Source organism: Acinetobacter bereziniae LMG 1003 = CIP 70.12 (assembly GCF_000368925.1).
In the GTDB taxonomy this organism is placed as follows: domain Bacteria; phylum Pseudomonadota; class Gammaproteobacteria; order Pseudomonadales; family Moraxellaceae; genus Acinetobacter; species Acinetobacter bereziniae.
On sequence record NZ_KB849755.1, the window covers coordinates 1223963 to 1281633 of the forward strand.

Sequence of the window (57671 nt, forward strand, 5' to 3'; positions counted from 1 at the left end):
AATAAATATTTTTAAATGACTGGTTAGCTTTTTGTTTAGCCAATGCTCTTTTCTCAGCTAATTTCTTTTGCTTATCCTTTTCGTTTTTCAATTTTCTTTCATAATCATCTCTATCCGTTTTATTTAATTGCTTTAAAAACTCTTGCTCACGATCTTTTTCCATTTTTTCATGCAATTTTTCTATAAAATCATCATGATCATATAAATTAAATTCAAAATCAAAGTAATCAGACTCAACACCTAATTTGCTTGCCATCATTTCAATGAAAGCACGTTTATTAATTTCGTCTAGCCGCTCGGCTGTCAATTCTTCTTGGTCTACTATATTCATTTCCTCGAGCTGATGTTCTTTTATATCCGCTTTAAAAAATTCATCTTCAGATATTTCATAGCTAGATAATATCTTTTCAACTAATTCAAATTGCTTTTCAGAAAGTGTATCCACAATCATCAATTGACTAGCAACGGACTCAATCAAATCATCTAATCTCAAAGCTTGGGTTTTAGCCCATTTTGTTTCTAGTTTATGTTTCCACAATATTTCCAATTGTTGGAACATTATTTGGTGTAATTCAGCATATTTAGGGAGAATCTCACCACTGGCACGTTTTTGTATATCATTTTGTGCATGCTCCCATTCACTTAGCAACACTTTAAGCTGTTCGACTTTTTTAATAAGACGATTAAATTTTTTTTGCTTTGGAGAAAGATTCTCAGAATTCTGTTTCAAAAGAACATCTAATTTTAAGCTCATGGGTCAATATAAATAGGAAAATCGACTTGAACTATAATATTTCTTATCTATTAGGGGAAGTTTATTTTAATAAATTAAAATAGAATCAACAACATATCAACCAAAAATTATGATAAGTTTTGACTTTAACCTATCTTTATTCAGAACGTAAGAAAATAAACTGTCTCCGATATAGTTGATACGGTTCAAAGCTTAGGAAATAAACATATTCAAATTATATAGTAGCTTCCTAAACCTTATAGGAAGATAATCCTCTTTATTCTTCATCGGCAAAAATCGCATTTGCACCAATTACTTTAGAAATTTTAAGTTTATTTTGTTCTTGCAAAATATAGATTTTTTGTTTGATTGAATCACTGGTGAAGCTTCCATTCAGGTTTAATACAATAGGGGCTTCACTCAATGAACCTTTGCCACGATACTCTTGATTGATATTATTGGTCGTAGCTTGATTCACAATCACAAAATAACCTGTAATACCTTGTGCTTGACCACATGCCAAGCTCTGTGGTGCCCAATCACCAAATTGAATAACAGAGTTAAAATGATAACCTTTATGTTCTAAGAAGTTTTTCTGTTGTGGCGTGGTGATTGGGAAGTTCAAAACTTTCTGTTGTCCTTTCCAGTTGATCAGCAATTGACTGGATGAACAAGAGTCCCGTATCTGCCCCGCACTTCCTGATTCTGCTCCATCTATTGAATCATCACATTGTGAAATGACTTGAAATGTGGCATCACCACAGTTCAGTACTTTAGAACGATAAGTTTTATATTGGGTAGTTTGAGCAAAAAGTGAATGAGATAAAAAGCTGAGTACAAAGCAACAGGTTACGGTTTTAAGATAATAACTGCAAAAATGAGAAATCATGCTTTTTATATTGATCATTAACATTCTTTAATTCTATATCAAATATTTACTTACAACTCTGAAAAATATCACTAAACCCTCCTAAGCACATGAAATTATTAATGATAAAAATTAAACTGAGTGTTGAAATTATTTTCAGCCTATATTAAACCTGTCATTACACAACAAAAGCTTGATTAAAATACATATTTTAAAAATAATGATAACCAAATCACAAAATAATTAGGTAAAACGATGAAAGATATCATAATTTTTATTTCAAGCATGCTGTCCATATTGTTGGCTCAAATGAGTCACGCCACACTTCCCAAAATACCTGAAGAAACCCAAATAGAGATTTTTAAAAGTGCAAAATTTAAAAAAACCAATCTAGGTTGGGAAAGCCGTTGTAGTTTAGGCAATATTTCATATTATGGTGATTTGAATAAAGATGGTCGCCCTGATGCAATTGTGGTAGATGGTGGTATTGGATGCTATGCCGACACAGGGATTGGATTTTATATTGTCACTCAACAAACTGATCGGAAATGGGTTCGAATTTTTAATAGTCGCGGTCAACCTGAATTTCTTTCAACTTTAGGTAGACATGGTTGGCCAGATATTGCCATCAATGATGGATCAAAATGTTTTAACGTGTATAAATGGAGCGGACAAAAATTTGAAAAGGATCGTTTGGAATACAAAAACAAAGCATGTTCAAGCCCTACAGTGCAAAAGTAAGACTCTTTTTTGAATTTCATTGATACAACTGATCGGATTGTTTTTAAGTGCGAATTTTATTTTTAACACTCAACATTCAACTATAAAAATTAACTTAATAAATATCAATGTCTTAAAAATTAAGCCATGTCGTGTTGTTGCATCAACTTAGTGCAATAATTCCAATTTAGTGCAGGCTTTTGCTTTATATCGAGTCTTAATAATATTTTGAATTTTTTGATCTATTTTTTCATACAGTCAGATACTTCACGAATAGATTTGCTTGGTTATACTTGAACCAATTTGTGACATATAGCACCAAAAAGAATCGTATATGCAAAACGTTGATCTTCTCTTTCTTTTGCTTGGCGCAGTGCTTGTACTCGCTATGCATGCAGGATTTGCTTTTTTAGAATTGGGAACAGTTCGTCATAAAAATCAAGTCAACGCACTCAGTAAAATCATTACTGACTTTTCAATCTCAGCAATCGCCTATTTTTTTATTGGCTATTATATTGCTTATGGGCAGCATTTTTTCCATACAGGCACCACGCTATCCGCTGAACACGGCTACAATTTGATGCGTTGTTTTTTCTTGCTAACCTTTGCTGCTGCTATTCCTGCAATTGTTTCAGGTGGTATTGCAGAGCGTGCAAAAATGCGCTCTCAAGCCATTGCTACGCTTTTTATTGTCGCTTTGGTTTATCCCTTCTTTGAAGGCATTGCTTGGAATGGCAACCTTGGATTGCAAAAATGGTTAGCAGATACATTTGGTGCAGGATTTCATGATTTTGCTGGTTCAGTGGTTGTTCATGCTATGGGTGGATGGATTGCATTGGCAGCAGTTTTACTCCTCGGTGCACGCAATGGGCGTTATAAAAAAGATGGACGTGTCAGTGCACACCCACCATCTTCAATTCCCTTCCTGGCATTAGGTTCTTGGATCTTAATTGTTGGTTGGTTTGGCTTTAACGTGATGAGTGCTCAACGTGTTGATGCCATTTCAGGTTTAGTTGCGATTAATTCACTGATGGCGATGGTCGGCGGTACACTTTCTGCAAATTTCTTTGGCAAAGAAGATCCTGGCTTTTTACATAATGGTCCATTGGCTGGCTTAGTTGCAATCTGTGCTGGTTCAGATGTCGTTCATCCAATTGGTGCGCTGCTCATTGGTATCTGTGCAGGTTTTATTTTTGTCAAATTGTTCACTTATACACAAAACAAACTTAAAGTTGATGATGTTTTAGGGGTATGGCCTTTGCATGGGGTATGCGGTGCTTTTGGTGGCATTGCTGTTGGGCTATTCGGACAACAATGGTTGGGAGGAATCGGAGGCGTATCCATGATCTCACAAATCATTGGTACACTGCTTGCCATTTTGCTTGCGCTTGCAGGTGGATTTGCTGTCTATGGTATACTCAAAGTCACTATGGGTATTCGCCTATCGCAAGAAGATGAATTTCGTGGAGCAGATTTATCCATACATAAAATTTCAGCAAACTCTGAGGATGCGATGTTTTAATATTTAACATTTTATTCTATTTTTCATTTTTAGCGGCTTTCACAGCCGCTTTTTTATATTTTATTTAAATGACAATAAATTAATCTCCATGCCCATTATTTATCATCAATATTTCATTATGATGGATTGCTATTTTATGAGACTTTTTACTGAAATAATAAGTAGAATGATAATCACTTAAAGTTGAATCATTTTTATTATGAACAGACATCAAACTCGTCAGTTCTTTTAATGAGTTGGTTAATTAAGTCTGATTTAAGTTTATTTTTTTCTAATAGCAAACGATTAAAATGATTCAACTGAGTGATCCTTTTCATGCCTTTTTTAGAGTCGCATAAATTCTTTTTAAAAAACAGTTTATTATTGGGAATACTATTTTTAATATTATTATTCATGTTCCCGGTTGGTGGTGCAATTGATATGCAGTTAATCCACCCTTGGATAGATTCTGCTGGAAATTTTCCATTAAAAAATAACTGGTTTTTAGTAGAAATCAATCACAAATTGATTAAACATTTGGTCATTGGTTTTTTTGTCATTATCCTACTCTCATGGATTGCTTCTTTTAAGTTTGATCAACTCAAAGCCTTTAAATGGCAACTTGGTTATTTATTTTGGGTCAGTGTTTTATCTACTGTTTTGATTGGATTATTAAAATCACACTCAGCACATGCATGTCCATGGTCGATGACTGAATCTACTGCATTTGGTTATGTTTGGGATTTTTCTGCAACCCAAGGTCATTGTTTTCCAGGTGGTCATGCAAGTACAGGTTTTTCACTACTCACAGGATTTTTTGTTTTTAGAAAATCGAATCCTAAAATCGCCTATTTTTTCTTATGTTTAGGGCTTGTTCTTGGCTTTATTACAGGTTGGGGACAAATGATGCGTGGAGCACATTTCCTTAGCCATAATCTTTGGACAGGTTGGATTATTTATACGTTTAATTTATTGGTCTATCGTATTTTCTATAATAAATTTAGAACCGCAATCCAATAACAACTTTTCGTTATAGGGCAGAGTAAAACTTGAAGTGCGACATAAACCACCTAATTAATTTAAAGGGTTTATGGAGTATATAAAATTGTCATACCATCATCTTAACTTTGAAGATCGTACTGCATTAATGCTTGAGTCAAGAAAAGAAGGCTTTTCAGCCAGAAAATTTGCTGAACTCATTAAAAGACATCCTAGTACGATCTATCGTGAGCTTAAAAGAAATAGCATCAATGACGTTTATCAAGCTCGATATGCTTCTGATAACACCTTCGCTAGACGTAGACGTGGTCACAGAAAACTCAAAATCGATTCAATCCTCTGGAAATTTATTGTTGAAGCGATCCGTTGTTTATGGTCTCCTCAGCAAATAGCAAAGCGTTTAAAGACATTTCCTGATTTGGATCAAACAATGAATGTAAGCCATACAACGATTTATTCAACGATACGAGCATTACCAAAGGGTGAGTTGAAAAAAGACTTATTATCCTGTCTGCGTCATGAAAATAAAAAGCGAAAAGCTAACGGTGAACCTAAAAAAGATTCTATATTACAGGATATTAAAACTATTCATGAGCGCCCAGCCGAAGTTCAAGAAAGAAAAATACCGGGTCATTGGGAAGCTGATTTAATTAAAGGTAAAGACAATAAAAGTTCGATAGCAACACTTATTGAACGAAATACACGGCTCTGTATCTTGGCAACATTACCTGATGCAAAGGCAGAATCAGTGCGCAAGGCTTTAACTGAAGCTCTGAAATATTTACCTGCAGAACTGCGTAAAACGTTGACCTATGACCGTGGACGCGAGATGTCAGAACATAAAATACTCGAAGAAGATTTAGGCATAGATGTATATTTCTGTGACCCACATTCACCTTGGCAAAAAGGCACATGCGAAAATATGAATGGTTTAATTAGGCAATATTTACCTAAAGGGATTGATTTAAATCAGGCAGATCAGCATTATTTAAATCAAGTTGCCATGTCACTGAATACTCGTCCTAGAAAGGCGTTAGATTGGCTTACACCATTAGAGAAATTTGCTCAGCTTGTTGATTATCATATGGCTTTTGAAACTGTCGCACCTCATGTTTGAATTCGCCTAGGGTCAAGGTCGCAGGATGACTCTTTGGCTGTTCTAAATCATCATAAATTTTAATATTTATACATTATAGTCAATCTGTTAAAACGCATTGAGTAAAATATAATTTTTCTTAATCAATAAAATCAATGTGATAAAAATATTATTGAAAGATTTTAAACTTTCATTTTCACACTTTACAGCTAAAGTTTAAATAAATTTGCGCAGGTGATGCTTCACTTTTCTCAACCATTTTTTGTTCAACGGCATTCTTGCGCTGCAAACAAAACAGTGCTTTGTTTTGTTCACGCTCCTTATTCAACATAGCAACATCCATATCACCATTATAGAAAGACCGTCTATAACTCAACAATATAAAATAGAGACTCACTAAGGTTTCTAGTAATTTGTATAAAAACCATAAAGTTCATTGGATACGATCATTTTTAATTAATGAAAGAGATCAAATGAATAATTCAAAAGGCTGAAATTTTACAAAATTTAAATATTAAATTATTAAACTAATCTTAATTTTTACAATTTAATATATTTTGATTATACTCAAAACAATTTAGTAATGTTATGCGTGTAAATATGAGTAATTTTTCTAAATTTCTCCGTAATACCCTTAAAGCTCAAGACTCAAATATCCAACCATATCAATTGGATAACAGCAAAGTGTGGCTTAAAAAAGCTTCAGAACGACACTCTGCATGGATTTATATGCCATTAAAATGGGTTGCACGCATTCTTAATATTGAAGCTTTAACTCCAATTCCTAACTATGGTGGAAGTAAGTCAATTTATTGTGAAGTTCATCGTCTCACTGAATTACAGTCATTAGGTATTCCCACACCTCAGATTTTAGCGAATTGCTCTCAAGGTCTATTGATTGAAGACGCTGGTGATCAGGTCATGCAACTTGACCAAGCATTGATTAGAATGGAGGGCAATACAGCGAAAAAATTAGAATTCTTTCGTGAAGCAATTTCAGCAATTCAAGCAGTTCACCAGAAAGGAAGTTATCTCAGCGAAGCTTTTGCGCGCAATATTTTAGTCAATCACCACAAAGAATTTACTTTTATCGACTTTGAAACAGACCCAGGCGAAATGCTAGATCTAGAAACTTGCCAAATTCGTGATTGGTTATGTTTTATTTTTTCAACAGCATTCCGTTTCAATGATGATGAAATTGCACAAGCGTGTGATATTTTTATTGCTGAAATCTACCCATGCAAATCGAAATATAATGAAATCTGTCGAATTGGGAACAAACTCAATTGGGTTGCAAATTTTAGTTTAGAAAAATTAGGGAGTGATGGGCGAAGAATGCATAAATGCCTGACATTTTTCCAGTATATGAAAAAGAATGAACCACTTCCTTTGATTTAAAAGGACATGGTTCATTTATTGAGGAATTTGAGATTATTCGATAGGTTTAATATTGAGTTGAACAGGTACTTTAACCAAAACACTTAAACCGCCTAATTCCTCGCTGCGAGAAAGGAATAGCTCGCCACCCAAATGCTGTATGGCTTTATCTACGATCGACAAACCTAAACCACTTCCCACCTCTAAGTGATGATGCACACGATAAAAACGTTTTAACACTTTATCATACATCTCTGTATCTATGCCTGGACCACTGTCTTCAATTAAAACATAAGCAAAATCATGGATATCAGCAAAGACTGAAATATTAATCATTCCTGAGACAGGTGTATATTTAATTGCATTATCAATTAAATTAAAAATAATTGAATGAAGGCTATGTTCGACACTTTTTAACACAACAGTTTCATTACGTATAAAACCCAAATCAATATCTTTTTCCATCGCTAGATTCATCAATTGCTCGACGCAATTGAGTGCAACATCATTCAGTTTAAATTGCGTGACCTGCACTTCATGATTCAGCGAAGCGTCTTGTTTCGCCAAAGCAAGTAACTGCGTCACTAAATGCTGCATACGTGCTAAACCTTTACTGAGGTTTTTTAGATTTTCCTCTTCAGGAAATTGGCTCATTAAAATTTTAGTTTGTAAATTCAATGCTGTTATGGGAGTTCGCAGTTCATGCGCAGCATCTGCTACAAATTGCCGCTGCTCTTGTTGTGCTTCAGAAATCCGCTCAAATAAATGATTCATTTCCTGAATGGTAGGTAATAATTCTTCTGGATAATGCGCATTTTGAATCGCCACCAACGAATTAGAATCACGCTTTGCCAATTCAGATTTAAAGTCCTCTAAAGGTTTTAAGCTGCGGCGAATAATATAGACCAAGCCCAATAAAGCAAATGGAATAATCAACAAATAAGGCAAAAACATGCTTCCTGCAAGCTCTAAAGCCAAATGCTCTCTGACTTTTTCCTGTTGACTAATTTGAATCTGAAAGTTCGCTGTCGGTAAAATATAGGTAATCCATGTCCCATTTGCGGTCTCTTGACTATAAAACCCAGCTTTCTGCTTAGGTTCAATAATCACATGATGAGGGGTGTTTTGAACCTGTTGAGGGTTTGCATAAGACCAAACATCTATAAATAGATCCTCCTCATGATAGCGCTTATGCTCATCGAAATGGCTTTGAATAGGTCGAGGGTTAAGTTCAACCCGCTCCGCCAAATAAACCATTTGTGCATCAAGAATTTCATTAATTTCTTCTAAAGAAATTTTATAAGCTGAAAAAATTAATACGCAGCCCAATAAAATACTAAAGATAGAGGTATAACGAATTAAACGCTTTCTTAGAGAAAATGCAGTTCCCATATTATTCTGCTTTATGTGCTTGCCCCAAACGATAGCCTAAACCACGAATTGTACGAATAATATCTTTACCTAATTTTGAACGGATGTGATGAACATAAACTTCAATCGTATTGCTGTTGATTTCACTATCAAAAGCATACAATTTATCTTCTAAATTTGCTTTAGAAAATATTTTATTGGGATGCGTCATCAGTGGAATCAAAATTGCCCATTCTCGGTTAGACAGCTCAACTGGCTCACCTTTCAATGTTGCAATATGTTGTTCAACATCTAAAACAATCTCACCATTCTTTAACAGATTCGATGACTGCCCCATCACCTCTTTTGCAGCATCTCCAGAACGGCGTAATAGTGCATGAATACGCGCTACAAGCTCATCAAATTCATAAGGTTTAATCAAGTAATCATCTGCACCTTGGTTTAAACCATCAACACGATTTTGTAATTGATCACGTGCTGAAATAATCAGTACAGGTAAGCCTGAACGTTGACGAATTTGCTTTAAAACTTGCATTCCGTCCATCATTGGTAAGCCTAAATCGAGTAAAACCAAATCAAATTGTTTTTCTGAGATGAGTTTTAAACCATCTAAGCCATTATTGACCCATTCAACATCAAAGCCTTGGTATTTCAACAATGTTTTCGATGATTCTGCGATCATAAAATCATCTTCTATCATTAAAATTTTGGTCATGCTCTATGTCCTTTCAATCAACTGTTCACTGCACATTGGTGCAACATATTGTTCTTTTGATCAATCACCTGAGTTTGAATATTCAATAAACTCAAAAGACTTGGAAATAAATTATCTTGACTCAATTTTGCTGCTTTTTGTTGAGTTAAACAATTAATTTGTTTTGCAGATGCAGCTTTCCAGTTCTCTGAAAACCACATCAACATCGGGACATGAGTCTGTTGAGTAGGCGCAATTGCATAAGGTGCACCATGCAAATACATGCCACGCTCACCTGTAGACTCACCATGATCAGACAAATACCAGAAACCAGTTCGATAGTTGTCTTGCTGCTTTAAGCTTTCAATCACTTGATTCAAAATATGGTCAGTATAGACAATCGAATTATCATAAGTGTTGATTAATTCAGTTGAAGAGCACCCTTGAATCGCATTGCTTTCACAGGTTGGTTTAAATTTCTTAAATTCATTCGGTGCACGCTTGTAATAAGCTGGTCCATGACTACCCATTTGGTGTAAAACAATCAAATGAGGTTGTTTGTCATCTTTAGGTAATTGCTTGAGATATACATTTAAACTATCAACCAAAATACCATCTAAACACTCACCACCTTGACACCATTTCTTTTCTAATTCTTGAGGAATAACAAACTTCTCAACACGATCACAGGTACCTTTACAGCCTGAATTATTATCAATCCAAGTCACCTTATACCCTGCACGTTGTGCAATATCCAATAATCCTTCTCGGTGACTCGCAAGTTGCTCATCATAATTTACACGTGGCATACCTGAAAACATACAAGGTACTGATACAGCTGTTGCAGTACCACATGAGCTAACTTGAGAAAAATTAATAAGATCCGCCTGCTTAGATAGCTCGGGATTGGTATTTTTAGCATAACCATTTAACGCGAAACTTTCTGCGCGTGCTGTTTCACCCACCACCAAAACCATCAATTTGGGTTTATGCTGTAAAGCAATATCCTCAACGATATGTGCATCTTCACCATAACGAATCAAAGGCAAATTCTTTTTAGGTGCTTTTTTATGGAAATATGAAAGCGTTGAAGCCACTGTATTCTGAGGTGAAATCATACCTTTTAGATCACGATGCTCACGAAAAATAGCAGCATAATCGACATAGAATACAAATAATAATCCACCAATAACAGCTAAAGAACCCACAATATTAAGCCCTTTAAAAAGCACAATCTTGCTTATTTTTTCAGGTTTAATACGGATCCATAAAATCAAAAGAATAGGTAAAATAACAAAACCAAAGGTCCATGCAAAAAATTGAAAAGAGAGTAAGTCTGCAACTTCACCGGGATCAGTTTGCGCCATGTTCTGAATTTGATCAGGTGAAATCACCACACCCAATGAATTGACAAAATAGGCACTAAAACCACCAATAAATACCAGAATGATTGCAAAGAATTTTGCGGTCCATTTCCAATCTAAGAGCTGTAGTAATAGATTGTATAAAGCAATCAATACTAAAGCTGTAGCAATCAAAAAGAGCTGGGCTTTTATACCTTGATAAGGAGTAAGCGCTTGAACTTTGCCCAGAAAACCAAAGTTCAGGCATAGCCCTAACCAGACTGCAACAATAAAATTAAAGGCAGTGAGGGAAATGGAGACTTCTCGTTGTTTGATACGTTGTATTAAATTAGACATTACTGTAGCAATACTCTCTTCAATGACCTTAAGTTAAAAAATGAAGCTTAAATTGAACTTAAAAGCATTCTTTGAGTACCTAACAGCATTAATCTCAAATTTTAATCCCTTAAAATTTCTCATTATTTGAGAAATTCAAACTAGAATAAATATTTATAATGGTTGTTACATATTATTTTATAACCTAATAGATAATCAATTCTGCCCATTCAATTTGGATTGGCTCATTCTTCGGTGTCAAAAGAATGAGCCAATAAAAAAATCATACAGGAATTAATTTCTATACTTTTAAAATTGACAAAAAAGTAATTTTTGTCTTATCTAAATGTAATGTAAAATAATGACCTCTAAATCATAAATAAAATGCTATTGTTTAAGTTGATATTTAAATTCATTTTAAAATAAGAAAATTTAAAACAATAATCAATATCTTAATCGAGAATAATACTATTCATCTAAATAATATTACTTTTCACACATATTTCTCATCCAATATATAATTGGAATTAAACAAAGCACACCGATAAGTAAAATTAAACTTAAGAATTTTAAATACCCCAGTTGATCTCCAATCATTCCACTTACTGTATATAGGACTCCACTGATGCTTGCCATGATTGAAACTTGAAAAGTAAAATCAGTTCCAGCATATTCGCTTCGGCTATACTGCATTACCAAGGTTAAAATCACCACCAATAACATTGCAGCAAACATGTCTTCTAAAGCATTAATCAGATAAATTATCCACGGCGCAACAGGAACGGCTTGTTCATATAAAATTGCCAACCAAACGAAACCTGCTAAACTGATTAATTTCAAGACAGAAAATAACAATAAGGCTTGATGACGTTTTATTTTCTTTAATAACAATCCTGCCAACCCAGCGCCGAATAGTGCAGAAAATGCGCCCAGCATTGTAATGTAAATACCAATTTGAGAAAGGCTCAATTTCAAATCAACCAATAACGGTTTAGTGATTGGACCTGCAAATCCATCTGTAACTTTGATTGTGCAAAGTACAAAAAACCATGCTGTTAATTCTTTATTTTCAAAGAAATACCTTAAATAATCTCTAAACCATTCAAAGCGATCTATATTTGTTTGATGTGATGTCTTTTTGCTGGCAATACGTAGATGTTCAGGTTCTTGATAAAACCAAATTGGCAGTGTATTGCAAGCAACGATAGCGGCCAAAATAAGAAAAGTCATCTGCCAACTGAGCCAATCCATTGCCCATAAAATTGCTCCACCACCTACAATAAACCCTAGGCGAGAACCAATAACCTGAAACATATTACCAAAATGTTGCTGTTCTTCTTTTAATATTCTTACTGCCAAACCGTCAGTAGCAATATCTTGAGTTGCACCGATGCTATTCATACACAGCAATGCAATAAAAAACAGAAATAAAAACCGTGGTTCATTTAAAGATTGAATCGGTAAGAAAGATAAAATAACCAGAATGACAATGGTTAAAATCTGGGTGGGAATAATCCAACTACGATAATGCCCTGCTTGGTGATGTCCATAACGATCCACCAAAGGTGCCCATAAAATTTTAATTGCCCATGGTGCCATTAACAGTCCAAAACCACCAATATGAGCCAATGACACGCCTTGAGCACGTAAGACCACTGGCAACGCATGAGTCATAAATCCCACAGGTAAACCTTGAGCCCAGTATAAAGAGAATAACAATAAATAATGATATGGCATGCTAACTCGACTCAAGAATCATCAACATTGACTCACCTGCAATGATTGAACACTTTAAATTTGATATGTTGCTTTAATTTGCAAATTTTGTAATATTTACATTTTGCGGATATCCAATGGATGGATGTCTATGTTGTATTAAGCAAAAAATGAATACCAATACAAGAGCAGTCACATAAAAATACGATGTCACAGAATTTTCCAAATATACCCGATCAAGTGCCCCAGCGTGGCAATACCACCAGTCGCAATATATTTAAAAACCTTTACTTGCTTCAAGGCTGGGGTTTTGAGGGTGAGTTTCCGAACTTACCTAAAGCCGTGGTGTTTATTGCTCCCCATACATCAAACTATGATGGTTTATATGCCTTTCTTGCGATGTTAGGGATTGGTGTTAAAGTCACCATTTTTGGCAAAGACAGCCTGTTTAAAACGCCATTGAAATCTCTTTTTGAGTGGATTGGTGTTATTCCCGTTCATCGCGACTCTCCACATGGGCTGACACAGCAAATTATCAAAGTGATTCAACAACAGGAAAAAATCTGGATTGCAATTGCGCCTGAGGGCACCCGAAAAAGAGCAGAAAAGATTAAAAGCGGTTTTTATCATATCGCCATGGGTGCGGATATTCCAATTGCTGTCTTTTCATTAGATTATGAGAAAAAACGTATTCATTGCTTAGGCACACTACAACCTACAGGTGACTATGACAAAGATTTAGATGATATTTTAGCGCGTTTTAAAGGAAACTTTTCGCCTAAACGTCCGCATTTATTATCACTTCCTTTACAAAAACTATGGAAAAATGGCTAGAAAAAAAAGATGCAATCTGTTCAGATGTGCAGCATATATTTTTGAAAAAAGTAATTCCCATGCGTGTTAAACAACTTGGTTTTATAGGCTTATTGGGTCTAGCCCTCGTTGGCTGTGACAAGACAGCAAAAACTCCAACCCAAACCACAGCAATTAAGGCTCGTGAACCTGTTATTGCCATTGCGCTTGGCGGCGGCGGTGCAAAAGGTTTTGCTCATATTGGTGTACTTAAGGTTTTAGAATCTCATGGGATTAAGCCAAAAATTGTAACAGGCACCAGTGCAGGGAGCTTTGTTGGCAGCATCTATGCCAGTGGTAAAACCCCTTATCAAATGCAACAAATTGCCCAACAATTAAAAGAATCTGATTTACGTGATTTAACTTTAAATAGCCAAGGCATCGTGCTTGGTCAAAAACTACAAGATTATGTTAATCGCAATGTCGCCAATAAACCGATTGAACAGTTTCCGATTCGTTTTGCAGCTGTCGCAACTCGTTTAGACAACGGCAAGAAAGCAGAGTTTATTAAGGGTAATGCAGGTCAGGCTGTCCGTGCTTCTTGTAGTATTCCCAATGTATTTGTGCCAGCGACAATTGGAAACACCAAATATGTTGATGGGGGCTTAGTAAGTCCAATTCCAGTACAAACTGCGCGTGATATGGGCGCGGATATTGTCATCGCTGTTGATATTTCTGCTCGTCCGAGTGGTAGTCAGCCAATGAATATGTGGGGATTATTAGATCAAACCATTAATATCATGGGGCAACAAAGTATCAATAATGAATTGGCTCAAGCCAATATTGTGATACAACCTAAAGTTGGGCATTTAGGAACACTTGACCTTAAATCAAGTAATCAGGCAATTTTAGAAGGTGAAAAAGCCGCACAGGGTAAAATTATTGCAATTCAGAATGCGATCTCAAACTTTAAAAAATCCCCTGCTGCTTTAAAACCTGCGCCACGAGCAAAGTTTTAACTGGATCATGAAATACTTCGCTTCATCCTAATTGAATATAAGAATAAATACGTTTTTATATGCAGTATTAAAATGATCTGCTACATTGGTAGAGATGATTCGTCATCTATACCAATGATAATCACTAGGGTAGATTATGGACTTTATTTTTGAACCGTGGCATTGGTTTGTACTTGGCATATTGCTGATCTTATCTGAACTTATTCTACCTGCATTTGCTGCCTTGTGGTTTGGTATCGCTGCAGTTGTGGTCAGTATTTTGTTTTGGCTGTTTCCAAGTATGAGCTTTGCCTTACAAGTCGTGTGTTGGATTATCTTATCCATCATCTGTACTGTCGCTTGGTTTAAATTCGTCAAACCACTTTCTATAGATAAAACCAAAGCTGGGCTTCCGCGTGAAGCAACGATTGGACAAACCGGTATGGTCATTCAAACTGGACTCAGTCATGATCAGATTCGCGTGCGCTTTCCGATGCCTGTTTTAGGTTCTGATGAATGGAACTGCCGTACCCTATCACCTGTACAAGTGGGTGACCGTGTACGTGTGACAGATATTTTAGGTAATGATTTAGTTGTACAGCTACATTCATCATCTCAATAATGAAGAATAAAGAGGAAAATTAAATGGGTTTTGGTTCTATTGTTGTTTTAGTCTTATTTGTATTCGTTGCTGTAACCATTTTTAAGGGGGTTCGTATTGTCCCTCAAGGTTACAAATGGATTGTACAACGTTTAGGTAAATATCATTCTACTTTAAGCCCTGGCTTAAACTTCGTCATCCCTTATGTCGATGAAGTTGCTTATAAAGTCACAACCAAAGATATCGTTTTAGATATCCCGTCACAAGAAGTTATTACTCGTGATAATGCTGTTTTGGTGATGAATGCTGTTGCATATATCAACCTGACGACACCTGAGAAAGCAGTCTATGGTATTGAAAACTATACATGGGCAATTCAAAATCTTGTACAAACTTCACTTCGATCAATCGTTGGTGAAATGGATTTAGATGATGCTTTGTCTTCGCGTGATCACATCAAAGCAAAATTAAAAGCAGCGATTTCAGATGATATTTCAGATTGGGGAATTACCCTCAAAACTGTAGAAATTCAGGATATTCAACCCTCTCATACCATGCAAGCTGCCATGGAGGCTCAAGCTGCTGCTGAACGTCAACGTCGAGCAACAGTGACTAAAGCAGATGGTGAAAAACAAGCTGCTATTTTAGAAGCAGATGGTCGTTTAGAAGCATCTCGTCGTGATGCAGAAGCACAAGTTGTTCTTGCTGAATCATCTCAACGTGCGATTGAAATGGTCACCTCTGCCGTTGGTGACAAAGAAGTTCCTGTTGCCTATCTACTTGGTGAGCAATATGTAAAAGCGATGCAAGATATGGCGAAATCTAATAATGCTAAAACAGTTGTGTTGCCAGCCGACATTATGAATACCATTCGTGGTGTTATGGGCAGAAATAATTAACTCCCTCATCCCCAAGGTCAAAATAGGTAATCTTAAGGTTACCTATTTTTTTTGCCTTTGAAATTTAGCACTCTGTTTTAACGTTTAAGAAATGATCAGCATTTTTTTGTAATTTGTGGTTAAATTTCACGTTATTTTAGATTCCACCTTGAATCTGAATCTTTCCACGTATATGGATATCGTATGAGCTCCCTTAACCCCACGTTAATTACCTTTCTATTTTATATAGTTGCAATGGTCATCATTGGCTTAGTCGCTTATCGCGCCACAACCAGTTTTGATGATTATATTTTAGGTGGACGTCGTTTAGGCAGTTTTGTTACTGCATTGTCTGCAGGTGCATCTGATATGAGCGGTTGGTTGCTGATGGGTTTACCTGGTGCAATTTATTTATCAGGTCTATCTGAAATCTGGATCGCCATTGGTTTAATCATGGGTGCTTGGCTGAACTGGTTACTGGTTGCAGGTCGTTTGCGTGTCCACACTGAAATTCAAAATAACTCACTTACACTTCCCGATTATTTTTCAAATCGCTTTAATGATCATAAAAAGATTTTAAGGGTTGTGTCTGCTGTTGTGATTCTTATTTTCTTTGCCATCTATTGTGCTTCTGGCATGGTGGCAGGTGCGCGTTTATTCGAAAGCATGTTCAACATGTCTTACAGTACGGCACTTTGGATCAGTGCTATTGCGACAATCAGTTACGTATTTATTGGCGGATTTCTTGCTGTCAGTTGGACAGATACCATTCAAGCAGGATTGATGATTTTTGCATTATTACTGACCCCGATTGTCACCATACTCAGTTTAGGTGACATGACTACAGTAAATGCAGCATTAGACGCAGCACGCCCTCAAGCCTATAGTTTATTTGCAGATTTGAGTGGTATTGCTGTCATCTCACTTTTAGCATGGGGCTTAGGCTATTTTGGGCAACCTCATATTCTGGTTCGCTTTATGGCAGCAGATTCGGTGAAATCAATCCCAAATGCACGTCGTATTGGTATGACTTGGATGACACTTTGTCTAGGCGGTGCAGTTGCTGCAGGTTTCTTTGGGATTGCCTACTTCCAAATGCATCCTGAATTAGCGGCAACGGTCAATGCCAATCCTGAAACGGTATTTATGGAATTAACTAAAATTCTATTTAACCCATGGATTGCAGGTATCGTTTTAGCGGCTATTCTTGCTGCTGTCATGAGTACCCTGAGTTGCCAGTTATTGGTGTGTTCAAGCACTTTGACAGAAGATTTTTACAAAGCATTTATTCGTAAGACTGCATCTCAAAAAGAACTGGTCTGGGTAGGTCGTTTAATGGTTTTACTGATTGCTGTTCTTGCTATTGTTCTTGCCAGTAATCCTGAGGCGAAGGTTTTAGGTTTAGTCGCTTATGCTTGGGCTGGTTTTGGTGCTGCATTTGGTCCATTGATTATTCTTTCTGTTTTCTGGAAACGGATGACTTTATCTGGCGCTCTTACAGGTATGATTGTGGGTGCGCTTGTAGTGATCCTTTGGAAAAATATTCCAGTATTTGCAACAACTGGTATTTATGAAATTATTCCAGGCTTTATTTGTTCTTTTATCACCATTATTTTATTTAGCTTGATCAGCAAAGCACCTTCAACAGATATGATTGAACGTTTTGAAAAAGCGGATGCAATTTACAAAGAATCTGTTTAAGCCTATCCCCCCCTTTTCATAAAGGGGGAATTTTAATGCTTTATCTGCGCTGAATTATCACGACTATAGTATTGATGTATCTTGCTCTTTAAATATTTCCGTTAGCTTTTTCGAGCCAACAAGAATTGTGAAATTTGGTTGAGCTCTTTGGCATCTTCTCCAAAATAAGCAAGTGCTTTAAATGCTTGATCATGTAATTGTTGCGCATAAATTTGAGCATTTTCCAAACCCATTAACGCAGGATAAGTTGATTTATCCACTTGCTCATCTTTGCCTGCCGTTTTTCCTAAAGATTCAGTATCCGAAATAACGTCTAAGATATCGTCTTGTACTTGAAAGGCTAAACCGATCGCTTGACCATACTGACGCAGTTGCGGAATCGCCTGATCCGTTCCTGAAAAAATGGTCACAGCAGCCATCATAATTGCTGCCTGAATGAGTGCACCTGTCTTATTACGATGAATATTTTCTAGATGTTCCTGATCAACATGTTTGCCTTCAGCCTGTAAATCTAAAACCTGCCCACACACCATTTTTGAACTGGCTGTTGCCAAAATCTGCATTTGCTTGAGAATAATGGCTTGATCTACTGTTTGTCCTTGATCGAAAAGCCGACTCCCTAAAACCTCAAATGCCATGGATTGCAATATATCACCTGCCAATAATGCAGTGTCCTCACCGAAAGCGACGTGACATGTCGGTTGTCCACGACGTAATAAATCATTGTCCATGCAAGGTAAGTCATCATGTGCCAATGAATAGCAATGTATAAATTCAATTGCCACTGCTGCTCGTCGCACCGCTGCAAAATTTGGATTATCAGCTTTTAATTGAGATGTTGCATAACTTAAAGCAGGTCTAACCCGTTTTCCCCCTAACATCACAGTATGATGCACAGCTGATTTTAATGGTTCAGGCAAAGAAAAAGCATCTAAAGCTGTTTGTAAATCTTGCTGAATTTGCACTTGTGCCTGTTGTAAAATTTCTGCATTTACATGGGGAGTTGAAGTCACATCTGCCTCGTTTTGCACAATTTTTTAAAACTAGAAATCAAGTTTTAAAAAAATGGATATATTGGATGAGTCAGAGACATTCTACTATGAGTGATTATAATTCTCACCCATTTATTGGCATACATATAGCGAAATACAGAACTAAAGCTTTATTTAATCCAAACCTAAATTTTTAAATAAAAATAAGGAGTTTTTGCCTTTTTTCTTTGCGTAACGAACAGCGAAATCGAGTTCTTTTTTAACATCAAGTTCTACATTTTGATGTTCTGGATCTAAATGCACAATCCCAATAGATGCCGTTAGATATTCATCGTTTTTTCCAAAAAAGATTTTTTCTTCAGTAATGGCAAATCTAAATCTTTCAGCAAGTGTCATGACTGCCCACTCAGTCAACTGCGCTATCGCAACCACAAAACTTGCTGAATTTAAACGAAAAATCTGTGCTTCAGTTTGACTGATGGCTTCGCTAAGTACAGCGCCTAACCGAATTAAAATATCATCTCCAGCAGTATAACTGTTGAGTTGGTTAAAACGCTTAAAGTCATCTAAATCAATTTTAATGAACGAAATTGTTGTTTGCTGATTCTTTTTCCATTTTTCACTTAGGTAATGATCAAAAGCAAAAGCATTTTGTAAGCCTGTCACTAAATCCAAATAAAGGTGATTATGTAACTTTCGATTATTATTTAATAAAACATTTTCACGTCGTTTTAACCGCGTAATATCAGAGCAAACCACCACAACCCTTTCAATTTCATTATCTTGATTACGAATTGCTTTAAAATAAGAGAGATAGAATTTTCCTTTAACATAAAATTCCTGCTCAAAATCATTTTGATTTTTTGCAAAATGGCGCATTGCTTCATTAAAATGGGCAAAAACCACTGTGGAAAATGTATTTAGCAACTTATCAAACAAATACAGTGCATCACTTTCATAAATGTCCGCAAACTTTTGATTCACACCTAAAAAGCGTGCTTCTTGATCAAGCAAAGCGATCGGTAAAGGAATCTGCGAGATAAACGAAACCAAATGCAATTTATCTATATCTTGTAAATATTCAAAAACTTTCAAACTTTCAAGGCTAGCTTGTAGTTTTATAAGCTCTTGTTCCATACACCACCTCAAAGCTGATTTATTTTTGAATAAAGTGAAATCAGCGTTGAATTCACCTCTAAATACAAGATTGAATACGTAGAAAAAGCATTCAATAAAATAAGTTTCTATATAATATAATTAATATTATGCAATACACCACTCAAAAATAATGCAATTGACGACAAACGTCACAAAATAACAAAACCTTGCATAAGCAAGGTTTTTTGTCGAAATGAATTAGACCAATCGATAAAGCTTTAAATCTTAAAAGAGATTAGAAACTATCCGCAGGAATACGTACCCAACCTTCCATAAGCACTCGTGCACTACGACTCATGATGGCTTTTTTTACAACCCATTGACCATTTTCATTTAAAGCTTGTGCGCCCACTCGAAGCGTTCCTGACGGATGACCAAAGCGTACTGCCTCGCGCTCACCACCTCCAGCAGCCAAATTCACCAAGGTTTGTGGAATAGCTGCCGCCGTGCCAATTGCCACCGCTGCTGTTCCCATCATTGCGTGATGAAGTTTACCCATTGACAGTGCACGAACCAGTAAATCTGTATCTGATTGTGTCACTTGTTTACCACTTGAAGAAGTATAACTTTTAGGCTTAGACACAAATGCCACTTTCGGAGTATGTTGACGATTTGCAGCTTCACTAATGTCCTGAATCAAGCCCATTTTCAATGCACCATAAGCACGAATTTTTTCAAAACGCGCTAAAGCGGCACTATCAGCATTAATATCATCTTGTAGTTCTGTGCCTGTATAACCAATCTCTTCTGCATTTAAGAAAATTGTTGGAATTCCTGCATTGATTAAAGTGGCTTGGAATGTACCAATTTCTGGCACATCTAAAGTATCAACCACATTGCCTGTTGGAAACATTGCTCCGCCATCTTCGCCATCGTCCGCAGGATCTAAAAATTCAATTTGTACCTCTGCCGCAGGAAAGGTTACACCATCTAGCTCAAAGTCTCCGGTTTCTTGAACTTGACCATGACTTACAGGAACATGTGCAATAATCGTTTTGTGAATATTCGCCTGCCATATACGAACAGTACAAATACCATTTTCAGGAATTCGATCTGCTGCGACCAAACCATTACTTATTGCAAAGGAACCTACCGCAGCAGTGAGATTTCCGCAGTTACCGCTCCAATCCACAAATGCTTTATCAATTGAAACTTGTCCAAAAAGATAATCTACATCATGCTCAGGTTGTGAACTCTTTGACAAAATCACCGTTTTACTGGTACTTGATGTTGCACCACCCATGCCATCAATTTGCTTTCCATAAAGATCTGGACTACCGATCACTCGAAGTAACAATTGATCACGTGCTTGTCCAGCTGTTTGCGCGCGTTCCGGCAAGTCCTCCAACCTAAAGAACACACCTTTACTGGTCCCCCCACGCATATAGGTTGCAGGGATTTTGATTTGCGGTGCAAAACTCATTTTATCGCATTCCTTTCAATTATCTTTGTTGTCTAAAATAATGAATCATTATTCAGTTTTATATTACCCTTTTTTTTTGAAAAAACACGGATTGATTGACTTAAGTATGAAATAAAAAAATGAAAATTGAATAAATATCCACCAGTTTAAATATAAATTTAAAAAGCTAAAATAAAACTTATTACATTGAAAATTAAACAAAAACCTAGAGATACTGTTTTTTGACTTTGCAGTTCTCCTTTATAAATCAATCCGATACTAGGCTAAAAGTAACCAATCTATTACAATATTTAAATTCGTATAAATAGAGCTATATACATTGAGCAACGAGTCTACACAGTTACAACGTGGACTTAAAAATCGTCATATTCAATTGATTGCCATGGGTGGCGCTATTGGAACAGGACTGTTTTTGGGTTCAGCACATGTCATCGAAAAAGCTGGGCCATCCATTATTTTGGGTTATGCAATTGGCGGTTTGATCGTTTTTTTAATTATGCGTCAACTGGGGGAAATGATTGTTCATGAACCTGTTGCGGGTTCTTTTAGTCATTTTGCCAATAAATACTGGGGGAAATTTCCAGGATTTTTGACGGGCTGGAATTACTGGATGCTTTATGTTCTGGTCGCAATGACAGAACTCACGGCTGTAGGTAAATATATCAACTATTGGTGGCCTGAAATCCCCAATTGGATTTCGGTACTGTTTTTCTTTGTCCTGATTACACTCATCAACTTAGGAAATGTTAAATTCTACGGTGAATCAGAGTTTTGGTTATCTATTGTTAAAGTCACTGCAATTATTGCCATGATTGTTTTTGGTATTTATCTGATACTTACAGCAGATGTTACATCCGGTATCGCTTTTTCAAATCTATGGTCGCATGGTGGTTTCTTCCCCAACGGATTTGAAGGGTTATTCTTTATGCTGGCTTTCCTTATGTTTGGATTTGGCGGAATCGAATTAGTTGGTATGGCTGCGGCTGAAGCAAAAGATCCTGAAAAAACCATTCCGAAAGCAATCAATCAAGTTGTGCCTCGTATTTTGATTTTTTATGTGGGTTCAATGATTATTCTTTTATCATTGGTGCCTTGGAATCAATTAAATTTTGGTGGTCTAGACAAAAGTCCATTCGTCATGGTTTTCAGTATGATTGGGATCGCATGGGCAGCCCACTTGGTGAATTTCATTATCTTGACCGCAGCACTTTCTGTATATAACAGTGGTATGTATGCCAATAGCCGTATGCTTTATGGTTTAGCCAAGCAAGGAAATGCACCTAAAATCTTTACCAAAACCAATAAACACGGCGTACCTATTCCAGCAGTCCTACTTTCTGCGTTCTTGATTTTAGGTTGTGTGCCGTTAAATTACTATTTGCCAGAAGACGCATTAAGTCATTTGATGTATGTGGTTGTAGGTGCCTTAGTACTCAACTGGCTAATGATCACTTTGACCCACTTAAAATTTAAACGTGCATTACGCTTAACCAATCAAACCAGTAAATACCCTGCTCTATGGGCTCCAATGAGTAACTTTGTGGTGATTATCTTTATTGGTGTGGTTTTATATATCATGTGGGATCAAGGTTTTAAAGAATCGGTATTGATGATTCCTGTATGGATCACGTTAATGCTAATTTTATTTGATATTTTGAATCCGAATGAAATAAAACCAGAAGAAAAATAGAACGAACATAAAGCTATTATCTCGATAATAGCTTTTTTTTCATAGGCATATACGGTAAATTATTGACTTATCGCGCCCTTAGCTTAACTGGATAGAGCAGTTGCCTCCTAAGCGACCGACGTGGGTTCGAGTCCCGCAGGGCGCACCAAATCATTAACCCCACATACATCCATAAACACAAATACAAAATAAAAATTAAACACAATAAATTCGATAAACACATTTGTGATGCCATAGGTAGACTTTGACATTACGTAGGTACAAGAAGTGAAACTAAAAGCCTCAATTTTTATTCTCGGTGGTGAGCACCAATAACCAGGCTGCAATCATCTTATTTTACTCATCTAATTGAGCTTTATAACGATAACAGGTCTGATGAAGTTGAAATATGAGACATCTAATTAAAGAAAGTGATTCAGCAATAATGTACCTCACATTCAATAATAGAAGTACATAAGTATAAATGAGCCAAATAAACATCAAATTCAGCTCATTTATTGAGCCAAATATATGTTATATTTAGCTCACCTTGGAAAGGTTCAAGGTGGAGATTAAAATGCAAGATTGGATTTGGCAAAGTGACAACTGGATAAACTTCACATGGGAAGATGAAACCATCTTACCCAAAACTAGACAAATTCATCAAAAAATTGGGATTCTACTTGGACAAAGTCAGTATGATTTAGCCAAAGAACAATTCACATTAGATACTCTACTTGCCAATCTTGTAGCATCGTCAGCGATTGAAAATGAGACCTTAAATGTGTATTCATTACGTTCCTCACTTGCCCGTCGTTTAGGTGTTACCCTTGAACAACCTTACCCAAGTTCAGACCGATCTGAAGGCTTAGCCAACATCATGCTGGATGCGCTTAACAACGTAAAACAACCACTTACTGTTAAACGTCTTATGCAATGGCACCAATGGCTTTTTAATGACCCTGATTGGACAATGCAGCGCTTACGTATTGGTCAACTCAGAGGTTTAGAACCAATGCAGGTTGTCTCTGGTCGATTGGATTATCCAACAATTCACTTTGAAGCACCTCCGAGAGAGGGACTAGAAGAACGTTTAGAAGCCTTTATCAATTGGTTTAATCATAGTCTAAATAATGCTTTGCTTGACCCCCTACTCCGTGCGGGTATCACACACTTATGGTTTATCACACTCCACCCTTTTGATGATGGTAATGGTCGTATTACACGTACCCTCACAGACCTTGCATTAGCACAAATGGATGAACAGAGCATACGTTTGTATGCGATGTCCCCCGTGATATTAAATAAACGCAAAAGTTACTATGAAATTTTAGAACAAACCCAAAAAAGTGATTCCAATATCACAAATTGGCTTGTTTGGTTTTTAGACACCTTAAGTGACAGCCTTGAAACGACGTTAAAGCAAATTCATCGAACATTGTTTAAAAGTAGGTTTTGGCATAAGTATTCAAACTTAGATCTCCATGAAGGACAACGTAAAGTATTAAATCGTCTATTAGATGGTGGTGAAAATGGCTTTGAACATGGTATCAGTGCCTCACAATATCAAAAGGTTGCTAAAGTGAGTAAAGCAACAGCTACACGGCACTTATCTGACTTGCTGGAAAAAGAGTGTATAATCAAGTTGGAAGGTGGTGGGCGCAATACCCGCTATCAGATCAATACTCAATTATAAACAGAGTACTTTTATTTTTTACGGTAAAATCAATTTGCTTCATAAACTATCAATTTAAAATTCAATGAGATAACCTAACAGTTCGAGTCCCGTAAGACACATAAACAAACTTATTGATAAAAACATGACCTTATTGACAATAATGGATATTTCTTCAGGTCTTATTCTAATAATTGGTTTTCAATCAAACTAAAGTCTCATTTTTTCACCTGATCATATTTCACACAATTACGCGATCAATAATATAGGGAAAAACCAAAACTTTTAATGACAAAACTAAACATATCTATTTAAATAATAATGGTTTTTAATTTAACACAAAACTTTATGCTTATTAATTAAACTATATAGTTCATTTTTTTTTCGAGAATTAGTGTCTTAGAGTATTTACTCTTATTTTTTATATGTTATTTTGTAACTAGGAGTAACTTTGAGTTGTTATTTAGGTATCAAAATTATTTCTCACTCAAAACTTAAGTAATTCAAAGTATTCATTTTATTATATTAGGGAAAAATTAAAATGAAATTAAAAAATCTATCGGTCGCGTTAATTGTTGCAACTTTGCCAGCAACTGGCGTTTTTGCCGCAGCCTTAGATCGTTCAGGTCAATCCATTTCTGCTTTTTTACAGCCAGGCAATTATTTTGAAGCAGGAATTTCTGTTCTAGACCCAACTGTTGAAGGAAAAGAAACTGCAGCAATGGGTGGACGTAACATTAATGATATGGGCGATGATTATTATTTCCCATCTGCTGCATTAAAGCTTCAACTTACAGATAATTTTTCATTTGGTTTACTCTATGATCAACCATTTGGTGCAGATGCAGCCTACAATGGAACCAATGAATTTGTTGCGGCTCCAACTGATCCAGTATTGACTGGTTTGCCAATTACGACCACTCAACTTGGTGGCGTGACTGGAAACACTAAAGTAAAAGTTGATACGCAAAATATTTCAATGATTTTTGGTTTCCAACCAAATGAAAACTTTAATTTCTATGGTGGTGGTGTTTACCAAACAGTTAAAGGCAATGTAAGTCTTCGTGGTAAAGCATATAGCTTATATAATGGCTATGATGCAAAAATTAAAGAAACAAGTGGTGCAGGTTGGTTAGCAGGTGCGGCATTCCAGATTCCAGATATCGCTTTAAAAGCATCTGTAACTTATCGCTCTGAAATTGATCATGATGCAGATGCTACAGAAACTATTGCTATTGCTGATGCATTAGGTGCAATGCCTGCATCACAATTACAAGGCTTACTTGCAAGCTTAGGCAACACTGGTGCAGCAATGACACCAGCATTATTGAAAGCATTAGCTGCCAACAAAGAGTCTGGGAAAACTAAAATTACAACGCCACAATCTGTAAATTTAGATTTCCAAACAGGGATTATGGAAAATACAGTTGCATTTGCAAACTTGCGCTGGGTAGATTGGTCTAGCTTCTCTATCCGCCCTTACAAGTTTGGTAATGTTTCAACTGCAGTTGGTCCATTATTAGGTTTAGCAAATCCGAACAATGCACGTCCAAATGGCTTTAACCTCGTTGAATATTCTAAAGATCAATTCTCTGCAACTGTTGGTGTTGGTCGTAAACTGAATGAACAATGGGCTGGAAATGTATCTGTTGGTTGGGACTCAGGTGCAGGTAACCCTATTACAACTCTTGGTCCAACTGAAGGTTATTGGAACCTTGGTTTAGGTGTTCAGTACAGCCCTACTCCATCAACCTTTATTGCTGGTGGTGTGAAATACTTCTGGTTAGGCGATGCTAAAGCACAAACTGGTGCTCAAGCTGGCGGTAATGATTATGTTGCTGAATTTAAAGACAACAATGCAATCGCATATGGTTTAAAAATGGGTTATAGATTCTAAGCAATCTATAGACATAAAAAATCCCACCTAGCGTGGGATTTTTTATGTCTTCTATAAAATGAGAGGACTAAAAATCATAAAACGAAACTTCACCAGTTTCTAAAGAATATTCAGCCCCGACAACTTTCAGTTTACCTTGCGCAATTAAACTCTCTAAAACGGCTGAACCATGACGTAATTGATTTACAGATGCAAAAACATTTGATTTCACAGCATGCATCGATAATTTTTCTAAATCATCTTTTAATTCTGTTTGCATCAGAATTTCAACGGACGGGCGTACACGATTGACAATTGACATGAGATTTGCGGATGGCGGCGTATTTGGATTTTTGAGCGCCTCGATAGTGGAGTGTATCGCACCACAATGACTATGTCCCAAAACCACGACTAATGGGCAACCAAAACTATCTGCAGCAAACTCAACACTACCTACTTGTGAAGGCGCAACAATGTTCCCTGCCACACGAATCACAAATAAATCACCAAATCCTTGGTCAAATACCATTTCTGCTGGAACACGTGAATCTGAACAACCTAGAATGATGGCAAAAGGTTCCTGACTATCTACCATTTCAGATCGTTGCTGATGCGTCAAAAATTTAGTCAGATTGGTTTCACCATGAGCAAAACGTTCATTACCTTGTTTTAATCGTTCTAAAGCTTCTTGAGCAGTTAGCATATCCTATGTTCCATTGTGCGGAGATTTGGACTATTTTAATGCTGTAAAATTTGAATGTCACTGACTAAAAATAAACTCTGTTACAATTTTTGTTATTGATGAGACTCCCCTTAGAATCACAAAAATATATAGATATAATTCACAATTTTATTTAAATTATTTAACCACATTACAAAATCGTTATTTAATTTGCTCATTTCTTGTCTATTCTTTTGGCAAAAAAATGACAAATATTACTTTCCGAGCAAATGCTGAAAAAATTATGATCATGAATAATATTTTTACTTTATATAATGCCAAGTCTTTTGTTAGGAACTCTATGCATGTTTGATCTGCCCCTAAAGAAAATTCTTCGTTTTTTGAATGACATGTTATTAAGTTTGACAGCAGTCAGTAGCATTCTTTTGGCAAGCCAGACTTATGCAGCTTCCAATACACCAGAATATGTCGACTATTTAAAAATCGTGCAAGAAGAACGTGCTTGGGCAGGGCTAAGTTCTAAAACATTACGTGTGGGTGATGTAGTCTGGTCTTACAGCGAAGGTGGCCCAAAAGATAAACCGACGGTTTTATTGATTCATGGTCTCGCCAGTAGTCGGGATACGTGGAATGAGACTGCGCGATCATTAACCCCTTTCTATCACGTAATTATCCCTGATTTACCATCTGCAGGAAGTACCCAGGTTCCAGCAAATTTTGATTTATCTGTACCTAATGTCACGGAACAACTTCGGCGCTTTATTGAAGCGGCACATATCCAAGATAATTTAAACATAGCCGGACACTCATTGGGCGGAACCATCGCCATGTTTTATGCTTCTCAGTACCCATTTGACACCAAAAGTTTATTTCTGATGAGTACTGGAGGTATTTTTAAATCGACCAATACCAATTATTTAAAAAATCCAATCTACTTGAGGCAGTTGCTCATCACTCAGAAAGGTGATTTAGATTTTGTCATGAAAAAAGTTATGTTCAATCCTCCATTTACAGCCAGTGTAATTAAGGAAGAACAGGAAAAATTATTTATCGCTAAATCACAAGATACAGCAAAAATCATCAATCAAATTGACGCCCTCAATCGACTGTACACCCCTACAACATTCACCACCATGTTAAAAAACATTGAAGCACCCACATTAATTTTATGGGGTCAACAAGATCAGATCATCAATGCTGATGTTGCCAATGAATTAAAATCCGTATTAAAACGACCTGAAACACCTGTGCTTTTACCTCGTGTTGGTCATATGCCATTATTAGAAGCACCAGAACGAGTTGCGGATTACTATTTAAGTTTTTTAAATAAAGTACAACCCCTGCAAAATCCATTGTCTGAGCCTAGGCATACACAAATCGAGTTCAAAAAATGAAACATCCTCTCATTGAACAATTAATCGACGCTCAATTGGTATTTTTAGATCAAACTTTTTCTCAGCCTGAGACTATTAAAGCTGAATTTACTGAGTTTTATCATTGGTTTAGAAAACAACCTTTAAAAGAAATCTGGTCATTTTCGCAAATTAATGACTTATTATATAAGCAGGTTTTAGCAACACCTGCGAGTGATTTTCTGATTGAACAGATTGCTGAACATATTCGTTTTGCTTTAATTCATCCAAGCAATGATGAAACCCTAATTGAAGATATTATCCCTGTTACGACGATTGATAAAATCGCCCAATATGTTGCAAGCAAATCAGGACATCGCCAAGCTTTGATCAAACGTATTGTTAATAATCCTGCATTTTCGAGTATGTTGACTCAGCTGATTCACCATTCTATTCAAGATTATATCGATAATTCAGTCATGAATAAAAAAGTTCCTGGTGTTGGACGTTTTATGAAGATGGGAAAATCCGTCTTGGAATCTGTCACAGACACGAATTTGGATGATACTGTTAAGCATTATTTGCAAAAAAATATTATCAAAATCAGCCAACTCAGTGAACAAGTCATTAATCAACAATTTGATGACAACAAGCTGTATCATTTTCAAGCCAATCTATGGCACAAAATTAAAAAAATCCCGATTGGTGTACTTCGTCAGTATGTAGAAATTAATGACTTACCAAAAACAGTAGGGATGGGTCATGAGATTTGGGAACATATCCGTCAAACAGACTATTTAAAGAAACAAGTTCATGATGGCATACTTACTTGGTATGCACGAAACCAAGAGCGTCAGTTTGATTTGATTTTATCTGACATCAATATTGATGAAGCATTGATTCAAAATGAATTACAGGCTTTGCTTGAACCTGTGATCCAAAGAATGATTTCATCTACACATTTAAAAAATCGTGCACGAATCTATTTAGAGCAGTTCTATTATTCAGATGAAACTTTAAATATTTTAAAATTAGAAAAAGGCGCATAAGCGCCTTTTTTCTAATTATTCAGAATGATACAAGCCTCTTTTAAAAGCTTGTGATGAAACTTATGCCATAACGACGACCATCTAAGAGTTGGTCCCCATCCGCATTTTCTGCTCGCTCATCTAAAATGTTATAAACCCCAAATTTACCTTTTAGATGTTGGTTAAACTTATAGTTAAAACCTACATCTAAAAACTCATAGCCCGGATTAGGATTCGACATTGATGTACGGCTTAAATAAGCTGATGTCTCAGCACGATAATGTAAACGAGACCAAACATTCAAAGCATCATTGATATTATGATCAACTGTAATATTAAACATATGCTTCGGCATTTCATTTAAAGGACGTCCTTTAAATTCACCTGATTTAATTTTAGTATCACTAAATGTGTAGTTTGCGGATAAAGATGTATATTCGGTAATATCTGTTTCTACAGTTGCTTCAATTCCTTTTAATTCTGCTTCGTCTACATTAATACGATCACTGATGAAATAAAATGGTGTAGGACCTTCAGCACATTTCCAAGCTGCTACATTATTTCGATTGGTTGTAGTACCATCTGTGTCGGTTTCACAGGTACGAACCTCAGTTATTTTATCTTTAAATTGAGTAATATAGCCTGTCAATGATGCATTGAAATATTCATTTTTCCAGTTTAACCCCAACTCTGAAGAAACACTTGTTTCTGGATCTAGATCTGGATTCGCACGAATGATACCCCGCCCCGTTGGTGTTGGCGAACCACCACCACCTGTTACACTATAAAAGCCTTCTGTTGCAGCACGAATGTCAGGCTGTTTATAACCAGTAGAAACACCACCTTTTACCGTAAAATTATCATTTAGAGTGAACACACCGTATAAGCGTGGAGAAACATTACCACCATAATTTTCATCATGGTCATAACGCACACCACCCGTTAAATCAAAACGATCTGTGATACTCCATGTATCTTCTAGAAATGCAGCAGCAGACCAACGAGTTAATTCACTAAATTCCGGAATATTTGGATTTCGGTTAGTCGCCTTATCATTTAAAGACTCATCTTTATAATAAGTGCCAAATGACAGACGATGATTGTCTAAATTCCAGTTCCACTGATTATTGAAAGTCCATGTTTCCAGCTCGATCCCTTTAGTATCCAATGTGGTATTTTCACGATCAGGATTTCGAGAGTTTTCATACTGTAAATATGTCGAACTTTCTAAATTATCACTATAATGTCCATTGTGTGTTAAAGAATAAACACTACGATAATTTCTTGAAAATGAATCTGAAGCATTAGCTGCTGGTGCAACTGTTTTGCCTACCGTTGATTCAGCATCTTGTTTCACAAAGTTCGCGTCTAATTGTAAGTCATGCTGATCGTTGACTAAATAAGTAAATCGCGTATTTAAACTTTCACGCTCTACACCACGAAAACCACCTTCGTAGCTATCCTCATTTCTTTTCTGCTTATTTATACCTAACTGTAAACCCAGCTTATTTGCAATCAAAGGTCCTGATAGATAAACCGATCCATTTTTAATATCACCAGCATTACCACTGTCCTGAATCACGGAACCTAATTCAACTGTACCAGACCATTCATCACTTACTTTTTTAGTAATAATATTAATTACACCACCCATAGCCTCACTACCATATAAGGTTGAGGCTGGACCACGGATAATTTCAATACGCTCAATGGCAGCCATTGGAGGCAAAATATTCTTTTCAAAACCGTAATCATCACCATTCGGGTTCACATCTTTTGAATATTGACGCTTACCATCAATCAAAAACAAGGTGTAATTTGAACTCATTCCTCGAATACTAATACCCTGAGCAGAGCCAGCCCCAGAAATTACAACACCAGGAGTATTACGAAGAACATCGGTAATATCATTATATTCACGCTTTTGTAATTCTTCTTTACCAATCACCGTAATGGATGCTGGAGCTTTGCTAAGGTCCTGTTCATAACCAGCTGCAGAAACTACTATTGTTTGTAATTTTGCTAATTCAGAATTTTCCGAGCTTTTTTCATTTAAAATTGGTTGTGAATTTGCTGCATGTGTAGTACCCATCATAATAGTGATAATGGAGAAAGATAACGCAGATTGGATGATACGACTAGCTGACATAAGGTATTCCAAAGAGGCTAAGCAATGAATAGACGATAAAGATTTAGATACAATGTGTAATAAAACTCCATAGCATTATAAACAATATTAAGAATTATTCTCATTTTTATTATTTGTTTGATTATTTTTTATTCATTTTTACGCTTATTTTTAAGATTTTACAAATTTTTTAAGTTTCATTTAAGGTTGCTGAAATTCAAAAAATTAAATTGTCAAAAAAAAAACCTCCGAATTTTCGAAGGCTTTTTTTGAATCACTTTGAATCAGTATATTGATGAGACAAATTATTTGAAGTATGCACCTTCGGCTTGGCTATGATCAGTTTGATCTACCACACGACCTAACTCTGGAATGTGCTGTTTTAAGGTAGTTTCAACGCCTTGCTTCAATGTGACATCGATTGCTGAACAGCCCTGACAACCACCACCAAATTTCAATACAGCCGTTAAACCATGCTCTTCATCTTCAATAACTTCAACCAAAGCACAGTTACCACCATGCCCTGCAAGTCCTGGATTAATTTCCGCTTGAAGAATATAGGTAATTCTTTCTTCCATTGACGCATCTGGACCAACACGTGGTACTTTCGAGTTTGGCGCACGAAATGTTAATTGACCACCAAAACGGTCTTTGTTGTAGTCAATTACCGCATCTTTCAGATATGGAATAGATGGTGTATCAATAAATGCTGGAAAATCAGGATAATCTTGCTTGTAATCTGTTGGAGCAACTTCATCAGGCGCACTGTACGCCATACAACATTCTGCACGTGGAGTCCCTGGATTTTCAACAAATACACGAACGCCAATTCCTGGAGTATTTTGCTTCTCCAAAAGATCTTTTAAATACTCCTGCGCATTTGGAGTAATCAATAAATTTGGAATTTCTTCTGCAACTGCAGTATTGGTGTTCTCAGTCGACATAACTCTATCCTCAAGCTGAAGTCGGTATTTTAACTGAAGATGAGGCTGAATGACCAAAAATCAACTAAAATTGTCGGAATTAAATTAAAAAGATGTAAAAACATAAGATATTCAAAATTCGAGACAAAAATTACCCTCATTCACATCAAAAAAAAGCTTTTCTATCGCTAAATTTTTACCAGCAAGATCAAGTGTAATCCATCAATTCCAAAGCAATACATGACTGAAATATGTGAAATACACTGACTCAGCTAAAGTATTTTTAACAACCCAATTTCATCTCAACATTTCGTTTGATGTGACATTACAATCGCACAACCAATTGAGCTGCATTTTGTCAGATTATGCCACTCGATTCCTCAATTTGGCATGGATAATGTATACATCTGTATATTAATGATGAAGTAAAACGAGATATTTTGCATGTCCAGTTCAAATGAAGGTTTACAATTCACGGTTCATCCTGAAACCCAAAAAAGCAGTAGCTCCCAAGTGGGTAAGGAAATTATTGCTGAGGCACTGTCATTGGTTGACAATATCAATGCTCAAAAGGTGTTGGATGAAAAAAACTGGCGTAAAAATTATCCCATTTATTTTAAAGCATTGGTAGAAAACGGCATTCAATCGACACATAACGCGATCACGATTGCAAAACAAGGCTTACATAAAGCTCAACACAGCTTTGACTTTTTCAGAGATGGGCAGCGTTATTCCTTAAAAGACGTGATGTCAGTTCCCCTCTTAGACAAAATTCAAACCATCACGATTAAAGGACAATCGGATGCACAACCCGAATGGTTTGTTCCTTATCATGGACAAAAACTTTCAGGTGAAGCCTTACTCAAACAAATTCAGACATGGCAAGAAGCAGGCATCATTGAAACCAGCCATGCGGATGCCTTAAGAGAAGTGGTTGCCCATCCAGAATGGTTTGATTTATCTGACCGTACTTTGGTTTTATTCGGCGCAGCCTCAGAAGCAGGTCCTTTGACATGGTTAGCTCAATGGAAAGCCAATATTATTGCAGTGGATTTACCCAATGAGCGTGTTTGGGGGAAAATTCTCGAGACTATTCAAAATGGTAATGCCACCCTCTATGCACCAAGCTTACAACAAATCAATGACAGCAATGATTTGAATGAATTAAAAACCAAGCTTGGAGCAAATTTACTCACCCAAATTCCTGAAATTACGCAATGGTTATGCGAGAACCCACACAAACTAGACTTGGCATCTATTGCATATCTAGATGGTGAAAAGCATGTGCGTGTTTCAATCGCAATGGACAGTATCATGAGCAATGTCAGTGAACAAAAAACTGACTCATCATTGATGTATATGTGTACGCCAACGGATGTCTATGCAGTGCCAAAAGAAGTGATTGAAGGTGCTACAGAAAAGTTTAAACAACGATCAAAATTTGAAACAATACTCAGCAAAAGTATCTCAGCACTCTCTTTAAAACAATTTTTTAAAAATAACAATCAGCAGATAATACACTCTGAAAATGGCAAAGCTTATGGCATTGCTGACTGTTTAGTGGTTGAGCAAGGTCCGAACTATGCTTTAGCAAAACGCATTCAACAATGGCGTGCGACTTTAGCAAGACATCAAGGACAACATGTCAGTATCAATATCGCACCTTCAACCACAACTCACTCTGTCACTAAAAATCCATTACTTAAAGCTGCGTTTAATGGTGCAAGTTTATTTGATGTTGAAGCATTTAGCCCTGAAACCACCAATTCGATCATGGCGGCATTGTGGATTCATGATCTCAAAAACCCAAACTCGGTTGCCAACCCAGCAACACAAATGGAACATCCATTAGAGTTGATGATGGAAGGTGCGAATCATGGTGGTTTATGGCGTGTTGCCTACCTTGCCCGTACAGCACTTCCTTTTGCAGCGATTTATGGCTTTGCAACGGATAAGCTTCCTATTCAGAAGATTTTAGGAAAAACCAAAAAATAATTGTTCAATTTTAAAAAGTTGATCAGGTAATGCCCATTTATTTATGATAAATGGGCATTTCTTTTAAATATAAAAATATTTCACTGTTCAAAGTGTTGATTACACCATCATGTTATTTACCACTTAAACTCACTTAAGTTGAATAAATTTGATCAATTGAATGTTTAAAAAAATATGTTATACACAGTTAAACGATCGCGTCATTTTTATACAATTGACAGTTTTCTAACGATCGTTTAAAAATAGATAAAACAACTAAAGCGAGAACAACAACATGTCAAATTCACAAGGAAAAGTAAGCCGAGAAATCCGAGGTCATATTTTCTTAATCGGCTTGGATCGTGCAGATAAGCGGAATGCTTTTGATAGCCATATGATCCATGACCTATCACTTGCGCTCACGGAATATGAAAAAAATCCTGAACTTCGCTGCGCAGTAGTTTTTGCGCATGGTGAACATTTTACTGCGGGTTTAGATTTGGTTGAGTTACAACCCAAATTAGCTGACGGCGTTTTTAGTTTTACTGATGATATGGTTAATCCTTGGGGGACTGTAGGGCGCCAAAGAACAAAACCATTGATTACAGCAGTCCAAGGCTATTGTTATACCGCAGGGATTGAACTGATGTTGAATTCAGATCTTGTCATTGCCAATCAAAATACCCAGTTTACGCAGATCGAGGTACAACGTGGTATCTTGCCTTTCGGTGGCGCAACAGTACGTTTCGTACAAGCCGCAGGCTGGGCAAAAGCCATGAAATATGTACTCACAGGTGATTTGTTCAATGCACAAACAGCCTATGAAATGAATTTGGTTACCGAAGTCGTTGAAGGCAATAATCAGTTGATTCGTGCATTGGAATTAGCTGAACGTATTGCAAGTGCGGCACCACTCGCAGTTCAAGCAGCGCTGCATTCTGCCCATCAAGCATTTTTATACAGCCCTGAAGTTGCGTTTGGTAATTTGCAAAATTTATTGACGCCGTTGCTCAACTCTGAAGATGCACAGGAAGGTGTAAGAGCCATGATTGAACGTCGTGCTCCACAGTTCAAGGGTAAATAAACCATTATTTTAAGATTTAGCAATGCCAAAAAATTAGAGATAAGATGATGCCAAATATAAACCACCTCGCACAAATACAACCCTCGAAAGAAAATGGTTTTAAATGTGAATCGGTCACATTTCAAGCTTTGGATGGCTATACGCTTGTTGGAACACGTTATACCCCAACCCAAAATTCGATTAAAGCCAATTTACTGGTTTCAAGTGCTACTGGCGTACCACAGGCATTCTATCGACGATTCTCTGAATATGCTTCGCAAATGGGCTATCAAGTGCTTTGCTTTGATTACCGTGGTGTAGACAAGTCTGCACCACGGCAACTAAAAGGCTTTAAAATGTCTTATCTGGACTGGGGCAAATTAGATCTTGCAGGCGCGATTGACTACTTTTTTGAAGATGACACTGCTTTATTTGTTGTGGGACATTCTTATGGTGGTCAAGCGCTTGGGCTAACCCCCAATCATGACAAAGTCACAGCGATGTATTGTTTCGGTACAGGTGCTGGATGGCACGGCTATATGCCTTTGAAAGAAAAACTTAAAGTTCAGGTGATTTGGAATATCGTGTTTCCCCCGATGGTCGCTATCACGGGTTATTTACCTTGGAGTAAACTCAATATGGGGGCTGATCTTCCAAAAGGCGTATATCAACAGTGGCGTAAATGGTGTAAAAATCCAACTTATTTTTTTGCTGATCCTGAACAACAGACATTGCATGACCAATATGCTCAAGTCAAAACGCCGATTTATGCTGTCGCAGCTTTGGATGATGATTGGGCTTTACCGAACTCTCGTTATGCATTTATGCAACATTATAAAAATGCGCCTATGCATTTTATCAATATTTCAGCAGATGAATTTGGACTTCAACAGATTGGGCATATGGGATATTTTCGAAAAGGTTCGGAACAGATTTGGGATAAAATGTTAGCTACTTTTGAGAGTTTAATACCACCTTCTTCATAAATACAGCGCAATATAAATTTGTAGATTTTCTAGGTAAGCTATGCGTCCACAAAAACTTTCTACTGAACAGATGCTCAATAGCTGTGCTTTACAATTTAAAGCACATGGTTATGCTGGGACAAGTATGGATATGTTGGCAAAAGCATGCGGACTGAGTAAAGCCTCTTTTTATTATTATTACCCAAGTAAAGAAGCTTTATTGATGCAAGTTCTAGAACATACTCATCAATATCTAAATCAATCTTTGTTTAAGCTTGAAGACTTTGCTGTCATTGATACATCTACCCAGTTTCAAACCATACATGAAAAAGCAGTACTTTTTTTTAGTTATGAAATAAAAGGCTGTCTCATGGGTATTCTTTCATTAGAAGCCAATGATATATCTTACACGGTGTTGCAAAAGATTCGCACCATTTTTCAGGATTGGCAGCATGTTTTATATCAACTCTTTAAACAAACGCTCAACGAGCAAGATGCTCTAAAGGTAGCCAAAATAACTGTAGCAGATTATGAGGGAGCAATTTTAATGTATCGACTTTATCAAGATATATTCTATTTGGATCAAGTCAAAAAACGTGTACTGCAACTACTATAAAATAATTTTATTCAACTTTAACCCATACATAACTTCAGTGATTTAAATGATGAAATATTTAACAAATTTAATTTTTTATGCCTTCCTTTCAACCAGTATCTGTAGCATTGCATATGCCAAATGCAATCAGACAGATCAACTACAGACCTATAGCTGTATGGAGCAGCAGCTCAAAACAGATAAGGTAAAAATGAATAAGATCTATCAACGAATCTACCAACAATATGATGCTAAAAATAAAGCGTTGCTGGAAAAAGCACAAAAAGCTTGGCTGAGCTATCGTGATGCGCAATGTACAGAACTTACGGGAAGCTTATATTATGGTGCAATGGGCTTAGCTTCAGGCTTTGCACATTTAGACTGTGAAATGAATGCGACACAATTTCGACTCAAAGAATTAACCAGTTTACTGGAAGGTCAATAACGGTCTTTGAACTCGGCTTTATGTTCTACCCCCTGATGATCGACATGGGCGTAGAACACGCCATAACGCCCAACATAATATTCAAGCGATTGGTCATGATAATTCCAAAAAATAGACCATTCCCCAAAGTCAAATGAGCCAACTTGACTTTGTGTATTCATTGGCATCTTACTCAACATATCATGCTGAATATGCCCCGCTTGAGAAAAATCTTTAGTTTGTAGCGCCTGCTGAAAAAACAATTGTGCTGCGGCATCAAATAAACGTTGATCTTCATCAGTGATCTGAAACTCATTGGCAGTTTCTGGTTCGGTCATAACTTGCTGTTCAACTTGATCTATAGAATCTTGTGTTGAGGATATTTCTGTGGTGTTTTTTTGTCGTTCTTGATCAATCATCTGTTTAATCAGCTTGGTTTTTTCAGGCAATTCATGATCTTCGGGTGGATTTTTTATCCATTTGGAAAGGTCTTGCCTTTGCTGTTCGACGGCTGCATTAATTTTATGTTTAGCGAACAAACGCCATAACACATAGAGTGCAATCAAAATGAGTAAAACAATGATTAATTTCAACATAGACTCATCTCAAACATAAAATACAGCTTAGTTCAGACGTATTTGCCAAGTTTAAAGCTAGATATTTTGATTGTTTTTTTAGTGATATACTGATTGAATTGTATAACGATCAAAATCAACTGATCAGCTTTAAACGTAACAATTTCTTTCTTTACAATACCTAATCAGCAGTTGTTTGAAATAGCTTTAAATTCCCACCTGAAAATTCAAGCCCTTTGTTTGGAATCTTCTTTAAAGTAATGGGTTTTCCTACATTTTTATAAATTGGCTTGTCGCCATCAAGTTCTTTTAAATCAATTTTTTGAATGTAGATCTGATTATTCCGTGTATAGAGCTTTACACCTCCTTCATCTGATGCCATATAATGAACTTTTAGATGGTGAATATGTTGTAAGTCTTCTACCCATACAATAATTAAATCACCACCTCGTTCATACATACCATCAAAATAAACAGTATCTGCATCGATTTTTTCTGCTTTTACTGCAACATAACCAATAGCATCAACACTATGATCGACAAAATAGACTGATTTTTTGCCATTAAACTGCAATCCATACGCTGAATAATATTGTTCTTTATTTTGCTTCTTCGTTTGGCATGAATAGCTCTTTAACCCGACTTTTGTTGAACCTAACTGGTAAGTTTGTGCTGTAAATATCTCGCTATCATCTTGTGTGCATTCATTAGAAAGCTTCGTTTGAACGGTTAATTGTTCAAATGGTTTGGCATAGATTTGTGCTGTTGCCACTAAACCACAGATCAATAAAAAGGATGGGAATGATCGTATTTTCATGTCGATTTTCTATATTTTTAGAATAAAGGATGATCACTTCAATACTTTAGCAAAGAAATGATCGATTCAAGCATCATTGTATCAATATTTAAATGATACAACACCCTATCCGTACGTATAGAACATTTAAAAGTGATTATTGTAAGGTCTTTAACTGTGCCAAGCTTTGCTGTTGTTGTAATTGTTGCTCAAATTCTGCTTTACCTTTTGCCACATAATTTTGCAATCCATCTGGATCAATAAATGCATTTTGGTCACCTGCTTTCAGTCTAATCAATTTCTGCTTCATATTGAAACGATCAGCTTTATTTGCCAAAAAGATATCAGCATGAATCGCATTTAACGTTTGAAATGTTTTTTGCATATCCGTCACGATATGAGGGTAATTTTTGTTATTTAATAAATGATAGCCCCCTGTAAACAAACTATCAGCATAAATAATTTGATAATGTTTAAAGTGATACTGTACTTCGGTTGTCCATGAAGTCGCACCCGGTAAATGCCCAGGCGTAGCATGAGCTGTAAAGACTTGTTCACCCAACTTTAACTGCTCGCCATCTTTAAAAATCAGATCCGCTTTTACAGGAGGAAATGGCAATTGATTTCCCAAAGCAAAGTCCGTGCTGGCGCCATTGGCGAGCATCTCAGCATTCTCTGCACTGGCAATCAGTTTTGCCCCACTCCATTGTTTTAATTTGGCAAAACCACCTGCCTGATCCAAACGTGCATGACTATTTAACAGATATTTAACATCGGTGATTTTAAAACCCAATTTCTCAATATTACTTTTGATCTGTACCGCAGATTGATCAATTCCACTATCAATGAGAACCAAACCTGCACCTGTATCAAATAAGACTGAAGAAAGATTTTCAGTACCGACATAATAAACATGGTGGAAAATTTTAAAAGGCTCAATCGGTGCATTCCACAGCTCAAACAGACTCATCGGTGGGGCTTCAGTCAATGCTTGTTGTGAGTTTAAGGTTGCAGCTTGTGAAAATTGAATACTCATTGCCATTAACGAAACAACGATAGATTTGATCAGGCGCATATAAGCGATCCATGCTGACAAAGAGTCGCTATATTTTCTCAAATCATGATATTTTTCAAACTTTAACTGTCTAAAAAACAGCTAAATACAGCTGTAATTGTAAAAAACTTTTTCAACTATAACTTATGGCTTATTTCTGGGCTTAAGCACTTTGTTTGCAATACGATTACTGGTATCTATCGCAAATTGATCAACATATCGGCTATAAAAATTTGCAACGATTAAAGTCACAGCAATTGCACTTAAACCAGAAACAAGAACAGTCCACGAATATGCCCAATGCCAACTTAAAAACAAATTAAACAGTGGAATACACACCAAATACAACATCAACAAATGCAGTAAGTAAATGGAAAAAGATAATTTACCGAGCCACACCAAAATAGGATGATCCAAATGTCGCGATAATAATGGGCTCATCAATACACTATAAACAATCAAGATTCCTGCAATAAAATTGCCATAATCATAGGTGTTTTCACCTAAGATATGATAAAGACCCGCATATGCTGTACTGGTATTGTGCGCTCCTGCAAAATACAAACCTGTGAACAACATGAGAATCGCAATCAAATTGGGCAATGTTTTCGCATAGAGATAAATATAGATTCCAATAATAAAACTCGAAATACCAAAGCTAAACCCTTGTCCGCGCCATATAAATGCAAGACAGGGAATCAGTAGTGATGCGAACCAAAATGCTATCTTTTTATACTGATAAAGATAAAGTAAAAAAAATAAGACAAATGAACCCATCAACTCAATGGTCATGGTCCACAAGACCCAATTGACATCACTTTCAGAAAATAGAAAAGCACCTATCGTGCCTTCATAAAGTGCATGACTAAAACTGTAATTTTGTACTGCAAATGCTTGTAACCAAGCCCCCACATGCTGGCTATCGATATGAATGATTTTAAAGACTGACCACATCAGCAAACATGATGCAAGTGCAGGAATCATTAAGCGTGGATAACGCTTAATCATCATATTCTTGATTTTAGAATGAAATTGCTGCGGGCTTTTTAAGATGGCATAGCTCAGTACATAGCCACTCAATACAAAAAAAACAAAAACAGCTGCATCGCCTGAGTAAAAAAAACCAAACGGCGAATGATGTATGTGATACACCCATTTAAGATCCGTGGTTTCATGAGGATCAAAGTGATGTAAATATGGAAAAAAACTCATGGCAAGATGAGAAAATACGACAGCTAAACAGGCTAAGCCTCGGATACTTTCTGCCGAATTTATTTTTGCGGACATCTATTATTCCCTATGAAAACAAAAGCCCCAACCAGTGGGACTTTTATTGACTCAACCCTTAGTCAATGTAAGTAATACGACCATCTGCATCATGGTGTACTGTCGCCACTTTTTGCTGACGAGATTGCACCAATGCATCAGCATTCAGATTAAAATAATCAGCATATTCCTGAGTAGATTTTGCTTCTGCTTCTTTTTTAGTTTTAGCAGGCACAAAGTTACTCCACAACCACAACGAAATCGCACAAGCAATTAAAGCAAACAAACCACTTTCTAGAGCTTTTGCAAAAGCATTAAAAAAGTAGTGAACCAATTGTGGCTTTTCTAAAGACAGATAGCCAATCAAAATAACAATCGGTCTCCAAAGCAACAACCAAAATGCCCACAACATTGCAGTGATGGTTGTCGAAAAGTAACGACGATGCCAAGGTAACTGCTTGCGTACATCAATAATCAAAGACTCAGTTTTCATTTTCATATCTCAAAAGCACGATATTGGCTTAGGTTATTTAACCTTTTAGTCATCTTGTCGCATCCCACGGTCAGGACTTACCCAACGTGCTCGTTTACTGTCACCACGTAAAAGAACTTTAGGAAATGCCACAATACTTGCCGTTACGGTAATCAACCAAAATACAAAAGGATACCAAATCATCCAATAATAGTTTCTCGCCAAACTTGATTCATAACGACTGTCCATCCATTTGCTGATTGCAAACTGTAATAAACAAGTCGTACCGAGTAAGATTCCTGTTCCCATCGGTAATAATGGAGAACTCATTGCTGGGAATCCAGCATAAGGAAGAACCAAATGTAATATCCAGAAAATCACCATAATCAACATTAAATATGACCAGACCAGCGTTAGAATCAACTCAATAATCAAAGGCCATAAAAAATTCAGTTTCGGTTTGAATAATACATCTATATTCTTAATTAAAACTTGCGCACCACCCATTGCCCAACGTAAACGTTGTTTCCATAAACCATTAAAGGTTTCAGGCATCAAAATCCACACCAATGCATTAGGTTCAAATTTGACATCCCAACCTGCACGATGCAGCTTCCAAGTGACATCAATATCTTCAGTCAGCATATTGGGTGACCAATACCCTACTTCATGTACAGCACTTTTTCGAAAAGCCGTGATCACACCTGATACAGTAAATAGTCGTCCAAAAGTTCTTTGCGCACGCTTAATCATTCCGACAATCGAAGAAAATTCACCGACTTGAATGCGCCCAAGCAAAGTTGAACGTGTACGAATACGAGGGTTACCTGTAACCGCTGCAACGGTTGGATTATTTAAGAAATGACGAATCATCCATTGTGCAGCATGTGGATCAAGCAAAGCATCACCATCAATCCCGATCAAGAACTCAGCCTCAGTGAGCAAACTCCCTGCTTGTAAAGCCATCGCTTTACCTTGGTTCTCTGCCAAATGTACAACACGCAGTTTGTCGTACTTCAATGCCAATTGATTGAGAATCTCGGCTGTATTGTCAGAGCTTCCATCATTGATTGCAATAACTTCAAAATTGGGATAATTCAACTTTAATGCATGGCTGATGGTTTCGTCAGCATTATCCTGCTCATTAAAACAAGGAACAAGCACTGCAACTAAAGGATATTCTTCTAAAGCTGCTGGCTGAGTATATGGAGGCTCTTTACGCTCTTTCCAATAGAAAATTAAAGCACCAATCATCCATAGATATGACATAAATAATGGATAATAGAAGATAAAATTTAATAAGGACTGCCACAGGTGCTGGATTGCGCTCATATCACACCTTAAGGAACCAATCGTTGTGGTTTAGAATCAAATACTTTACGCATCTCGGCAGTATTTGGATGATCTTCAATCGGATCATCTGGATAATAACCCACATGCATCACCCCTTGTTGGTACAAGGACTGAATTGTTTGAGTAATTTCAGAAGTCGGAATTTTCTGGTTATTACGCCAGTTTACTGCCTGTAACTCAAAAATTGTCTTTTTGATCCCATTGGGTTGCTTCTTCACACGTTGCACTAAATCTTTATAGAATTTAGTTGCGTCAGGGGCTTGCTCCATATAAGGCATTGCCATGATTGCAGTGAAGTCATAATTTTTAAGTGACTGCTCTAAAGACTGCGCATACCAGTTTTCAGAATATGCAGACAGTGCCACCTGCGCATACAAGTTACGAGCTGTGAGTAAAAATGGTTGGTAATAACGTGCTTTCTGCGCCAAATCCATTGCAAAACTGTCGATTGTCTTGGTTTTAAAATCAGTCCATTTTTGTAGTTTCGCATCATCATTACGAATTTCTTCTAAATCCGCAGGTAAGCCAATTTTTTGATAGGCTTGGATCGCTTGAGGGCTTGCATCTTCATAATCGGATAAGGTTGCATCATCATGGAATAAAATTCCATCAAAAGTCGTCGACTTTGCTAAATCCTGATATATACCTTCGATCACTTTACGTGCTTCAGGAGAGTATGGGCTCAAACGGTGATAACCCATGTTGAGATGATCACTGTCTTTGGCTTGTTGAGTTACCACAACATCTTTAGAGGCTGGATTTGATGCAGGTAAATCCCAAGCCAACAACGGCATCCAAGCATATAAACGACTCACATGCGTCCGGGTTTGAATTTGCCAAGCAACACGGTTAAATAAATCTGCACGCATTGGAAGATAACGGTTCGGGAAATAGACCATGTCAGCAGAACCGTTTGCATCTGGATCAGCAAATGCTTGTAAGAATACTGTGGTCACATTCATTTCACGAATACGATCTAACAAATGTCCTAAATTCTTCTCTTGCTGTGCTTCGTCTGGATCATAAATATAATCAAGGTCGACATGCATCACTTTTTGCGGGCGATTATTGTCAGTAAAATTCATTTGACGACTTTGGATTTCTTGTGCCAAAGCGTCAGTGGTCATATTACCTTCAACCAAGATGCGGTTTAAATGACCTAATGATTTTTCAATATGATCAGGACCATCGTCCAAGCTAATTGTTATTGGCATGCCCACTTTTTTAGCCAATGCGACTGTTTCCATATTATAGCGACCATATGGCCACACCATGACGCGTGGTGCTTTTAAACCATGTGATTGCAATACTTTATTGTTCTTTTTCAAATCATTGAAAATACGATCTGCATAGACTTTATCCGATTCATAGGTTTTACTTTTTGGATAATATTCACGTGTTACCGCAGCAGGCTCAGAATTCCCTTGAGGATTGCCTAAAATACCCCGGTGTAAGTTATAGCTATGGCTACCAATTTCCACATAACCGCTCTTTTGCATGGTTTTCAGTTCATCCCAAGACAAAAGTTTTTTACGTGGTAATTTATCATCACCAAATTGAACCATTTCATTGGCTTTTGGTTCTAGCCAAGAACCCACAACAGCCAATACAACTGGAATCTTGCGTTGTTTAATTACTGGAAAGCCATATTGATAAAAAGACTGATAACCATCATCGACAGTCAATAAAACGGGTTTAGTCGGTAATTTAAACTTACCTTCATTGGCTTTAATAATTTGGTCAACATTGACAAAGTGATAGTCGTTTTTCTGTAACCAGTCTAAATGCAATTCAAACTGCTTTGTGGTTACTGCATAATCAGGAATGACGGCATCATGATTTGGCGTAATTTCATGATAACCAATAATTGTCAGCGTATTTAAATCAATCTTAGGTAGTTCATGCTCAATAGGAGTTTCAGTAGCAACTTGGTCTACTTCTGCCATAGCACTATTATAAAAGGATGAAAACAATAGTGTTACGCATATCATCGCTGAAGGAGAAAAGTAACGGCTTAGCATATATTTAAATACTCGATCATCATTGTTTTAAATCTGAACCCGCCTATAGCACTTCATTTCTGAAATACTAAAATCCTTTTTTAAGGCGAATTAAAACAGACGTTTTACAGCGATGATTTAAAAGAATAAAACTGAAACGAATCTTAAAAAATAACTCTGAGCAGAATTATTTATTTGCATCATTTAAACACTTTTAGGACAAAAGTATTGTAGAGGATTGTTAAACATTGATCAATTAATAAACAACAATGTCTTTAAATTGTGTTTAAAATCACACTATTACAAATCTATAAGCGATTAAAATAGCACTGACATTATATTTTTATAGCATTGAAATATGAAGAAAAAATGGAGCAATATTTAGCATTTAATCTCACTCTTTTTTCTGTCCATTCATTGTGTTTTTAAGATACAAAAATAGAGGTCTTTTGACCTCTATTGATTGTTTTAAAATCCTTGTATCAAGGAAATTTAATCTACTTAGTCACGTGTTTTTACATCAAACAACTCTATTTCAAAAATCAGATTAGAGTTCGCAGGAATAATTTTACCCATTTTACGTTCACCATATGCCAAGTGTGAAGGCACGATTAACTTACGCTTCCCGCCCACTTTCATTCCCATGATTCCTTGATCCCAACCTTTAATCACACGACCTGTTCCAATCACAGTTTCAAAATAATTGCCACGATCAATTGAAGAATCAAACTTGGTACCATCTTCCAACCAACCCGTATAGTGTGTGGTAATCAAAGCCCCTTTTACAGCTTCTTTACCTTCACCAACTTTTAGATCAATGATTTCTAATTCATTTGACATACATTATTCCTATTCATAATTAGATGATTATTGGGAAGCCTTGTCAGAGTCCGCCAGCAGCAGCATAACTTTTACAAAAGCTTTGATAATCTTGCTCAACTTGTTGTGCATAATTATACGTGTATTTCAACAATTGCGTTTTCCAAAGTTCTGCATGTTGTGCAAAATTGATTAATTCATCTGCATTTGAAGAACCTTTACGTCCTGCTGAGCGTAATTGGGCATAGGCGAGTAAGCGTGCCATGTTATAACAGGCATCTGTAAACCTCTTGGGTTTATCTACACACTGTTTAAAATCAATTTTATCCTGTTCTGGTTGTAAAGCTTTGACAATATAAGCTTGACCATCAAAATCAAGCCTAGATAATTCAGCTGGTGTTTCATACTGCATGAGTGTTTGAATACACTGAATACGTTGTGCTTGATCTTCCCATTTGGGCTGTTCAATTTTTAAAAAAGGCGACAAACTCAATGATGATGCTTGAGCTTGCTTCACATCAAACAAGGCATATTTTTTATTTTCAATATTATAGACCAGAAACACATAACGATCTAAACCAATACTCCCCGTTCCAGCGACACGTATCGCAACATCTAATACTTGAAAATGGGAGGGAGACTGCAAATTATGGGTATTTAAATAGCCAGTAAACATCGCCATCAATTCAACATAGCGTTGTTTTGAATCAACCTTAAAATACTTCTTTTGGTCTATGTTTAAGTAACGTTGCTGAGTTTTTTTATCTAAAGATGAGTGCGTTTCAATAAATTCAAAGAAATCTCGTTCAGAAACTGTTTGAATATATTTCTTTAACATCCCATCTACAGTTTCTTTTTCGACGGCGTAGGCTTTTCCAAAAGCAAGCGCTTTTAAATATTCATCTAATAGCTGTTCAGCGATTATTTTTAAATCATCATCTTTGATATTCAGTGCTTTACCTGCCAAAAAGACACTACAAATAAATCGAGAAACATCCCAAGTTGGATGAGCCAATATGGCTTCATCAAAATCATTTAAATCAAAATAAACCACTTGATGACGACTGCGGTAACTCCCGAAATTTTCCACATGTAAATCACCGCAGATCCATGTGGTCATTTGATCGGTCCAAGTCTGTTGAGTTGCTAAATCTTCATAATATAAATGACATGAACCTCGGAAAAAACGAAATGCGCTGCTGGTCATCAATTTATATTTAATCGCAGTAAATTGTGCATCTCGTGGTTGGTTAAAACTGCAAACTCGTTCAAAAGGATCACGCATTTGTTAACTCCAATATTTTTATAAAAATTAAACTACGCTGTTAAGCTGAATTTTGGATGAATAAATACTGACGTTGTAACAACAATAGATTGTGTTTCTGTTAAAAGCTGAGCTCTTTAATGTTTGGATCTAACAATAAATAATGCGTTAATTTCTTATGATTTTGTGCAGAACCGATAACCACCCAACGACCAATAATCTGCTTTTCTGTCTTATTTTGTACTCCACGAAGAACTTTCATATTGTACTGTTTAAATAATTCTTCATATTTATCTAAAGTTTCTTGTTGGTAATCACATAAGATCCGATAATTACGAGATTGGTGAATGGCTTCAATTTTATCTTGAAAATACACCAGAAATATTAAGACAATCAGCACCAATATTGTTCCAATAAATGCTAAATATTCATAACCTGCTCCTGCCGCCATTCCCAGCGCTGCTACCATCCAGATGGTCGTTGCTGTGGTGATACCTGAAATCCGATTATCATCTTTAAAAATAACACCTGCACCTAAAAAGCCTAATCCTGTCAAAATATTAGCAGCCAAACGATCTGGGTTTTCAACACCAATCTTAATGGAAAGAATAGTGAATAAGCAGGATGCTAGGCTGACCATGATCATCGTTCTCAATCCAGCCGACTTACTGCGATACTCACGCTCTGCACCAATAATTGCGCCAATTGCCAATGCCATTAGTAAATGGTAGATGTCGTTGTTCATATGTCATTCAACATGTAGATGTTCGATCACTTTAGATATACGAAATTTAAGCAAAAAAAAGCAAGCGATTCGCCTGCTTTTTCTCAGTAAATTTTATTTCATCTTGAGCATTATTGAAGTTGAGTCCACTCAATCACAGCTTGAGCATCATCTCCAATTAAAGTCCATTCACCATCCATCACATTTAATTGCAACTGCATCGTACGTTGACATAAAGCTTGGACCGCAGTTGTACTGGCTTCAGACAATTGCCAAACCTGAACATTGGACAATGTTTTTAACTTGGAACTTCTTTTATACCATTCTGCAACAGATGTTCCATAAGCCACCACAGCAACTTCCTTACAACGTGCCGCAGCTTTTTTGACTTTATCTTCGTCAGGCAAACCCACCTCAATCCATTTGACCAATTGACCAGTCAAATCTTTTTCCCATAATGCAGGCTCATCTGTTTCAAACAAATCTTTGGTAAATTCCAATTGTTCATCTGCAAAACGAGCAAATGCCAATACACGGACCATCAAACGCTCAATCGTTTCAGACGGGTGCAAAGCCATGGTCAATTGATAATCACCATATTGATGCACATCCATATTGGCAATATTGAGGTCAGCCTTATAAATTGTTGCTTTTAATGCCATGAAAATTCCAAAAGTTCTTCAATATGGCGCACAGTCTATAAGATTTTGCATTGGATTACTGCGTTTTTTCCAATAGGTCTATCCTACAATTCAGTAAAGCATTTTCTAGGCTTTCCCAATCACGATCATGTTGTGTAATGAGCTCTATACGATTATCTATACTTTCCTCACCTGATTTATAGTTGATATGGTCTGGGTTAAAATTAAAAGTCATCCAACCTTGATCGGTATTAAAAATACCTTTAATTCTTAACCAATCTGTTTGCTCACACAAAACATCTAATAATTGGTAAAAATCGAATTGCCAACGTTTTGAAAATTTCCAACCAACCACCGTATAACCATTTGAAGTTTCTACATAGTGATAAGGCAACTGTTTTATCACGGGCAGTTCATCTTCAGCAGTTAATTTTTTTTGTGCTTGAATCAAAGGCAGAACTTTACGTTGGATTCCCTGATGAGCAACATCTAACTGTTGAATATCCAAATGTCCTTGCTCTGCAAGCAACCAAGTTTGAATATAAGCAAAATAGTCCTTTTTGAATTCATCTAAAGCCAAGAAATCGGATTCAGACATCAGATCTGTATGAGAAACTACCACCAATTGCGCAGCTTTTAATTGATCTTGATAGAGTTCTTGACTTATCCATTGTTGGTCATTTAATCGACTACCATCAATGACAGTAACCAATGCTCGCATATCAATTTGTGCTTGCCACTGGGGTTCTGTCAATTGTTCCAAAAGTTGTGCAGGATGTCCTAAACCTGTAGGTTCTATAAATAGCCGATCTGGACGCTTATCAAAAATTAAGCGAGATAATGCAATTTGCATGGGAAGTTGCCCAGCACAGCATAAGCACCCCCCCAATAACTCTTTGACTTCATAACCAGAGTCTTGAGGCAATAGTTGCTGGTCAACACCGATTTGCCCAAACTCATTCATTAAAATCGCCCAAGTTTCTCCCTCAGGTTTTTGTTGCAGCAAATGCTGTAGTAAGGTTGTTTTTCCTGCACCCAAAAAGCCAGAAATAATGTGAGTTTTAACTGCTTTTTCAGTAAAAATCTTCAAAATATCACCCAACCTAATAAAATAAACATATGAATGGCTATACTCGACTCTCTCCATTATTACGTAAAATTTGCCAATAGTTTCAAATTTTAAATCTGTTTTTTAAATTAAAATTACAATAATAATCCAAAAGTCCAATATAGCATTCATTAAGATCATATAATCAATGTTATTTACAGTAACCAACTGGTATATTTTTTAATCATTTTTTCATATTTACATACATTTTAGCATTGCAAAAAAAGTAGAATAATCACAAAAAAGCAACACAATACAATGATTTGTTTTAAATATGTAATCCACCTTGTTATGCTTTGTTGCTGAGGTTGCCCAATTTTTCATCTGCACTTAGCATGACTCTACTCCCTGTGAACTGCAACGCATTTAACACACGACTGCTTTCACAGGTCGCTTTACGATTAATTTTATGAATTAAGGATGCCAATATGAAACTTGTTAAAACACTTTTAGCGACTACGCTTGCTTTCACTGCTTTCTCAACTTTTGCTGCAACAGATACAGCTGCAACAGAAGCAGAAAAAGTTGTCGTATCAACTCAAGAGCAACCAGCTGCTACTGAAGATGCTCAAGCTGCTGGACAACCAACTGCTCAACCAGCGACTGAAAGTGCTGCAGAAGCACCAGCGACTTCAGCTCCTCAAGCGGGTCAATAAGATTTAAACTCCTCCCGAGTTAGCAATTAAATTGTCTGTAAAGACAATTTGAATAAAAAGACTGGGTCATGCTGCGATTCAGTCTTTTTATTTTTTCTTATGATGCAGAATGCTCAGCCAACATTCACGCCACTGATCATGATCTCCATCTGCTCACCTCTAAACAATTTTGCTTCTATTATTCCTGATAAAATATTGAGATCAATGAATATCATGCTCATCACAAAGAAAGCGTTAAAGATTCATGATTTAACTATTTGTGATTTAATTGGCGTGATTTAATGCTGATGAATCAAATCGAAAGGATAATATCGTTGCCGCTTGAGTATCGTATCATCCAATTTTAAAAGCTTAACAATTGCCGCACTTTCAAAACTCCAATAACCAAAGAAAACATCATTCTTATTTTTATCAAGATCAAACCAATATGTCTGTTTCATACTTGGATACCACTTGCGATCCAGATAATCTTTAAATCCCTCTATATTCTGTGTATCTATTAACTTTTTTATAAATTCAAATTTTTGTGGATAAAGTAATTGCTCAGATTTTTGTCTAGGCAATTGAGTGGAAATCAATACATCTAAAATCATATCTTGGCTGTTTTTACCCTCTAAAGTATTTACGATTCGTTGAAAATCACCCACGGCAACATCCAATAAAATTGCTAGAGAAACCATCCAGAGTGCCTGAATATAACCATCAAAGTAAATTTTATTATCATTGTTTTCAGTATTGCACCAACCTGCTTCAAATCGTGGGATAATATCTAAAAATGAATCTTTCATTTGTTCAGAGCTAAAACCTGCTGAATACTGTGCAATCACCATATACAAAGATATATTGAAGACTTGATGTTTGATAGCAGGTATACGTTCTTCTTTCTGATCAGCTGATTTTAAACACTGTTCATAAAATGCAATATCATCCAAGTTTAGTTGAATATACGCATCAAAATAATGGCGATCTTTTAAATCTGTTCTCATAAGTGCTCCAAATAATTCTCAGTATGATTCAATCACTGTTTTTAAATAATTTTTATTAGGCATTCACTATAACCCAAATTCGCTTAGTTTATATGCATAAAAAACAGATCATGAGGATAGAGCACTTAGATTAAATTTAAACCGCCCACATTTCTGATTTTAAAAAAGCGCTGTAAGGGTGTCACTCATCAACACAACAAAAAATTATACTCGTTGAGACGCTCACGGTTATATTTTAGTCTCAATATTGCTCAATGCTACAGTTTGTTATTGTGGCGAGTATCCACTGATAATTCGGCTATAATACTTCGATCTCAAATGACACGATTTAATTTGGGAAATTTATAAATAAAATCTGTGAAATAAAGATCAAAGTGGAAAACTCTATGTTAAAAAAATTTATAGGTCTTGGCTTATTAAGCATATTACTGACAGCATGTGGAAAACCATTGCCTGTAGACAAGCAAAATTATTCGGGTACTTGGCAAAGTGAGGATGGTCGTGTCAATTTGATGATTACTCCTGAAGGGCGCGTTGAATATAGCAATAAACAACCGAATTCAAGCTCATCTGTATCTGCTCCAATTTCTAAATTTGAAGGCAATAACTTTAGTGCTGGCGTTGGACCTCTCTCAACAGAATTTAAAGTTTCACAAGCACCTCAACAAACCGCTGAAGGATCTTGGACAATGACTGTAGATGGTCATGTACTCAACAAAGTGAATTAATCAACAGATTGATATGATCAGCAAATCTTGTACTGATGCTGTTTTAAATACATTGATAATCAAAAAAACCTCTGTAATCAGAGGTTTTTTGTTGTAAGCAATTAGTTGTGCGATGACTTTTTATAAATACTGCAAGAAGGATGATGGTTTTCTTGCAAACGTGCAACTTTACGATGCTCCGCAGCCTCAAAACGACAACGTTTCCAATCATTATCCAAATTCAATGCAGGAATTTGTTTTGGTTTACCATTTTCATCAACCGCAACCATGGTGAAATAACAACTGTTGGTATGACGAACCGTTCTTTTCTGAATATTTTGAGCTTCCACTCGGATACCAATTTCCATTGAAGTACGACCAACATGGTTGACACTTGCTAGAAATGTGACCATCTCACCAACATGGATCGGCTCTTTAAAATTAACTTTATCTACAGAAAGCGTAACAACATAACTACCAGAATAACGGCTTGCACAGGCATAAGCGACTTGGTCAAGCAACTTGAGGATGGTTCCACCATGTACATTACCTGAAAAGTTTGCCATATCTGGGGTCATCAAAACGGACATGGTTAATTCTGACTGGTCATCTGTAGCTGGGATCAATTGATCTAATGGAGACATCGTATTCTAGACTCTATTTTAGGCAGGAGATTTGTGGCTATTATTATATATCTTTTCTACCAAAAAACATGCTTAATTCGGCAATTGACCATTCTCTCAACTTATGACTAAAAACATCTTCATTTATTTGAAATATAGCTTATTGGTTTATCAACTATTTTTGAGATTGATGACATCTTGTAGGCAATAGCCGTTTCAAGCAGTATTGCCAAACTGACAAAAATTTTGAATTTACTTAGGCGAATTGGGCAATTAGATGAAAACCTGAGTGACCTCATGCAATTGAGCATTCGATTGCTCCATTCAAAACACAATAATACGGCGCTATCCGATCTAACTGTATCTCTACACAATGTAAGTATGACGAAAAAGTATAAATTAAACTTTAATTCTGTACTTGATAGTGCTGCGAAATATTTTCAGGACTTTTCTTACTGGCAATAACAACCTCTAAATCATGAATACGTTGATTGGCAGCGTCAATACCCGCTTGCATGGTATCTTGACGACCTTTCACATCAAAGATATGCGCTTTTTCTCTTAAATCAGGCTGAATCACAATATCTGCATTTTTTAACTCTTCAGCAGCCAATTTGTTTTGCATAATATTAATATTTTGATTAAACAAACCCCAAACATTGGTTGTTTCTGTATTGGCAGGCTGTGCCAAAATATCAACAGCAATGACCACATCCGCACCTAATTCTTTAGCAATATTGACAGGTACAGGACTGACTAAACCACCATCCACATACTCTTTGCCGTGTATCATGGTCGGAATAAACATACTTGGAATCGAAACAGAAGCTCTCACCGCTTGCCCTGTGTTGCCATAATTAAAAATGGTCTTTTCGCCATGTTGTAGTTCTGTTGCGACCACATACATTGGGATTTTCATTTTTTCTAAAGGCATTTGATTGATTTGTTTGTTGACATAATCTTCAACTTTTTGCCCATCAAAAAAGCCTTTCATGCCGATCTTAAAGTCACGTACATCCCCCACTTTCATATCTAAAGCGATTTGACGTAATTGTTCAGCTGATTTACCACTGGCATAAATTGAACCGACAATACTGCCCGCACTGGTTCCCACAATAAAGTCAGGTTTAATACCGTGCTGTTCCAATACCTCAATCACGCCAATATGTGCATAGCCACGAGCGCCACCACTCCCTAAAACGAGTGCAATCACAGGTTTTTTCTTTGAGGACTGTTGGTATTGATAAAAGCTTTTGTCCAATCTAGAAGATGCTTCAGAAACTGGATGAATTGACGCCCCTGTAGCCTGAGAATTTCTTATAGGTGAGTGCGTACATGCAGCTAAAGAAAGACTACAAAACAAAGAAATTAAAACTTTATTTAACAATGACATATATTCTCAGATCAGGGCATAATCCAAAGGTGCATGTATCTAAGCATACTTTTTATGATATTGCTGTTGTATTTATTTAAACTGTCATCATTTCTGGCTATATTATAAGAATCTTTGAGCTTAAAATAATCCTATTGAAAAATGCCAAAACTAATTGATATCTTTTGGATTTTCTTAAAATTAGGCTGTACAAGTTTTGGTGGTCCTGCAGCACATTTGATCTTTTTTAAGCAGCATTTTGTTGAAAAGAAACATTGGCTGAATGAGCAACAATATGCCCAATTACTCGCACTCACCCAATTATTACCTGGTCCGAGCAGCAGTCAAATGGGCATGGCGATTGGATACTTACACCAACGCCACTTAGGTGCAATTGTCGCTTGGCTAGGGTTTACCTTGCCTTCAACACTGCTTATGTTCTTTTTGGCATATTTTATTCAACAACATTATAAGATTTCAGCAGCCTTATTTTCTGCAATACAGTCGATCATTCTTGCCATCATTATTTTTGCGTTTTGGCAAATGTTCAAAAGTTATTGTAGAACTAAATTACAATTTCTGTTGATGTCCCTGAGCGCCATATTACTTCTTATCTTTTCAAATGCTTGGATTCAATTTGCAATCATTTTTATCAGTGCAGTATTGGGCATCTTTATTCATAAAGTAATCTCTATTCAGCCTTCAAAATCCGTTATTGAACACGAGACTGAACATATCTTCTTCCGATCTGTATTCGCTTTACATCATCACAGTATAAGCTGGCTGGTCATATTTATTTTAATTTTTTTCGGACTGTGGTTAGGCGCCCTTTTGTTTACAACTACAGGAGCAATGACTGCTTTTAACCTTTATAAAACGGGTGCTTTAGTTTTTGGTGGAGGGCATGTTGTACTTCCAATGTTGTATCAAGATTTTGTGCATACAGGGATGATTAGTCAGCAAAATTTTGAATTTGGCTATACCTTGGCTCAGTTTATGCCAGGTCCGTTATTTACTTTTGCCAGTTTTATGGGTTCATTTTTACCACTCAGCCCATTTCCACTCTTCAATGCATTGATAGCAACCTTGTTAATTTTTCTACCCTCCTTCTTCTTCATTTTTACAGCATTGCCCTATTGGTCAAAACTCATCAGCAATGTTTACATTCAAAATTCAGTCTCTTTAATCAATGCTGCTGTGGTTGGATTTCTCCTCTCGATCATTGTGCCAATGGCAGAAAAAAACTTGAATCATCTACAAGATATATTCAGTACTATGGTGATGTTATGTAGTTTAAAACTGAACATTTCGATCTTTATCAGTGTGCCTATTATTTTATTACTGCGTTATATGTGGAATACGATGGCGTAAAAAAGCCAGTGATTCACTGGCTCAATACAACATTACAAGACAATCAGATTAAGCAATAAATTTAAGAATCAATTGAATCACTGTCGCATTAATTAAATCGACAAAAAAAGCACCGCATAAAGGAACGATTAAGAATGCTTTATGAGAAGGACCGTACATATTGGTAATTGCTTGCATATTGGCAACCGCTGTTGGTGTTGCGCCCATACCAAAACCACAATGACCTGCTGCTAATACGGCTGCATCGTAGTTTTTCCCCATGACTCGGAATGTCACAAATGCTGCATACAAAGCCATTGTTAATGTCTGAGCAGAGAGAATAACGACTAAAGGACCAGCTAAATCAGCCAATTGCCAAAGCTTTAACGATAATAAAGCCATTGCCAAATAAAGCGATAATGCGGCATTTCCAAAAACATCAATCGCGCGATCGAACATTTTAATGCGTAGAACACCTTCTAGTACATTACGAAGGATAACCCCTCCAGCAAGTGCCCATACAAATGTTGGTAATTCAAACCACTGCCCTTTACTATATCCTGTCATAAACTCAGCAAAAGCCAAACATGCAGCAAAAAGACCTAAAGTCGTAATTGCATTATCTGCTGTGATCAAACGAACTTGATGCGGATACTCGAATGGAACATATTCACCCAGTTCAGTCACTGCTTGCTGATTGGTTTCATCCACTTCTTTTTGTGTCTTTGGACTAGACAATTGGTAGCGGTTGATCAGCAATTTTGCCAATGGACCACCGATAATACCGCCAATAATCAAGCCAAATGTCGCACTTGCCATACCCAATGCCAATGCACCTTGTATGCCATGCTGAGTTTCAAGGATTTCACCCCAAGCACCCGCAGTACCATGACCACCGGTAAGGGTAATTGATCCTGCAATCAAACCAACAAGCGGATCTAAGCCGAGTGCAGTGGCTAAGCCCATTCCGACAAAGTCTTGAACCACGATAAATGAAGCAACACAGACAAGAAAAATGACTAAGCCCAAACCACCTTCTTTTAATTTAGCAAAATTGGCACTTAAACCTATTGATGCAAAAAATACCAACATAAAACTGGTTTGTAATTCACTGCTGGTGGTGATGCTATAGCCCCATATATTGTGTACCAACAATGACAGAATTGCAGCAACCAAACCACCTGCGACAGGCTCAGGAATATTGTATTTACGCAAAAACTCAATTTTATTAACAAGGAAGCGCCCCAATAACAATACAATGACTGCAGCAATCAAGGTATAAAAGGCATTAAAAGAAAATTCCATAATAATTATCCATGCTTAGGCTATATTTTTTGCTGTAAAGTGATGCCATTTCATCCTACTAAACTTTGTAATCACTTAAGATTAGCGGTTACTAAATCACCTGATAGACACAACAAAAAAATAAAATAAAAGGCAGATTTTCAATCTTGAAAATCCAAAGGTTTTTAGAAAAAATAAACTAAAGATAGACTGAATTACAATGCTGCAAATATTTAGAAAAGAAAATGGTCATGATGTTACTCCTATTATTGATAAAAGATCATTTCATCAAACAATGAGAAATACAGTCCTGATAAGTCGTTCGCTCTACAGAACAGGCCAAAACATGTGATTTATCTATCCGACAGCATCAACATGTAAAAAAAAAGAGCGTCAATTATGCATTTTTTTTGACAAATGTCTAACTAAACATTTAAAAAATTTTGTTATAAAAAACTATCTTTCTTTGGCAGACTTTATTGATGCCATTAAAATAGAAAAGCCGAGGAAAAATCCTCGGCTTTTCAATCACTAATGTCTAAATTAGAAATTATATTTAGCCATTAAGCCCACACGGTTATCTTTATATGATTGACCTGCAAAAGTTTCACGCTTACCGTTGATATACTCGATACCCAAATCAATTGGTTTAGCAGGCGAATAGATCACGTTTATCCAAGCTTGTTGAACTTTTTCATTAGCAGATTCGTTAGCTTTCGCTTTAGCGAAATCAGTGCCATTGTCAGCAAACAATGCACCATACGCTAAAGTTGAACGTAGGTTAGGTAAAATTTTATAAGTACCACCCACTTGAACTGCAGTGAACTTATTCTGTTCAATATCACCATTTACCACAGAGTAAGCACTGTTACTACCGTATAAGTAGTTACTGTTACCTACAACATAAGAAGCATCAGCAAAAAGTTTTAAAGGATCTGCAACTTTAAAGTCTGTACCTACACCAATACCC

53 protein-coding genes, 1 tRNA gene and 1 pseudogene (2 of these 55 running past the window's edge) are annotated in these 57671 nt (G+C 36.5%); 24 read left to right on the forward strand and 31 right to left on the reverse strand.

The window, feature by feature from the left end; translation table 11 throughout:
* Both F938_RS07695 and F938_RS07700 read right to left on the reverse strand, forming a co-directional pair.
* A protein-coding gene (locus F938_RS07695) for a hypothetical protein (protein ID WP_005030784.1) crosses the window boundary here: on the reverse strand, positions 1 to 754 show its 5' portion. The gene continues 440 nt to the left of window position 1, outside the view; only the first 754 of its 1194 coding nucleotides appear in the window; it begins with the start codon at positions 752 to 754; the stop codon falls past the left edge of the window.
* Between the two features lie 256 nt (positions 755 to 1010).
* Positions 1011 to 1622 (reverse strand): hypothetical protein, encoded by a 612-nt coding sequence (locus F938_RS07700; RefSeq protein ID WP_005030785.1) that lies wholly within the window; start codon positions 1620 to 1622, stop codon positions 1011 to 1013.
* 234 nt (positions 1623 to 1856) lie between these two features.
* On the opposite strand from F938_RS07700, the gene F938_RS07705 reads away from it, so the two are divergent.
* The 4 genes from F938_RS07705 to F938_RS07720 all read left to right on the forward strand — a co-directional run bounded on the left by F938_RS07705 (position 1857) and on the right by F938_RS07720 (position 5938).
* Positions 1857 to 2342 (forward strand): hypothetical protein, encoded by a 486-nt coding sequence (locus F938_RS07705; protein WP_005030787.1) that lies wholly within the window; start codon positions 1857 to 1859, stop codon positions 2340 to 2342.
* A 313-nt stretch (positions 2343 to 2655) separates the two neighbouring features.
* Positions 2656 to 3843 (forward strand): ammonium transporter, encoded by a 1188-nt coding sequence (locus F938_RS07710; protein WP_005030789.1) that lies wholly within the window; start codon positions 2656 to 2658, stop codon positions 3841 to 3843.
* A gap of 315 nt (positions 3844 to 4158) precedes the next feature.
* Positions 4159 to 4842 (forward strand): phosphatase PAP2 family protein, encoded by a 684-nt coding sequence (locus F938_RS07715; protein ID WP_005030790.1) that lies wholly within the window; start codon positions 4159 to 4161, stop codon positions 4840 to 4842.
* Positions 4843 to 4912: 70 nt separating this feature from the next.
* Entirely contained in the window at positions 4913 to 5938 is a 1026-nt protein-coding gene (locus F938_RS07720; protein WP_004994718.1) for an IS30-like element ISAba125 family transposase, read from the forward strand.
* 175 nt (positions 5939 to 6113) lie between these two features.
* Here the strand turns inward: F938_RS07720 and F938_RS24865 are convergent, their stop codons facing one another.
* The gene (locus F938_RS24865; RefSeq protein ID WP_005030791.1) at positions 6114 to 6248 is read right to left on the reverse strand and encodes a hypothetical protein; all 135 of its coding nucleotides are present in this window, start codon (positions 6246 to 6248) and stop codon (positions 6114 to 6116) included.
* Positions 6249 to 6517: 269 nt separating this feature from the next.
* Between F938_RS24865 and F938_RS07725 the strand changes: the two genes are divergently transcribed.
* The gene (locus F938_RS07725; RefSeq protein ID WP_010591295.1) at positions 6518 to 7315 is read left to right on the forward strand and encodes a BUD32 family EKC/KEOPS complex subunit; all 798 of its coding nucleotides are present in this window, start codon (positions 6518 to 6520) and stop codon (positions 7313 to 7315) included.
* 33 nt (positions 7316 to 7348) lie between these two features.
* On the opposite strand, the gene F938_RS07730 is transcribed toward F938_RS07725, so the two are convergent.
* From F938_RS07730 to F938_RS07745, 4 genes are all read right to left on the reverse strand, one after another.
* Positions 7349 to 8686 carry an ATP-binding protein gene (locus F938_RS07730; RefSeq protein ID WP_005030793.1) on the reverse strand — a complete coding sequence of 446 codons (1338 nt, stop codon included), beginning with the start codon at positions 8684 to 8686 and terminating at the stop codon, positions 7349 to 7351.
* A 1-nt stretch (position 8687) separates the two neighbouring features.
* A complete protein-coding gene (locus F938_RS07735) occupies positions 8688 to 9380 on the reverse strand; it encodes a DNA-binding response regulator PmrA (protein ID WP_004828166.1) in 693 nt (230 codons plus the stop codon).
* A 17-nt stretch (positions 9381 to 9397) separates the two neighbouring features.
* Positions 9398 to 11059, reverse strand: a complete 1662-nt coding sequence (locus F938_RS07740; RefSeq protein WP_005030794.1) for a phosphoethanolamine transferase — start codon at positions 11057 to 11059, stop codon at positions 9398 to 9400.
* Between the two features lie 465 nt (positions 11060 to 11524).
* Complete coding sequence (locus F938_RS07745) at positions 11525 to 12775, reverse strand: MFS transporter (RefSeq protein WP_005030796.1); 1251 nt, start codon at positions 12773 to 12775, stop codon at positions 11525 to 11527.
* A gap of 186 nt (positions 12776 to 12961) precedes the next feature.
* Between F938_RS07745 and F938_RS07750 the strand changes: the two genes are divergently transcribed.
* The 5 genes from F938_RS07750 (at position 12962) to putP (ending at position 17724) form a co-directional block, all read left to right on the forward strand.
* A complete protein-coding gene (locus F938_RS07750) occupies positions 12962 to 13588 on the forward strand; it encodes a 1-acyl-sn-glycerol-3-phosphate acyltransferase (RefSeq protein WP_005030797.1) in 627 nt (208 codons plus the stop codon).
* A gap of 59 nt (positions 13589 to 13647) precedes the next feature.
* Positions 13648 to 14565: a patatin-like phospholipase family protein gene (locus tag F938_RS07755; RefSeq protein WP_010591294.1), complete on the forward strand. Its 918-nt coding sequence runs from the start codon at positions 13648 to 13650 to the stop codon at positions 14563 to 14565.
* 136 nt (positions 14566 to 14701) lie between these two features.
* Complete coding sequence (locus F938_RS07760; protein ID WP_004828157.1) at positions 14702 to 15166, forward strand: NfeD family protein; 465 nt, start codon at positions 14702 to 14704, stop codon at positions 15164 to 15166.
* A gap of 23 nt (positions 15167 to 15189) precedes the next feature.
* Positions 15190 to 16044, forward strand: a complete 855-nt coding sequence (locus F938_RS07765) for an SPFH domain-containing protein (RefSeq protein ID WP_004828156.1) — start codon at positions 15190 to 15192, stop codon at positions 16042 to 16044.
* 183 nt (positions 16045 to 16227) lie between these two features.
* Entirely contained in the window at positions 16228 to 17724 is a 1497-nt protein-coding gene (gene putP / locus F938_RS07770) for a sodium/proline symporter PutP (RefSeq protein WP_005030801.1), read from the forward strand.
* 101 nt (positions 17725 to 17825) lie between these two features.
* On the opposite strand, the gene F938_RS07775 is transcribed toward putP, so the two are convergent.
* From F938_RS07775 to prpF, 3 genes are all read right to left on the reverse strand, one after another.
* Entirely contained in the window at positions 17826 to 18737 is a 912-nt protein-coding gene (locus F938_RS07775; protein WP_005030803.1) for a polyprenyl synthetase family protein, read from the reverse strand.
* 153 nt (positions 18738 to 18890) lie between these two features.
* The gene (locus tag F938_RS07780; protein WP_005030805.1) at positions 18891 to 19853 is read right to left on the reverse strand and encodes a sensor domain-containing diguanylate cyclase; all 963 of its coding nucleotides are present in this window, start codon (positions 19851 to 19853) and stop codon (positions 18891 to 18893) included.
* Between the two features lie 256 nt (positions 19854 to 20109).
* Positions 20110 to 21297 (reverse strand): 2-methylaconitate cis-trans isomerase PrpF, encoded by a 1188-nt coding sequence (prpF, locus tag F938_RS07785; protein WP_005030806.1) that lies wholly within the window; start codon positions 21295 to 21297, stop codon positions 20110 to 20112.
* A 319-nt stretch (positions 21298 to 21616) separates the two neighbouring features.
* Here prpF and F938_RS07790 point away from each other — a divergent pair, with 319 nt between their 5' ends.
* Both F938_RS07790 and F938_RS07795 read left to right on the forward strand, forming a co-directional pair.
* Complete coding sequence (locus F938_RS07790) at positions 21617 to 22987, forward strand: amino acid permease (RefSeq protein WP_004828147.1); 1371 nt, start codon at positions 21617 to 21619, stop codon at positions 22985 to 22987.
* 72 nt (positions 22988 to 23059) lie between these two features.
* A tRNA-Arg gene (locus F938_RS07795) sits at positions 23060 to 23135 on the forward strand.
* Positions 23136 to 23191: 56 nt separating this feature from the next.
* Here the strand turns inward: F938_RS07795 and F938_RS24690 are convergent.
* A pseudogene (locus tag F938_RS24690) lies at positions 23192 to 23383 on the reverse strand (IS3 family transposase); the annotation flags it as partial.
* A 160-nt stretch (positions 23384 to 23543) separates the two neighbouring features.
* Here F938_RS24690 and F938_RS07800 point away from each other — a divergent pair.
* Both F938_RS07800 and F938_RS07805 read left to right on the forward strand, forming a co-directional pair.
* Complete coding sequence (locus F938_RS07800; protein WP_004828143.1) at positions 23544 to 24662, forward strand: Fic family protein; 1119 nt, start codon at positions 23544 to 23546, stop codon at positions 24660 to 24662.
* 520 nt (positions 24663 to 25182) lie between these two features.
* On the forward strand, positions 25183 to 26538 hold the full coding sequence (locus F938_RS07805; protein WP_004828141.1) for an OmpP1/FadL family transporter: 1356 nt from the start codon (positions 25183 to 25185) through the stop codon (positions 26536 to 26538).
* A 67-nt stretch (positions 26539 to 26605) separates the two neighbouring features.
* Here F938_RS07805 and F938_RS07810 read toward each other — a convergent pair whose 3' ends face one another.
* Positions 26606 to 27220, reverse strand: a complete 615-nt coding sequence (locus F938_RS07810) for a carbonic anhydrase (protein WP_004828139.1) — start codon at positions 27218 to 27220, stop codon at positions 26606 to 26608.
* 323 nt (positions 27221 to 27543) lie between these two features.
* Between F938_RS07810 and F938_RS07815 the strand changes: the two genes are divergently transcribed.
* On the forward strand, positions 27544 to 28593 hold the full coding sequence (locus F938_RS07815; protein WP_004828136.1) for an alpha/beta fold hydrolase: 1050 nt from the start codon (positions 27544 to 27546) through the stop codon (positions 28591 to 28593).
* Complete coding sequence (locus F938_RS07820) at positions 28590 to 29600, forward strand: hypothetical protein (protein WP_005030807.1); 1011 nt, start codon at positions 28590 to 28592, stop codon at positions 29598 to 29600. Before F938_RS07815 ends, F938_RS07820 begins: the two co-directional genes overlap by 4 nt.
* A gap of 40 nt (positions 29601 to 29640) precedes the next feature.
* Here F938_RS07820 and F938_RS07825 read toward each other — a convergent pair whose 3' ends face one another.
* Both F938_RS07825 and nfuA read right to left on the reverse strand, forming a co-directional pair.
* A complete protein-coding gene (locus F938_RS07825; protein ID WP_004828131.1) occupies positions 29641 to 31728 on the reverse strand; it encodes a TonB-dependent receptor domain-containing protein in 2088 nt (695 codons plus the stop codon).
* A 284-nt stretch (positions 31729 to 32012) separates the two neighbouring features.
* On the reverse strand, positions 32013 to 32651 hold the full coding sequence (gene nfuA / locus F938_RS07830; RefSeq protein ID WP_004828129.1) for a Fe-S biogenesis protein NfuA: 639 nt from the start codon (positions 32649 to 32651) through the stop codon (positions 32013 to 32015).
* Between the two features lie 423 nt (positions 32652 to 33074).
* Between nfuA and F938_RS07835 the strand changes: the two genes are divergently transcribed.
* The 5 genes from F938_RS07835 (at position 33075) to F938_RS07855 (ending at position 37672) form a co-directional block, all read left to right on the forward strand.
* On the forward strand, positions 33075 to 34625 hold the full coding sequence (locus tag F938_RS07835; RefSeq protein ID WP_004828126.1) for a hypothetical protein: 1551 nt from the start codon (positions 33075 to 33077) through the stop codon (positions 34623 to 34625).
* Positions 34626 to 34899: 274 nt separating this feature from the next.
* A complete protein-coding gene (locus F938_RS07840) occupies positions 34900 to 35688 on the forward strand; it encodes a crotonase/enoyl-CoA hydratase family protein (RefSeq protein WP_005030808.1) in 789 nt (262 codons plus the stop codon).
* Positions 35689 to 35735: 47 nt separating this feature from the next.
* Positions 35736 to 36653, forward strand: a complete 918-nt coding sequence (locus F938_RS07845; RefSeq protein WP_005030809.1) for an alpha/beta hydrolase family protein — start codon at positions 35736 to 35738, stop codon at positions 36651 to 36653.
* 40 nt (positions 36654 to 36693) lie between these two features.
* Positions 36694 to 37248, forward strand: a complete 555-nt coding sequence (locus F938_RS07850; RefSeq protein ID WP_005030811.1) for a TetR/AcrR family transcriptional regulator — start codon at positions 36694 to 36696, stop codon at positions 37246 to 37248.
* A 49-nt stretch (positions 37249 to 37297) separates the two neighbouring features.
* The gene (locus F938_RS07855; RefSeq protein ID WP_010591010.1) at positions 37298 to 37672 is read left to right on the forward strand and encodes a lysozyme inhibitor LprI family protein; all 375 of its coding nucleotides are present in this window, start codon (positions 37298 to 37300) and stop codon (positions 37670 to 37672) included.
* On the opposite strand, the gene F938_RS07860 is transcribed toward F938_RS07855, so the two are convergent.
* From F938_RS07860 to F938_RS07915, 12 genes are all read right to left on the reverse strand, one after another.
* Positions 37666 to 38247: a hypothetical protein gene (locus F938_RS07860; RefSeq protein WP_005030813.1), complete on the reverse strand. Its 582-nt coding sequence runs from the start codon at positions 38245 to 38247 to the stop codon at positions 37666 to 37668. The two genes, F938_RS07855 and F938_RS07860, sit on opposite strands and share 7 nt — an antisense overlap.
* 160 nt (positions 38248 to 38407) lie before the next feature.
* Positions 38408 to 39043, reverse strand: a complete 636-nt coding sequence (locus F938_RS07865; RefSeq protein WP_005030814.1) for a hypothetical protein — start codon at positions 39041 to 39043, stop codon at positions 38408 to 38410.
* Positions 39044 to 39179: 136 nt separating this feature from the next.
* Positions 39180 to 40097 (reverse strand): HARLDQ motif MBL-fold protein, encoded by a 918-nt coding sequence (locus tag F938_RS07870; protein WP_005030815.1) that lies wholly within the window; start codon positions 40095 to 40097, stop codon positions 39180 to 39182.
* Between the two features lie 123 nt (positions 40098 to 40220).
* Positions 40221 to 41363, reverse strand: a complete 1143-nt coding sequence (locus tag F938_RS07875) for an acyltransferase family protein (RefSeq protein ID WP_005030816.1) — start codon at positions 41361 to 41363, stop codon at positions 40221 to 40223.
* Positions 41364 to 41421: 58 nt separating this feature from the next.
* Positions 41422 to 41835 (reverse strand): poly-beta-1,6-N-acetyl-D-glucosamine biosynthesis protein PgaD, encoded by a 414-nt coding sequence (gene pgaD / locus F938_RS07880; protein ID WP_004828110.1) that lies wholly within the window; start codon positions 41833 to 41835, stop codon positions 41422 to 41424.
* 45 nt (positions 41836 to 41880) lie between these two features.
* Positions 41881 to 43146, reverse strand: a complete 1266-nt coding sequence (gene pgaC, locus F938_RS07885; RefSeq protein WP_005030818.1) for a poly-beta-1,6-N-acetyl-D-glucosamine synthase — start codon at positions 43144 to 43146, stop codon at positions 41881 to 41883.
* Positions 43147 to 43154: 8 nt separating this feature from the next.
* Positions 43155 to 45188, reverse strand: a complete 2034-nt coding sequence (gene pgaB, locus F938_RS07890) for a poly-beta-1,6-N-acetyl-D-glucosamine N-deacetylase PgaB (RefSeq protein WP_005030820.1) — start codon at positions 45186 to 45188, stop codon at positions 43155 to 43157.
* Positions 45189 to 45668: 480 nt separating this feature from the next.
* Positions 45669 to 46007, reverse strand: coding sequence for an FKBP-type peptidyl-prolyl cis-trans isomerase (locus F938_RS07895; protein ID WP_004828104.1), 339 nt, complete (start codon positions 46005 to 46007; stop codon positions 45669 to 45671).
* 43 nt (positions 46008 to 46050) lie between these two features.
* The gene (locus F938_RS07900) at positions 46051 to 47271 is read right to left on the reverse strand and encodes a DUF2252 domain-containing protein (RefSeq protein WP_005030821.1); all 1221 of its coding nucleotides are present in this window, start codon (positions 47269 to 47271) and stop codon (positions 46051 to 46053) included.
* A 100-nt stretch (positions 47272 to 47371) separates the two neighbouring features.
* The gene (locus F938_RS07905; RefSeq protein ID WP_004828100.1) at positions 47372 to 47995 is read right to left on the reverse strand and encodes an MgtC/SapB family protein; all 624 of its coding nucleotides are present in this window, start codon (positions 47993 to 47995) and stop codon (positions 47372 to 47374) included.
* 110 nt (positions 47996 to 48105) lie between these two features.
* Positions 48106 to 48636 (reverse strand): YaeQ family protein, encoded by a 531-nt coding sequence (locus tag F938_RS07910; protein ID WP_004828098.1) that lies wholly within the window; start codon positions 48634 to 48636, stop codon positions 48106 to 48108.
* Positions 48637 to 48691: 55 nt separating this feature from the next.
* Entirely contained in the window at positions 48692 to 49705 is a 1014-nt protein-coding gene (locus F938_RS07915; RefSeq protein WP_026040313.1) for a CobW family GTP-binding protein, read from the reverse strand.
* A gap of 446 nt (positions 49706 to 50151) precedes the next feature.
* On the opposite strand from F938_RS07915, the gene F938_RS07920 reads away from it, so the two are divergent.
* Complete coding sequence (locus tag F938_RS07920; protein ID WP_005030824.1) at positions 50152 to 50379, forward strand: hypothetical protein; 228 nt, start codon at positions 50152 to 50154, stop codon at positions 50377 to 50379.
* 278 nt (positions 50380 to 50657) lie between these two features.
* Here F938_RS07920 and F938_RS07925 read toward each other — a convergent pair whose 3' ends face one another.
* Positions 50658 to 51365: a PoNe immunity protein domain-containing protein gene (locus F938_RS07925; protein WP_005030825.1), complete on the reverse strand. Its 708-nt coding sequence runs from the start codon at positions 51363 to 51365 to the stop codon at positions 50658 to 50660.
* A 386-nt stretch (positions 51366 to 51751) separates the two neighbouring features.
* Between F938_RS07925 and F938_RS07930 the strand changes: the two genes are divergently transcribed.
* The gene (locus F938_RS07930; RefSeq protein WP_004828092.1) at positions 51752 to 52093 is read left to right on the forward strand and encodes a hypothetical protein; all 342 of its coding nucleotides are present in this window, start codon (positions 51752 to 51754) and stop codon (positions 52091 to 52093) included.
* A 101-nt stretch (positions 52094 to 52194) separates the two neighbouring features.
* On the opposite strand, the gene F938_RS07935 is transcribed toward F938_RS07930, so the two are convergent.
* Complete coding sequence (locus F938_RS07935; RefSeq protein ID WP_004828090.1) at positions 52195 to 52716, reverse strand: acyl-CoA thioesterase; 522 nt, start codon at positions 52714 to 52716, stop codon at positions 52195 to 52197.
* 385 nt (positions 52717 to 53101) lie between these two features.
* The gene (locus F938_RS07940) at positions 53102 to 54088 is read right to left on the reverse strand and encodes a patatin-like phospholipase family protein (RefSeq protein ID WP_005030827.1); all 987 of its coding nucleotides are present in this window, start codon (positions 54086 to 54088) and stop codon (positions 53102 to 53104) included.
* Between the two features lie 141 nt (positions 54089 to 54229).
* On the opposite strand from F938_RS07940, the gene chrA reads away from it, so the two are divergent.
* The gene (gene chrA, locus F938_RS07945; RefSeq protein WP_005030828.1) at positions 54230 to 55438 is read left to right on the forward strand and encodes a chromate efflux transporter; all 1209 of its coding nucleotides are present in this window, start codon (positions 54230 to 54232) and stop codon (positions 55436 to 55438) included.
* Between the two features lie 48 nt (positions 55439 to 55486).
* Here chrA and gltS read toward each other — a convergent pair whose 3' ends face one another.
* Positions 55487 to 56722: a sodium/glutamate symporter gene (gltS, locus tag F938_RS07950; RefSeq protein ID WP_004828084.1), complete on the reverse strand. Its 1236-nt coding sequence runs from the start codon at positions 56720 to 56722 to the stop codon at positions 55487 to 55489.
* A gap of 522 nt (positions 56723 to 57244) precedes the next feature.
* Positions 57245 to 57671 carry the end of a DcaP family trimeric outer membrane transporter gene (locus F938_RS07955; RefSeq protein WP_005030829.1) on the reverse strand. 824 nt of this gene lie beyond the right edge of the window, so only the last 427 of its 1251 coding nucleotides appear in the window; its start codon lies off the right edge, out of view; it ends in the stop codon at positions 57245 to 57247.

Excerpts from the sequence above, each read along its gene's own strand:
- chrA (WP_005030828.1), top strand. The coding sequence starts at position 54,230 with ATGCCAAAACTAATTGATATCTTTTGGATTTTCTTAAAATTAGGCTGT.
- F938_RS07720 (WP_004994718.1), top strand. The coding sequence starts at position 4,913 with ATGGAGTATATAAAATTGTCATACCATCATCTTAACTTTGAAGATCGT.
- F938_RS07875 (WP_005030816.1), bottom strand. The coding sequence starts at position 41,363 with ATGTCCGCAAAAATAAATTCGGCAGAAAGTATCCGAGGCTTAGCCTGT.
- F938_RS07805 (WP_004828141.1), top strand. The coding sequence starts at position 25,183 with ATGAAATTAAAAAATCTATCGGTCGCGTTAATTGTTGCAACTTTGCCA.
- pgaC (WP_005030818.1), bottom strand. The coding sequence starts at position 43,146 with ATGAGCGCAATCCAGCACCTGTGGCAGTCCTTATTAAATTTTATCTTC.
- F938_RS07855 (WP_010591010.1), top strand. The coding sequence starts at position 37,298 with ATGAAATATTTAACAAATTTAATTTTTTATGCCTTCCTTTCAACCAGT.
- F938_RS07730 (WP_005030793.1), bottom strand. The coding sequence starts at position 8,686 with ATGGGAACTGCATTTTCTCTAAGAAAGCGTTTAATTCGTTATACCTCT.
- prpF (WP_005030806.1), bottom strand. The coding sequence starts at position 21,297 with ATGAGTTTTGCACCGCAAATCAAAATCCCTGCAACCTATATGCGTGGG.
- F938_RS07750 (WP_005030797.1), top strand. The coding sequence starts at position 12,962 with ATGTCACAGAATTTTCCAAATATACCCGATCAAGTGCCCCAGCGTGGC.
- F938_RS07700 (WP_005030785.1), bottom strand. The coding sequence starts at position 1,622 with ATGATTTCTCATTTTTGCAGTTATTATCTTAAAACCGTAACCTGTTGC.
- F938_RS07930 (WP_004828092.1), top strand. The coding sequence starts at position 51,752 with ATGTTAAAAAAATTTATAGGTCTTGGCTTATTAAGCATATTACTGACA.
- F938_RS07765 (WP_004828156.1), top strand. The coding sequence starts at position 15,190 with ATGGGTTTTGGTTCTATTGTTGTTTTAGTCTTATTTGTATTCGTTGCT.
- nfuA (WP_004828129.1), bottom strand. The coding sequence starts at position 32,651 with ATGTCGACTGAGAACACCAATACTGCAGTTGCAGAAGAAATTCCAAAT.
- F938_RS07815 (WP_004828136.1), top strand. The coding sequence starts at position 27,544 with ATGTTTGATCTGCCCCTAAAGAAAATTCTTCGTTTTTTGAATGACATG.
- F938_RS07845 (WP_005030809.1), top strand. The coding sequence starts at position 35,736 with ATGCCAAATATAAACCACCTCGCACAAATACAACCCTCGAAAGAAAAT.
- F938_RS07865 (WP_005030814.1), bottom strand. The coding sequence starts at position 39,043 with ATGAAAATACGATCATTCCCATCCTTTTTATTGATCTGTGGTTTAGTG.
- F938_RS07745 (WP_005030796.1), bottom strand. The coding sequence starts at position 12,775 with ATGCCATATCATTATTTATTGTTATTCTCTTTATACTGGGCTCAAGGT.
- F938_RS07760 (WP_004828157.1), top strand. The coding sequence starts at position 14,702 with ATGGACTTTATTTTTGAACCGTGGCATTGGTTTGTACTTGGCATATTG.
- F938_RS07740 (WP_005030794.1), bottom strand. The coding sequence starts at position 11,059 with ATGTCTAATTTAATACAACGTATCAAACAACGAGAAGTCTCCATTTCC.
- F938_RS07710 (WP_005030789.1), top strand. The coding sequence starts at position 2,656 with ATGCAAAACGTTGATCTTCTCTTTCTTTTGCTTGGCGCAGTGCTTGTA.
- F938_RS07780 (WP_005030805.1), bottom strand. The coding sequence starts at position 19,853 with ATGGAACAAGAGCTTATAAAACTACAAGCTAGCCTTGAAAGTTTGAAA.
- F938_RS07910 (WP_004828098.1), bottom strand. The coding sequence starts at position 48,636 with ATGGCATTAAAAGCAACAATTTATAAGGCTGACCTCAATATTGCCAAT.
- F938_RS07850 (WP_005030811.1), top strand. The coding sequence starts at position 36,694 with ATGCGTCCACAAAAACTTTCTACTGAACAGATGCTCAATAGCTGTGCT.
- F938_RS07925 (WP_005030825.1), bottom strand. The coding sequence starts at position 51,365 with ATGAGAACAGATTTAAAAGATCGCCATTATTTTGATGCGTATATTCAA.
- F938_RS07800 (WP_004828143.1), top strand. The coding sequence starts at position 23,544 with ATGCAAGATTGGATTTGGCAAAGTGACAACTGGATAAACTTCACATGG.
- F938_RS07755 (WP_010591294.1), top strand. The coding sequence starts at position 13,648 with ATGCGTGTTAAACAACTTGGTTTTATAGGCTTATTGGGTCTAGCCCTC.
- F938_RS07825 (WP_004828131.1), bottom strand. The coding sequence starts at position 31,728 with ATGTCAGCTAGTCGTATCATCCAATCTGCGTTATCTTTCTCCATTATC.
- F938_RS07705 (WP_005030787.1), top strand. The coding sequence starts at position 1,857 with ATGAAAGATATCATAATTTTTATTTCAAGCATGCTGTCCATATTGTTG.
- pgaD (WP_004828110.1), bottom strand. The coding sequence starts at position 41,835 with ATGAAAACTGAGTCTTTGATTATTGATGTACGCAAGCAGTTACCTTGG.
- F938_RS07835 (WP_004828126.1), top strand. The coding sequence starts at position 33,075 with ATGTCCAGTTCAAATGAAGGTTTACAATTCACGGTTCATCCTGAAACC.
- F938_RS07725 (WP_010591295.1), top strand. The coding sequence starts at position 6,518 with ATGAGTAATTTTTCTAAATTTCTCCGTAATACCCTTAAAGCTCAAGAC.
- F938_RS07810 (WP_004828139.1), bottom strand. The coding sequence starts at position 27,220 with ATGCTAACTGCTCAAGAAGCTTTAGAACGATTAAAACAAGGTAATGAA.
- F938_RS07820 (WP_005030807.1), top strand. The coding sequence starts at position 28,590 with ATGAAACATCCTCTCATTGAACAATTAATCGACGCTCAATTGGTATTT.
- F938_RS07900 (WP_005030821.1), bottom strand. The coding sequence starts at position 47,271 with ATGCGTGATCCTTTTGAACGAGTTTGCAGTTTTAACCAACCACGAGAT.
- F938_RS07840 (WP_005030808.1), top strand. The coding sequence starts at position 34,900 with ATGTCAAATTCACAAGGAAAAGTAAGCCGAGAAATCCGAGGTCATATT.
- F938_RS07870 (WP_005030815.1), bottom strand. The coding sequence starts at position 40,097 with ATGCGCCTGATCAAATCTATCGTTGTTTCGTTAATGGCAATGAGTATT.
- F938_RS07905 (WP_004828100.1), bottom strand. The coding sequence starts at position 47,995 with ATGAACAACGACATCTACCATTTACTAATGGCATTGGCAATTGGCGCA.
- gltS (WP_004828084.1), bottom strand. The coding sequence starts at position 56,722 with ATGGAATTTTCTTTTAATGCCTTTTATACCTTGATTGCTGCAGTCATT.
- F938_RS07920 (WP_005030824.1), top strand. The coding sequence starts at position 50,152 with ATGAAACTTGTTAAAACACTTTTAGCGACTACGCTTGCTTTCACTGCT.
- F938_RS07735 (WP_004828166.1), bottom strand. The coding sequence starts at position 9,380 with ATGACCAAAATTTTAATGATAGAAGATGATTTTATGATCGCAGAATCA.
- F938_RS07895 (WP_004828104.1), bottom strand. The coding sequence starts at position 46,007 with ATGTCAAATGAATTAGAAATCATTGATCTAAAAGTTGGTGAAGGTAAA.
- putP (WP_005030801.1), top strand. The coding sequence starts at position 16,228 with ATGAGCTCCCTTAACCCCACGTTAATTACCTTTCTATTTTATATAGTT.
- F938_RS07935 (WP_004828090.1), bottom strand. The coding sequence starts at position 52,716 with ATGTCTCCATTAGATCAATTGATCCCAGCTACAGATGACCAGTCAGAA.
- F938_RS24865 (WP_005030791.1), bottom strand. The coding sequence starts at position 6,248 with ATGTTGAATAAGGAGCGTGAACAAAACAAAGCACTGTTTTGTTTGCAG.
- pgaB (WP_005030820.1), bottom strand. The coding sequence starts at position 45,188 with ATGCTAAGCCGTTACTTTTCTCCTTCAGCGATGATATGCGTAACACTA.
- F938_RS07940 (WP_005030827.1), bottom strand. The coding sequence starts at position 54,088 with ATGTCATTGTTAAATAAAGTTTTAATTTCTTTGTTTTGTAGTCTTTCT.
- F938_RS07715 (WP_005030790.1), top strand. The coding sequence starts at position 4,159 with ATGCCTTTTTTAGAGTCGCATAAATTCTTTTTAAAAAACAGTTTATTA.
- F938_RS07860 (WP_005030813.1), bottom strand. The coding sequence starts at position 38,247 with ATGTTGAAATTAATCATTGTTTTACTCATTTTGATTGCACTCTATGTG.